Origin of the sequence: Microcoleus sp. AT8-B5, assembly GCF_036705565.1 — a bacterium.
GTDB lineage: Bacteria > Cyanobacteriota > Cyanobacteriia > Cyanobacteriales > Microcoleaceae > Microcoleus.
Map to the genome: position 1 here is coordinate 19904 of NZ_JAUBUY010000012.1, position 57671 is coordinate 77574.

General features: G+C 46.4%; 49 protein-coding genes, 1 other RNA gene and 2 pseudogenes. 29 read left to right on the forward strand and 23 right to left on the reverse strand.

The window, feature by feature from the left end:
- The first annotated feature begins 575 nt into the window (after positions 1–575).
- Positions 576–1139, forward strand: a complete 564-nt coding sequence (locus QUB39_RS10485) for a Uma2 family endonuclease (protein WP_333056191.1) — start codon at positions 576–578, stop codon at positions 1137–1139.
- Between the two features lie 266 nt (positions 1140–1405).
- On the forward strand, positions 1406–4996 hold the full coding sequence (gene ileS, locus QUB39_RS10490) for an isoleucine--tRNA ligase (RefSeq protein ID WP_333397705.1): 3591 nt from the start codon (positions 1406–1408) through the stop codon (positions 4994–4996).
- Between the two features lie 290 nt (positions 4997–5286).
- Here the strand turns inward: ileS and QUB39_RS10495 are convergent, their stop codons facing one another.
- The 4 genes from QUB39_RS10495 to QUB39_RS10510 form a co-directional block, all read right to left on the reverse strand.
- A complete protein-coding gene (locus QUB39_RS10495; RefSeq protein WP_333056189.1) occupies positions 5287–5601 on the reverse strand; it encodes a hypothetical protein in 315 nt (104 codons plus the stop codon).
- Positions 5588–5923 carry a XisI protein gene (locus tag QUB39_RS10500; protein ID WP_333056188.1) on the reverse strand — a complete coding sequence of 112 codons (336 nt, stop codon included), beginning with the start codon at positions 5921–5923 and terminating at the stop codon, positions 5588–5590. The genes QUB39_RS10495 and QUB39_RS10500 overlap by 14 nt, the downstream gene beginning before the upstream one ends.
- Positions 5911–6330: a XisH family protein gene (locus QUB39_RS10505; RefSeq protein ID WP_333056187.1), complete on the reverse strand. Its 420-nt coding sequence runs from the start codon at positions 6328–6330 to the stop codon at positions 5911–5913. Before QUB39_RS10505 ends, QUB39_RS10500 begins: the two co-directional genes overlap by 13 nt.
- A 95-nt stretch (positions 6331–6425) precedes the next feature.
- Positions 6426–6938 carry a dihydrofolate reductase family protein gene (locus tag QUB39_RS10510; RefSeq protein WP_333397709.1) on the reverse strand — a complete coding sequence of 171 codons (513 nt, stop codon included), beginning with the start codon at positions 6936–6938 and terminating at the stop codon, positions 6426–6428.
- Between the two features lie 697 nt (positions 6939–7635).
- On the opposite strand from QUB39_RS10510, the gene QUB39_RS10515 reads away from it, so the two are divergent.
- Together QUB39_RS10515 and QUB39_RS10520 are read left to right on the forward strand one after the other, a co-directional pair.
- Entirely contained in the window at positions 7636–7974 is a 339-nt protein-coding gene (locus QUB39_RS10515; protein WP_333056185.1) for an XDD3 family exosortase-dependent surface protein, read from the forward strand.
- Positions 7975–8263: 289 nt separating this feature from the next.
- Positions 8264–8386 carry a hypothetical protein gene (locus QUB39_RS10520; protein ID WP_333208478.1) on the forward strand — a complete coding sequence of 41 codons (123 nt, stop codon included), beginning with the start codon at positions 8264–8266 and terminating at the stop codon, positions 8384–8386.
- A gap of 205 nt (positions 8387–8591) precedes the next feature.
- Here QUB39_RS10520 and QUB39_RS10525 read toward each other — a convergent pair whose 3' ends face one another.
- On the reverse strand, positions 8592–8807 hold the full coding sequence (locus QUB39_RS10525; protein ID WP_333056184.1) for a hypothetical protein: 216 nt from the start codon (positions 8805–8807) through the stop codon (positions 8592–8594).
- 611 nt (positions 8808–9418) lie between these two features.
- Between QUB39_RS10525 and QUB39_RS10530 the strand changes: the two are divergent.
- The 9 genes and pseudogenes from QUB39_RS10530 to QUB39_RS10570 all read left to right on the forward strand — a co-directional run.
- Positions 9419–10957 (forward strand): annotated as a pseudogene (locus QUB39_RS10530) (ferredoxin--nitrite reductase); the annotation flags it as partial.
- A gap of 18 nt (positions 10958–10975) precedes the next feature.
- Positions 10976–11302, forward strand: coding sequence for a 2Fe-2S iron-sulfur cluster-binding protein (locus QUB39_RS10535; RefSeq protein ID WP_333056200.1), 327 nt, complete (start codon positions 10976–10978; stop codon positions 11300–11302).
- Between the two features lie 92 nt (positions 11303–11394).
- On the forward strand, positions 11395–12717 hold the full coding sequence (locus QUB39_RS10540; protein ID WP_333263444.1) for a CmpA/NrtA family ABC transporter substrate-binding protein: 1323 nt from the start codon (positions 11395–11397) through the stop codon (positions 12715–12717).
- 156 nt (positions 12718–12873) lie between these two features.
- The gene (ntrB, locus tag QUB39_RS10545; RefSeq protein WP_333056182.1) at positions 12874–13743 is read left to right on the forward strand and encodes a nitrate ABC transporter permease; all 870 of its coding nucleotides are present in this window, start codon (positions 12874–12876) and stop codon (positions 13741–13743) included.
- Positions 13744–13921: 178 nt separating this feature from the next.
- Positions 13922–15946 carry a nitrate ABC transporter ATP-binding protein gene (locus QUB39_RS10550; RefSeq protein WP_333056181.1) on the forward strand — a complete coding sequence of 675 codons (2025 nt, stop codon included), beginning with the start codon at positions 13922–13924 and terminating at the stop codon, positions 15944–15946.
- A 104-nt stretch (positions 15947–16050) separates the two neighbouring features.
- A complete protein-coding gene (locus tag QUB39_RS10555) occupies positions 16051–17622 on the forward strand; it encodes a nitrate ABC transporter ATP-binding protein (RefSeq protein WP_333263447.1) in 1572 nt (523 codons plus the stop codon).
- A gap of 372 nt (positions 17623–17994) precedes the next feature.
- On the forward strand, positions 17995–20166 hold the full coding sequence (locus tag QUB39_RS10560; protein ID WP_333056179.1) for a nitrate reductase: 2172 nt from the start codon (positions 17995–17997) through the stop codon (positions 20164–20166).
- 623 nt (positions 20167–20789) lie between these two features.
- On the forward strand, positions 20790–21098 hold the full coding sequence (locus QUB39_RS10565; RefSeq protein WP_015179102.1) for an RNA recognition motif domain-containing protein: 309 nt from the start codon (positions 20790–20792) through the stop codon (positions 21096–21098).
- 361 nt (positions 21099–21459) lie between these two features.
- Positions 21460–21918 carry a phosphate-starvation-inducible PsiE family protein gene (locus QUB39_RS10570; RefSeq protein WP_333056178.1) on the forward strand — a complete coding sequence of 153 codons (459 nt, stop codon included), beginning with the start codon at positions 21460–21462 and terminating at the stop codon, positions 21916–21918.
- Between the two features lie 76 nt (positions 21919–21994).
- On the opposite strand, the gene rimM is transcribed toward QUB39_RS10570, so the two are convergent.
- Positions 21995–22636, reverse strand: a complete 642-nt coding sequence (gene rimM / locus QUB39_RS10575) for a ribosome maturation factor RimM (RefSeq protein ID WP_333056199.1) — start codon at positions 22634–22636, stop codon at positions 21995–21997.
- A 141-nt stretch (positions 22637–22777) separates the two neighbouring features.
- Positions 22778–23410, reverse strand: a complete 633-nt coding sequence (locus tag QUB39_RS10580) for a response regulator transcription factor (protein WP_333056177.1) — start codon at positions 23408–23410, stop codon at positions 22778–22780.
- A gap of 25 nt (positions 23411–23435) precedes the next feature.
- Between QUB39_RS10580 and QUB39_RS10585 the strand changes: the two genes are divergently transcribed.
- Complete coding sequence (locus tag QUB39_RS10585; RefSeq protein ID WP_333232604.1) at positions 23436–23564, forward strand: hypothetical protein; 129 nt, start codon at positions 23436–23438, stop codon at positions 23562–23564.
- Between the two features lie 59 nt (positions 23565–23623).
- Here QUB39_RS10585 and QUB39_RS10590 read toward each other — a convergent pair whose 3' ends face one another.
- Positions 23624–24877 carry a molybdopterin-binding protein gene (locus QUB39_RS10590; RefSeq protein WP_333056175.1) on the reverse strand — a complete coding sequence of 418 codons (1254 nt, stop codon included), beginning with the start codon at positions 24875–24877 and terminating at the stop codon, positions 23624–23626.
- 117 nt (positions 24878–24994) lie between these two features.
- Between QUB39_RS10590 and QUB39_RS10595 the strand changes: the two genes are divergently transcribed.
- The 3 genes from QUB39_RS10595 to cobO all read left to right on the forward strand — a co-directional run bounded on the left by QUB39_RS10595 (position 24995) and on the right by cobO (position 27086).
- Positions 24995–25612 (forward strand): hypothetical protein, encoded by a 618-nt coding sequence (locus tag QUB39_RS10595; RefSeq protein ID WP_333341197.1) that lies wholly within the window; start codon positions 24995–24997, stop codon positions 25610–25612.
- Between the two features lie 159 nt (positions 25613–25771).
- A complete protein-coding gene (locus QUB39_RS10600; RefSeq protein ID WP_333056173.1) occupies positions 25772–26350 on the forward strand; it encodes a Uma2 family endonuclease in 579 nt (192 codons plus the stop codon).
- A 112-nt stretch (positions 26351–26462) separates the two neighbouring features.
- Positions 26463–27086: a cob(I)yrinic acid a,c-diamide adenosyltransferase gene (gene cobO, locus QUB39_RS10605; protein WP_333056172.1), complete on the forward strand. Its 624-nt coding sequence runs from the start codon at positions 26463–26465 to the stop codon at positions 27084–27086.
- 271 nt (positions 27087–27357) lie between these two features.
- On the opposite strand, the gene QUB39_RS10610 is transcribed toward cobO, so the two are convergent.
- The 7 genes from QUB39_RS10610 to ribBA form a co-directional block, all read right to left on the reverse strand.
- The gene (locus tag QUB39_RS10610) at positions 27358–29895 is read right to left on the reverse strand and encodes a CHASE4 domain-containing protein (RefSeq protein WP_333056171.1); all 2538 of its coding nucleotides are present in this window, start codon (positions 29893–29895) and stop codon (positions 27358–27360) included.
- Positions 29896–30228: 333 nt separating this feature from the next.
- Positions 30229–30726 (reverse strand): hypothetical protein, encoded by a 498-nt coding sequence (locus QUB39_RS10615; protein ID WP_333056170.1) that lies wholly within the window; start codon positions 30724–30726, stop codon positions 30229–30231.
- A 541-nt stretch (positions 30727–31267) separates the two neighbouring features.
- Positions 31268–32272, reverse strand: coding sequence for an RNA polymerase sigma factor, RpoD/SigA family (locus QUB39_RS10620; protein ID WP_333056169.1), 1005 nt, complete (start codon positions 32270–32272; stop codon positions 31268–31270).
- An 877-nt stretch (positions 32273–33149) separates the two neighbouring features.
- Complete coding sequence (locus QUB39_RS10625) at positions 33150–34883, reverse strand: ATP-binding protein (RefSeq protein WP_333056166.1); 1734 nt, start codon at positions 34881–34883, stop codon at positions 33150–33152.
- 98 nt (positions 34884–34981) lie between these two features.
- Positions 34982–36421: a pentapeptide repeat-containing protein gene (locus QUB39_RS10630; protein WP_333396222.1), complete on the reverse strand. Its 1440-nt coding sequence runs from the start codon at positions 36419–36421 to the stop codon at positions 34982–34984.
- A gap of 48 nt (positions 36422–36469) precedes the next feature.
- Positions 36470–36811 (reverse strand): HAD domain-containing protein, encoded by a 342-nt coding sequence (locus tag QUB39_RS10635; RefSeq protein WP_333056163.1) that lies wholly within the window; start codon positions 36809–36811, stop codon positions 36470–36472.
- An 819-nt stretch (positions 36812–37630) separates the two neighbouring features.
- Positions 37631–39322 (reverse strand): bifunctional 3,4-dihydroxy-2-butanone-4-phosphate synthase/GTP cyclohydrolase II, encoded by a 1692-nt coding sequence (ribBA, locus tag QUB39_RS10640; protein ID WP_333208471.1) that lies wholly within the window; start codon positions 39320–39322, stop codon positions 37631–37633.
- Between the two features lie 296 nt (positions 39323–39618).
- On the opposite strand from ribBA, the pseudogene QUB39_RS10645 reads away from it, so the two are divergent.
- Both QUB39_RS10645 and QUB39_RS10650 read left to right on the forward strand, forming a co-directional pair.
- Positions 39619–40071, forward strand: a pseudogene (locus QUB39_RS10645) (DNA-methyltransferase); the annotation flags it as partial.
- Between the two features lie 139 nt (positions 40072–40210).
- Complete coding sequence (locus QUB39_RS10650; RefSeq protein ID WP_333056161.1) at positions 40211–41563, forward strand: DUF4339 domain-containing protein; 1353 nt, start codon at positions 40211–40213, stop codon at positions 41561–41563.
- Between the two features lie 322 nt (positions 41564–41885).
- On the opposite strand, the gene QUB39_RS10655 is transcribed toward QUB39_RS10650, so the two are convergent.
- Complete coding sequence (locus tag QUB39_RS10655) at positions 41886–42038, reverse strand: hypothetical protein (protein ID WP_333056160.1); 153 nt, start codon at positions 42036–42038, stop codon at positions 41886–41888.
- Between the two features lie 109 nt (positions 42039–42147).
- On the opposite strand from QUB39_RS10655, the gene QUB39_RS10660 reads away from it, so the two are divergent.
- On the forward strand, positions 42148–42465 hold the full coding sequence (locus tag QUB39_RS10660) for an RNA-binding protein (RefSeq protein ID WP_333208470.1): 318 nt from the start codon (positions 42148–42150) through the stop codon (positions 42463–42465).
- Between the two features lie 410 nt (positions 42466–42875).
- Complete coding sequence (locus QUB39_RS10665; RefSeq protein WP_333208469.1) at positions 42876–43487, forward strand: hypothetical protein; 612 nt, start codon at positions 42876–42878, stop codon at positions 43485–43487.
- A 254-nt stretch (positions 43488–43741) separates the two neighbouring features.
- Here QUB39_RS10665 and egtD read toward each other — a convergent pair whose 3' ends face one another.
- The 3 genes from egtD to egtC all read right to left on the reverse strand — a co-directional run bounded on the left by egtD (position 43742) and on the right by egtC (position 47248).
- Positions 43742–44788, reverse strand: coding sequence for an L-histidine N(alpha)-methyltransferase (gene egtD / locus QUB39_RS10670; RefSeq protein ID WP_333208468.1), 1047 nt, complete (start codon positions 44786–44788; stop codon positions 43742–43744).
- Positions 44789–45168: 380 nt separating this feature from the next.
- Positions 45169–46488, reverse strand: a complete 1320-nt coding sequence (locus QUB39_RS10675) for an ergothioneine biosynthesis protein EgtB (protein ID WP_333056156.1) — start codon at positions 46486–46488, stop codon at positions 45169–45171.
- The gene (egtC, locus tag QUB39_RS10680) at positions 46460–47248 is read right to left on the reverse strand and encodes an ergothioneine biosynthesis protein EgtC (RefSeq protein WP_333208467.1); all 789 of its coding nucleotides are present in this window, start codon (positions 47246–47248) and stop codon (positions 46460–46462) included. The genes QUB39_RS10675 and egtC overlap by 29 nt, the downstream gene beginning before the upstream one ends.
- Before the next feature lie 207 nt (positions 47249–47455).
- Here egtC and QUB39_RS10685 point away from each other — a divergent pair, with 207 nt between their 5' ends.
- The 4 genes from QUB39_RS10685 to QUB39_RS10700 all read left to right on the forward strand — a co-directional run bounded on the left by QUB39_RS10685 (position 47456) and on the right by QUB39_RS10700 (position 51492).
- Positions 47456–47674 (forward strand): hypothetical protein, encoded by a 219-nt coding sequence (locus QUB39_RS10685; protein WP_333056154.1) that lies wholly within the window; start codon positions 47456–47458, stop codon positions 47672–47674.
- 1211 nt (positions 47675–48885) lie between these two features.
- Positions 48886–50451, forward strand: coding sequence for a methyl-accepting chemotaxis protein (locus QUB39_RS10690; protein WP_333208466.1), 1566 nt, complete (start codon positions 48886–48888; stop codon positions 50449–50451).
- A gap of 52 nt (positions 50452–50503) precedes the next feature.
- Positions 50504–50629, forward strand: a complete 126-nt coding sequence (locus QUB39_RS10695; protein WP_333208465.1) for a hypothetical protein — start codon at positions 50504–50506, stop codon at positions 50627–50629.
- 575 nt (positions 50630–51204) lie between these two features.
- Positions 51205–51492, forward strand: coding sequence for an RNA-binding protein (locus QUB39_RS10700; RefSeq protein ID WP_333056152.1), 288 nt, complete (start codon positions 51205–51207; stop codon positions 51490–51492).
- On the opposite strand, the gene QUB39_RS10705 is transcribed toward QUB39_RS10700, so the two are convergent.
- The 3 genes from QUB39_RS10705 to QUB39_RS10715 form a co-directional block, all read right to left on the reverse strand.
- Positions 51489–51644, reverse strand: a complete 156-nt coding sequence (locus tag QUB39_RS10705; RefSeq protein ID WP_333056151.1) for a hypothetical protein — start codon at positions 51642–51644, stop codon at positions 51489–51491. The genes QUB39_RS10700 and QUB39_RS10705 overlap by 4 nt on opposite strands.
- Before the next feature lie 117 nt (positions 51645–51761).
- Entirely contained in the window at positions 51762–52208 is a 447-nt protein-coding gene (locus QUB39_RS10710) for a hypothetical protein (protein WP_333056150.1), read from the reverse strand.
- Between the two features lie 470 nt (positions 52209–52678).
- Positions 52679–55165 (reverse strand): putative PEP-binding protein, encoded by a 2487-nt coding sequence (locus QUB39_RS10715; protein WP_333208464.1) that lies wholly within the window; start codon positions 55163–55165, stop codon positions 52679–52681.
- Between the two features lie 72 nt (positions 55166–55237).
- On the opposite strand from QUB39_RS10715, the gene QUB39_RS10720 reads away from it, so the two are divergent.
- Positions 55238–55924 (forward strand): ComF family protein, encoded by a 687-nt coding sequence (locus QUB39_RS10720; protein ID WP_333056147.1) that lies wholly within the window; start codon positions 55238–55240, stop codon positions 55922–55924.
- Positions 55925–56191: 267 nt separating this feature from the next.
- On the opposite strand, the gene QUB39_RS10725 is transcribed toward QUB39_RS10720, so the two are convergent.
- The gene (locus tag QUB39_RS10725) at positions 56192–56746 is read right to left on the reverse strand and encodes a 2'-5' RNA ligase family protein (RefSeq protein WP_333056146.1); all 555 of its coding nucleotides are present in this window, start codon (positions 56744–56746) and stop codon (positions 56192–56194) included.
- Between the two features lie 127 nt (positions 56747–56873).
- On the opposite strand from QUB39_RS10725, the gene QUB39_RS10730 reads away from it, so the two are divergent.
- From QUB39_RS10730 to QUB39_RS10740, 3 genes are all read left to right on the forward strand, one after another.
- Complete coding sequence (locus QUB39_RS10730) at positions 56874–57140, forward strand: YciI family protein (protein ID WP_333056144.1); 267 nt, start codon at positions 56874–56876, stop codon at positions 57138–57140.
- Positions 57141–57163: 23 nt separating this feature from the next.
- Positions 57164–57260, forward strand: an RNA gene (ffs, locus tag QUB39_RS10735) — signal recognition particle sRNA small type.
- Between the two features lie 23 nt (positions 57261–57283).
- On the forward strand, positions 57284–57664 hold the full coding sequence (locus QUB39_RS10740) for a phasin-related domain-containing protein (RefSeq protein ID WP_333056143.1): 381 nt from the start codon (positions 57284–57286) through the stop codon (positions 57662–57664).
- Positions 57665–57671 lie beyond the last annotated feature (7 nt).

A 57671-nucleotide genomic window follows, 5' to 3' on the forward strand; every position in this document is an offset into this window, starting at 1 on the left:
GACAGTCCGACAGTCCGACAGTCCGACAGTCCGACAGTCCGACAGTCCGACAGTCCGACAGTCCGACAGTCCGACAGTCCGACAGGGAATGAATTCCCTGTCTCATAGCGAAAGTCGGTTAAAACCGACTGCAAGTCTAAATTCAATTCGATGTTGAGTTTCGCATAAAAGCGACTGCAAGTCTCAATTTAACTTGATGTTGAGTTTCGCATTGCACGTTAATCAACCTCCTCAGTCCTCTTGCAGAGGACTTGCGCTATGAGACAGGGATTTCAATCCCTGTCGGACTGCAAGTGTCAATTCAATTTGATGTTGAGTTTCGCATAAAACCGACTGCAAGTCTCAATTTAACTCGATGTTGAGTTTCGCATTTCACGTTAATCAACCTCCTCAGTCCTCTTGCAGAGGACTTGCGCTATGAGACAGGGATTTCAATCCCTGTCGGACTCGCCGTCAAACGAGTTAGACCCCTTAAAGCCGTCAAGCGAAGGACAGGGTTTTAGACCCATTTTCTTGATAAATTAAATGCCCGATCGCTTAACTAATACAAATTAAACTTAAATCAACTTAAAATAATGGTTCAAACCGCTTCTAAACCTTTGAGTCTCGATGAATTTCTCCAACTGTCGGAAACCAAACCCGCCAGCGAATTCATCGATGGTCAGATTATCCAGAAACCTATGCCCCAAGGAAAACACAGCACAATTCAAAGCGATTTGGGTGCTGACATTAACCGGGTACTCAAACCCCAACGCATCGCCCGCGCCTATTCAGAATTGCGCTGTACCTTTGGTGGTCGATCGACAGTACCGAATCTTGCAGTCTTTACCTGGGAACGCATTCCCCGCGATGAAAACGGCGAAGTAGCCAACACTTTCGCCCTCGCCCCCGACTGGACAATCGAAATTCTTTCCCCCGACCAAAGTCAAACTAAAGTCGTCCGCAACATTCTCCACAGTCTCGGCCACGGAACCCAGATGGGCTGGTTGATTGACCCGGAAGAAGAACTGGTATTTGTCTATTTTGCCGATCGCACTTTAGCAGTTTTTGAAGAACGGGGCGATCGCATCCCCGTTCCAACCTTTGCCGAATCCTTCAATCTCACCGTCGGTGAAATGTTCAGTTGGCTGACTGAGTAGCGCAACCTTGATTTATGAAGGATTTTTTAACCGCAGAGGGCGCAGAGGGCGCAGAGGAGGAGAAGAGAGAGAGCTCTACGGATTTGGTTCGATCTAATGTGCGGTCGATCGCTTATACTAAAATATCTGGTTGTCAGCTCTTCAATGACGAGAGATGACTAAAGTTGTCACTACCAACTTAATTATGATTATTTAACCGGACTTGATATCATCTTTCAAATAACCGCTAACTACTAACAACTAACTACATAAAACGTTTCTCAAAAATGGAAGCTAAATCTTACAAAGACACGGTAAACCTGCCCAAAACCAAGTTTGATATGCGCGCCAACGCCGTCAAACGGGAACCAGAATTGCAACAATTTTGGGCCGATCAAGAAATCTACGATCGCCTTTCGGAAAATAACCCAGGCGATTTGTTCATCCTCCACGACGGGCCACCCTACGCCAACGGACAACTCCACATCGGCCACGCCCTCAACAAAATCCTCAAAGACTTTATCAACCGCTACCAAATGTTGCGCGGCAAAAAAGTCCGCTACGTGCCCGGTTGGGATTGTCATGGATTGCCGATCGAACTTAAAGTATTGCAAAACATGAAATCGGACGATCGGCTAAATCTTACGCCGATCGAACTCCGCCGCAAAGCCGCCACCTTCGCGCAGCAAACAATGGAACAGCAGCGCGAATCCTTCCAGCGCTACGGCGTTTGGGGCGACTGGGAACACCCGTATTTAACCCTAAAACCCGAATACGAAGCCGCTCAAATCGGCGTTTTCGGTCAAATGGTGCTCAAAGGCTACATCTACCGCGGCTTTAAACCGGTTCACTGGAGTCCGAGCTCGAAAACAGCCCTCGCCGAAGCGGAATTGGAATATCCAGAAGGTCACACGTCGCGCAGCATCTACGTCGGCTTCCATGTGAGAAAATTGTCAAAATCTTTGCAGTCGAAGCTCAAGCGCTATATGCCAAGCCTCTGGGCGGCGATTTGGACGACTACCCCCTGGACAATTCCGGCAAACTTGGCGATCGCAGTTAATCCAGAACTGACTTATGCGGTGGTGGAACCGCCGGCAAATTCCCACATCGCACAACAATTTATGTTAGTAGCTGTCGATGCGGTCGATCGGCTGTCGGCAACTTTTAACACTGAATTAAAAATACTTGCCACCTTCAAAGGCAAAGAATTAGAAGGTTGCATCTACAAACACCCGCTGTTCGATCGCGAAAGTCCGATTGTTGCCGGCGGTGACTACATTACCGCTGATTCTGGGACGGGATTAGTTCACACCGCACCGGGGCACGGACAAGAAGACTTTATCGTCGGAAAACGCTGCGGTTTACCAGTTTTAACGCCCGTAGATGAGAACGGAAATTTCACTGCCGAAGCCGGACAGTTTGCAGGTTTAAATGTCCTCGGAAATGGCAATGCCGCAGTGATTGATGCCCTTGCCGAAGCAAATTGTTTGATTAAAGAGGAAAGTTACGCTCACTCTTATCCTTACGATTGGCGCACGAAAAAGCCGACTATTTTTCGGGCGACGGAACAGTGGTTTGCCTCGGTTGAAGGGTTCCGAGATGAAGCCTTAAAAGCGATCGCCGGTGTGAATTGGATTCCCGCCCAAGGGGAAAATCGGATTACTGCAATGGTGGGCGATCGATCCGATTGGTGTATTTCTCGCCAGCGGACTTGGGGCGTTCCGATTCCCGTATTTTACGATGAAGAAACCAACGAACCGCTGTTAAATGAAGAAACGATCGCCCATGTGCAAGCCCTTTTTGCTGAGAAGGGTTCCGATGCTTGGTGGGAATTGTCGATCGATGAATTGCTGCCGGAATCTTACCGCAATAACGGCCGCACTTACCGCAAAGGTACAGACACGATGGATGTGTGGTTTGACTCGGGTTCTTCCTGGGCCGCAGTTGCCAAAGGTCGATCGGAATTAAACTATCCGGCTGATATCTATTTGGAAGGTTCAGACCAACACCGCGGCTGGTTTCAATCCAGCTTGCTTACCAGTGTAGCAACTAACGGCATTGCTCCTTACAAAACAGTTTTGACTCACGGTTTTGTGCTCGATGAAAAAGGCCGGAAAATGAGCAAATCCGAAGGCAATGTCGTCGATCCAGCGTCAGTAATTAAGGAATATGGAGCCGATGTTTTGCGGTTGTGGGTGTCTTCGGTAGACTACTCGGCAGATGTGCCTTTGGGCAAAAACATTCTCAAACAGCAATCGGATGTTTACCGCAAAATTCGCAATACAGCTAAGTTTTTGCTGGGCAATTTGCACGACTTCGATCCGGCAAAAGATGCCGTTGCTTACGAGGAATTGCCGGAACTAGACCGCTATATGCTGCACAGAATGGGCGAAGTTTTTGCGGAAGTCCAAGATGCTTTTGAAAGCTTCCAATTTTCGCGATTCTTCCAAACTGTGCAGAATTTCTGCACGGTAGATTTGTCGAATTTTTACTTGGATATTGCCAAAGACCGACTTTACATCAGCGCGACAGATACCCTTCGCCGCCGCAGTTGTCAGACGGTGATTGCGATCGCTGTGGAGAATTTGGCAAGGGCGATCGCACCTGTTTTGTGTCACATGGCTGAGGATATTTGGCAGTACCTTCCCTATCCGACTCCTTACAAGTCCGTGTTTGAAGCCGGCTGGGTGCAAATTGATGCTTCATGGCACAATCCAGAATTGGCTACTCGCTGGCAGTATTTGCGACAAGTGCGGGGCGAAGTTAACAAGGTTTTGGAAAAAGCGCGGATTGAAAAGGCGATCGGTTCTTCTTTGGAAGCTAAGGTTTTATTGTACGTTCCCGATGTTGAGAAAAGAGAGCAATTGCAAGCTTTGAATCCCAGCAGTGAAGAATTGGTGGATTATGTGCGATCGCAAAATTCAGTCATCGAGTTAGCGGCCCAGGAGAAAGCAAAAGCAGCACAAGATAAACAGGAAGAACAAGCGGCAAAAGTTGCTAAAGTCTTGACAGAAAACAAAATTTATGTTGAGCCGAAAACGATCGCACAAAAGAGCGATCGACCTTCTCAGATAGTAGAGTATTCTGTCCCTGAACTGTCGGCTTCAGATTCGCAGCCAATCTTAGATCAAGCCGCCGAGTTTGTGGCTAATTTGCCTGAATACGCAGGCAACTTTTTTACAGAATACCAACAAGCGCTGGTAACACTTGGACTCTTAGCTTCTGTGTTGATAACGGGCCGAGTAACGCTGGCGATTTTGGATACGATGAATCAGATACCGCTTTTGGGAGGCTTCTTTGAAGTCATCGGCATCTTATTTACAATCTGGTTTGCTTTCCGTCACTTGCTGTTTGCCGCCAACCGTCAAGAAATTGCACAACAAATTGATTTCCTGACAGCAGATGTGGTGGGCCGGAGTACGGCGCTTGTACTTGCAGAAACACAGGCGATCGTCCTCGCACCGGCATTAGATACAGCGCTTGTGCTTGTAGAAACAGGGGCGATCGCACAAACAGCCCCAGCCGAAAAAGTGTTTGTAGAAACAGCCCAAATCCCGCAACCAGAATTAGTTGCGATCGAACCCAAACCAGAAATTCCTGCTGACCTAGCTGCAGGGCACCATTCTACAATGACCGGCAAGGGTGTAGATGAATTGCGCTATTTGTTCATTACTTCGGAAGTGGAACTGGTAGAATCGAATGCCATCCTGCAGGAATTGCCGTACAGTTATCAGTCTCCAGAGTTGGCGATTGGTGTAGTCAAAGCAGACGGCCAAAAGTGCGATCGTTGCTGGAACTACTCTACTCACGTCGGAGAGTCGATCGAACATCCGCTAATTTGCGAACGTTGCGTTTCAGCAGTAGACGGCAAATTCTAACTAAAATGTGTACTGCGGAATGAGAATTAAATAATTTCCCTTTTTTCTTGTGGGAAGGGCGTCCTGCCCGCCCAGAAAGGACGGGCGGGACGCCCATCCCACAACAAACATGAAAAGTTGATTACTACTCGTTACCAGGCTCCTGCCTGGTAACGCAGATCCGGAGGCTCTGCCTCCATCTTCCCAGCCGAGGCAGAGCCTCGCTTATATGGGTTCCAAGGCAGAGCCTTGGAAGCAGTTAAATCAATCAAACAATGAGTGGGATGGGCTTCTAGCCCGTCACAAATATGCTATTTCTTAAAAAAACTGCAGACGATTTCACCAGGGTTGTTTTGTCCAAACGTCAAAACAGTTCCATCTTTCTTAACTGTAGTGCGATCGCGGCAATTGTAGACTTCCAGAGGCTGTTTCACTCCATCAACACTCAGAATTACCCTGTATTCCCAATAATTTTTTGCACTGCGTTTGATATCGACAATGCAAATCTCGCTTCCTTGATAATTGCGGCAAACAGAGGCGTCAGCAGGAAGGGCGGCCCCGAAAAAAGATATTAATAACAAAAAGTAGCAAACACATTTCATCATCTGCGATCTATTCCACTGCATAACCCGTATACTTCCGCATAAAGGGCGGCTGAAATCCCCAAACAATATCCTCTTTTGGAACTCCGGCTATTACTAAATTTTCAGCAATATCATCTTCAGTCGCATTCCATTGAAGCCAAATTTTTCCGCCCTTGATATCAATGTGAATGCTACAATGATGCACCCTAGTCTGCTTGTCCCAGCCCACATAAAAGATTTGGTAATGATCTCGTTCTGTATCAATAATTGTCTCGACTTCAATGTCTCCGTGAGCAGGTTTGTGCTGGCCGTACTCCAGTAACATTTGCTGCACAATTTGCCGATATTTGATTAATTTTTCCATTCTACAATAACCTCAACTGCTGTATCATAAACAATCATTTTTACCTGATTTTCCTCGATCCTTGCTTTCGGGAAATCTAGTTGAAAGAATTCTTCATAAGTTATTAACGGCACAGCCAAGTACAAAATGCGATCGGGTGCTTTTTCTTTGAGTGCTGCTCGGTAATTAATGAACTGCCCCAATGCTCTGTGAAATTCCGAGATTGCCGACGATTTTGCCAAAAAACTTTTGACCTCAACGGCAATTTTTTCGCCTTGCCTTTCTGCCGCAATCAGCCTTTCTGCTCCCAGATCGATCGACATATCTACACCGCCCACACTAATCGGAAACGGATCGTGGGTAATATGCCAGCCTTCTTTTTGCAAAGCTGTTTTGACAACTTCATGAAAAACATCTTTGGCAGACATAATATATCGATAACTAACTTACTTATTCCTATCTTACCTTTTTTGATAACCAACTGACAGTATTTTTGCAAGCGACTTAGCAATTGGGCGCGCCCTCAAGTCGCGACATCATAAGATAGCTGAACCATGCCAGAACTGTATGTCTGACATCCAGTTAACTGCAAAGATGTAGTGTTTATGGGATTAACAAATAAAGGGATTCCCTCGCCCAAAATAATCGGGTGCACCGACAGAATCACTTCGTCAACAAAATTTTGATTCAGGAAATCGCGAATCAGCAGAGAACCTCCCACCAACCAAATATTTTTGCCCTCCAGCAAGCGCAAGTCATTGACAAAACTCTCTAACTCTGTTACCACTTCCACATCCGAAGTAGCTTGAAAATCTAGATTTTTTGTAAAAACATAACTTTTTTTTTCCTGGTACGGATACTCGCCAAAAGTTAGAACTTGTTCGTAAGTTTTCCGACCCATGAGAACCGTATCGATGCTATCTAAGAATTTACTATAACCGTAATTTTGGTCTGTAAACAGCCAGTCAATATCGCCGTTCGATCGGGCGATATAACCGTCCAGACTAGATGCAATGAATAGTACAATTTTACGCATGGCAACACCTAGGTTTTGGGAATGATTGGGGTGATCGTCGCCCCAACTTGAATTTTAAATGATTCAGTGTCCTGACGGTAGCTTGAGTTCGATACCCACTTGGTCTCTCGGTAGTCTTGATTTTATTGTGACAGGATTTTTCACTGGGTGGGGATTAGCCCGCGCGTCACAATCAAAGAAACCGAGTTTTTTGGGGTTTCTACACTGTCATGCGTCTTCTCAACAAAAACCCGGTTTCTGGCCTACGCATCAGGGAGCATCTCAATGAAAGCAGCCACGCTAAAAATTGGAGTTTTGAGGCCCTCTTGCTGGGGAGCATCTCAATGAAAGCAGCCACGCTAAAAATTGGAGTTTTGAGGCAGGAGGGAAGAGGGAAGAGGAAGAAGGAAGGAGCCAGAAGAAGTGTTTTTACAAATATGAGATGCTCCCAGTACACACAATCCTGTAGTAAGCATCGGTGCGTCGCCACCCGTCAATCTGCAAGTTCTATTTAAAAGGTTGCAGATCCGCACCCTACATATTAAAATCACACAACATAAATATAGCGGCTACTGTACTTCATCAACCACCGAATCTGCTGTATGATTTACTAAAAATTAAAAACAGTCGAGCGAGCAGACTTGACAATTTAACAATGATTCCCAGGGAGGGTTTTATGAAATCCATTGCTAAAAACAGCCTCCACTAGACTTACTCAGTGGCTAGTTTCTGTCTCCTTTTCGCAATACAGCAACAAAAAGCTACAGCAGCAACGCTATCTAACGGCTGGAATTACGCGATCGATTCCTTGAACGACGGCGTGACAGGGGCTCAAATCGGCGGCGGGGAATTTGAATTTTACGGCATCGCCATCAAAGAAACATCAGATACAGCTTTCATCGCCATCAATTCTAATCTAAGTTTAGCCGGATATGCCGACTCACTAGCTCAAAGAGGCAACATCAACTACGGCGATTTATTCTTCAATTTTTCCGGTCAAATTTTCAATACAGCTAACGCAAACGGCAGCTTGTTTGGTAAGCTGTTGTGCATTTAAATTGTATGTTGAGGGCGGGCTATAGCCATCCTAAATCATTTGTGAATTTCTTACTCCCTCCCCTTGGGTTCGGGGAGGGCTGGGGTGGGGTAAAAAATTTATGACTCCTGCAAGGATTGCTATATGGGGCGTGATGTTGTAGATGCCGAGACCGGATTCTATTAATAATTCGATTGTTTGATTAATAATTTTCATAAATTGTCTTTCATCGCCAGCCCTGTTCAATATACCTCTCCAATAATTATTGTGGAACAGGCATCCTGCCTGTTCAAGACAGGCTTTGCTGGAGATGTCTAATAATTATAATTACCTTGGTTGGGATGACTTCATTCCTCAAACTCTTCAAATGCCGATCGCGCACAGCAATTTTACTAATTTTACCATCAGCGTTCAACCCAACAGGCTCTCATGAATCAGCACTTTTTCTGTAAGTGCCACCCAAAGCGAGAATTGGATAGTCAAAAAAAATCATACGGCAAGAACGATCACACGTTTTTAGAACACCCAATCAACTTCCGGCCCTACATCCGCTGCAGGCATCGTGGGTTCCTTCTAACTCCCTCGGTGGTTTCTGCACTCTTAGGCGCTGCATGAATCAATCAAATTTTTAAATCCTGTTAATATATCGCCGACAGTTCGTTGACTATCTTGACTCTTCCCTTGATCACAGAACGCAGCAGGCGGTTGATCGAATGTCTGTATTCATCGTCGAGAGAGTCGTCCAAAACAGCGGCCATCAAGCCGTAGCGATCGGCTAAAGTCAAACAACCCGTCTCCGTAACAGAGGCAAGCATTTCGGAAATAGCGCCGGGGATAAGTTGAACTAAAAGCATGAGACGTTCCTTAAATTCGATGCTTATATCATCTCTCGTTCTGGGAAAATTAATAGTGACGCTGGCATAGCACACAATGTGATGTTTTGAGGCAAACTGTGTGACAGCGACCGCTCTAATGTTGTGACGATCTCGTTTTAAGTCTGCGATCGCAATCACAAAATTAATTTTAGATATTCCAATTTCCCCCTTTCCCTCCTAAATCTAAAGATTTAGAGAGATTTTTCGGTTTTGGGGGTCTCTTTACCCATTTCCCATGTATAAAACGCATGGGCATTATGCGAAATATTCATAAAACTCAATATTTTGTAAAAATAGATACGAATATTTACAATCGTGGGCTTTACATTAGCTCATAACAAAGGTGCATCGAAACAGAGCGATCGACCGAATCATCGGTAGCAACTATAACCATAAATAGTTTGGCGACGTTCGAGCTAGCGCCCAGTCAAGCTCAAGTTTACAGAAGACCAACCATGCTTAAAAGAAATTCCATCTAGTAACTAAATATACAGTTTTAAATCCATACAGTCACTAAGGTTAGCAGGAAACACACACTTTATGCTCCAAGTCAATACCTCCCCACACAAGCCAGCAGCGAGGGTAAACCGATGACCCAAACAGTAGAACCCAAAGCCCAAGCGAGCCTGAACAAGTTTGAAAAACTCAAAGCCGAAAAAGATGGCTTAGCATTAAAAGGCGAACTCGACCACTTCGCCGCAATCGGCTGGGAAGCAATGGACGAAATCGATCGCGAGCACCGCCTCAAATGGCTCGGCATCTTCTTTCGGCCAGTAACTCCGGGCAAATTCATGATGCGGCTGCGCTTGCCCAACGGCATCATAACTAGCAATCAAACCAGAACCCTAGCAGAAATCGTCCAACGCTACGGCGACGACGGTAGCGCCGACATCACCACCAGACAAAACCTGCAATTGCGCGGAATTCGCATCGAAGACGTACCCGACATCTTCCGCCGCCTCAAAGAAGCGGGCATGACCAGCATCCAGTCTGGCATGGACAACGTGCGTAACATCACGGGTTCCCCAGTCGCGGGGCTGGACGCCGACGAACTGATAGATACGCGGGAACTGGCGAACCAAGTCCAAGACATGATTACGAACAACGGCGAAGGCAACCCCGCGTTTTCAAATTTGCCGAGAAAGTTTAATATTGCGATCGCAGGCTGCCGCGACAACTCAGTCCACGCAGAAATCAACGACATCGCCTTCGTACCCGCTTACAAAGACGGCAACATCGGCTTTAACGTATTAGTCGGCGGTTTCTTCTCCGCCAAACGCTGCGACGCTGCAATTCCTCTCAACGCATGGGCAAGTCCCAGCGACGTTGTAGATTTGTGCAAAGCAATTTTAACTGTGTTTCGCGATCGAGGCCCAAGAGCAAACCGCCAAAAATCGCGGCTGATGTGGCTGATTGACGAACTCGGAATCGAAAAATTCCGAGCCGAAGTCGAACAAGAATTAGGGCGCACTTTGCCCGCCGCCGCGCCCAAAGATGAAATCACCTGGGACAAACGCGACCACATCGGCATCTACGCCCAAAAACAATCAGGGCTCAACTATGTAGGGCTCCACGTTCCCGTCGGACGGCTGCAGGCATCGGATTTGTTCGATTTGGCCAGAATTGCCGAGGTTTACGGTAGCGGCGAACTCAGGCTCACTGTGGAAGAAAACGTGATTATTCCCAACGTTCCCGACTCGCGGATAGAATCGCTGGTCAAAGAACCCCTGTTGCAGCGTTTTTCCATCGAGCCCGCACCGCTGACACGAGCCTTGGTTTCCTGCACCGGCGCCAAGTTTTGCAACTTCGCCCTCATCGAAACCAAAAGCCGATCCGTGGCAATGATTGAGGAACTCGAAGCTGAACTGTCAGTACCCAAACCGGTCAGAATTCACTGGACGGGTTGCCCCAATTCCTGCGGTCAACCCCAGGTAGCAGACATTGGTTTGATGGGAACAAAAGTTCGCAAGAACGGCAAAACCCTCGAAGGTGTAGACATTTACATGGGAGGCACAGTTGGCAAAGACGCTCATTTGGGTGCTTGCGTCCAAAAAGGCATCCCTTGCGAAGACCTCAAACCGCTGCTGCATCAACTGTTAGTCGAGCAGTTTGGGGCAGTTCCTAAAGAGATTACAGGGGATGTAGCTGTGCTGAACCGGCAACTGCAATTGACGGTTGAGGAGGGCGAAACAGCAGTCTCGGCAGCCCAACCTCAGACATCTACTGTCATTTTCGCTCGATCGGGCAAAGAAGTTGCTTGCAGCGAAGATGAGTACATTCTCGATGTTGCCGAACGGGCCGGGGTCGAACTTGACAGCAATTGCCGGTCAGGAAGCTGTGGCACTTGCAAGCAAAAACTCCTAGAAGGCCAAACAGTCTACGACAGCAAACCAGACGCGGCTGCTGACTTAGAACCAGGGTTCATTTTAACTTGCAGCGCGCGGGCGATCGGCAAAGTGTCGATCGACGCCTAATCTAAATAATGTCAGATGCGATGCGAAGGTCGCGAATCAATCTCACATCTCACATTTCCACCATCTCCAAGTACAACAACAATTCAAGACAAATGAGCAACCTTTCTAGAAGAAAATTCATCATCACCGCTGGAGCAACAGCAGCCGGCACCCTCCTAGCCCACGGTTGCAGTTCCAGTCCCACCACATCTAACGCAACTCCCGGCGGCGCTTCGCCCACCGCCGCCCCAGCAGTCAACATCAATCCCGCCGACGCCCCAGAAGTTACCGCAGCCAAACTCGGATTCATCGCCCTCACCGACGCAGCACCCTTAATCATCGCCCAAGAAAAAGGGTTATTTGCCAAGTACGGCATGAAAGACGTACAAGTTACCAAACAAGCATCTTGGCCAGTTACTCGCGACAACTTAGAACTCGGTTCCGAAAAAGGCGGCATTGACGGGGCCCACATTTTATCCCCCATGCCTTACCAAATGTCATTAGGCACTATTACCAAAGGCAATCAGCCAGTGCCGATGTACATTCTCGCCCGGTTAAATACTAACGGTCAGGCAATTTCCTTGAGCAAAAAATACCTAGATTTAAAAGTAGGTACAGACAGCGCACCGCTGAAAGCAGCTTTTGGTAATCAAAACGTTCCTATTGCTATGACGTTTCCCGGCGGCACCCACGATTTGTGGATACGCTACTGGCTAGCAGCAGGCGGTATTAATCCAGATACAGATGTTTCCGTGATTCCCATACCGCCGCCCCAAATGGTAGCGAACATGAAATCTGGCAGCATGGAAGCCTTTTGCGTAGGCGAACCTTGGAATGCTCAGCTAGTTACTCAAAAGGTAGGATACACCGCCTTAATAACTGGAGAAATGTGGAAAGATCATCCTGAAAAAGCTTTAGGTTTAAGAGGAGATTGGGTTGACAAAAATCCCAAAGCTGCAAAAGCACTTACCATGGCCGTACTGGAAGCCCAGCAGTGGTGCGACAAGCCAGAAAATCACGATGAAATGTGCCAAATCATTTCTCAAGATAGGTGGTTAAAAGTTCCCTTCGCAGATATTATCAGTCGCTCTAAGGGTCAAATTGACTACGGTACCGGTCGCGTTGAAGCCGCCAGCCCTGTGGCAATGAAATTTTGGGCAGATAATGCTTCTTATCCCTACAAGAGTCACGATGCTTGGTTCTTAGCTGAAAATATTCGCTGGGGTTATATCCCGGCAACTACCGATATCAAAGCAACGGTTGATAAAGTTAACCGCGAAGATATTTGGAAAGCAGCAGCGACAACACTTGGCGTCCCCGCAGCCCAAATTCCTACTAGCAGTTCTCGCGGTGTAGAAACATTCTTTGACGGCGTGAAGTTTGACGCCGAAAAACCAGAAGAATATCTGAAGAGTTTGGCAATCAAAAAAGCATAATTAGTGCACAGTTGACAGTTGACTGTTCACTTTTGATAGTTGACCGATTTTTTAATTGAGTGGAGTTGGGTTTCCTAACTCAACCCACCCCAGACACGGTGAACACTTCAAAGTATCTACAAATAATCGATTATTCACAATCTTGGAAAAAGAAAAATGGCAACAAACCTCGCTGTTACTAAAAGCAAAAATCCAGTAAATTTCGTTCTGGATCAGGTTCAGAAAAACCGCCGGAAAATCATCCGCCCGCTGGTAGCAATTGCAGTTCTGCTCATAATCTGGCAAATCCTCTGCAACAGTCCAGAGTCCAGCTTGCCGGGACCCATCAAAACAGTCCAAGAAAGCTGGAATCTAATTATCAATCCTTTCTTCGACAACGGCGGTACAGACAAAGGCTTGTTCTGGCAAATTTTGGCTAGCTTGCAGCGGGTGGCGATCGGCTTTACTTTAGCAACAGTTCTCGGCATCAGTTTAGGAATCCTGATCGGGACAAACTCCCTAATGTTCGATGCTTTAGATCCGCTGTTTCAAGTATTTAGAACTATCCCGCCCCTGGCTTGGCTGCCGATCGCCCTGGCCGTATTTCAACAGTTCAATCCCTTTGAAGGCATGGGGGTGAAAGCTAACGAAGTTTCTGCACTTTTCGTAATCTTAATTACAGCAATTTGGCCGATTCTAATTAACACCACAGTAGGCGTTCAACAAATACCCCAAGACTACAGAAACGTCGCCCGCGTCTTGCGCCTCCCCAACCAAAAATACTTCTGGAAAATCCTGCTTCCCTCTTCTGTTCCTTACATCTTCACTGGCTTGAGAATTGGCATCGGTTTGTCTTGGCTGGCGATCGTAGCTGCGGAAATGTTAGTCGGCGGCGTCGGCATCGGCTTCTTCATCTGGGACGCTTACAACAGTTCTCGACTCAGCGCAGTGATTATAGCAGTGCTTTATGTAGGAATCGTCGGTTTGATTTTAGACAGAATCGTTGGTTTCATTGCTTCCAAAGTTGTTCCTGAAGAACAAAAATAGGATTTGGGCATCGGGCATCGGCCAAACAGGGCATCGGGCATGGCGAATGGGGAATGGGGAATGGTTGCCAACTACAAACTGGTAGAAATGAGTTGTAAATTAATGCCCAATGCCCTGTTTGGCCAATTCCCAATTAATAATCAGCATCATACAAATTACAAACTAACCTAAAATTGCCATGTCAGTATTTGTTGAAGTAGACCACGTTGACCGCGTATTTAACTTGCCCAACGGAGAGCAATACATCGCTCTTAAAAATATCGAACTGAAAATTAAAAAGGGAGAATTCATCACCTTAATTGGGCACTCTGGCTGCGGCAAATCTACGCTGCTAAATATCATCGCCGGCCTCGACAAAGCAAGTCAGGGCGGGATTACTTTAGAAGGGCGGGAAGTCCGCGATCCAGGCCCGGACAGAATGGTGGTGTTTCAAAATTACTCGCTACTACCTTGGCTGACGGTGCGCGAAAATATCGCCCTAGCAGTAAATGAAATTTACAGCGGTAACTCTCAAGAAGATCGGGAGTTGGTGATCGAACACCACATTAAATTGGTCGGACTCGGACACGCGGCCGACAAACGCCCAGGCGAAATTTCTGGGGGGATGAAACAAAGAGTTGCGATCGCCCGCGCCCTGGCGATTCGCCCGAAATTGCTGCTGCTAGACGAACCCTTCGGCGCCCTCGATGCCTTAACTCGCGGCGGTTTGCAAGACCAGTTGATGAAAATTTGCGAGGAAAGCAAAGTCACCAGCGTGATGGTAACTCACGATGTGGATGAGGCTTTATTACTGAGCGATCGCATTGTGATGCTCACCAACGGCCCGGAAGCCCAAATCGGGCAAATCCTCGAAGTGAACATTCCCCGCCCCCGCAAGCGCATGGAAGTTGTCAACCATCCGAGTTACTACGCGCTGCGTAACGAAATGGTTTACTTCCTCAACCAGCAAAAGCGGGTCAAACAGCGCCGGGCCAAACAACAACCCGCTGTCATCGCCCGCAACGGCCTGGAAAAAATCAACCTCGACATCGGCTTTATTCCCCTCACCGACTGCGCCCCCTTAGTAGTAGCTAAAGAAAAAGGATTTTTCAAAGCCCACGGGTTGGAAGAAGTTACTCTCAGCCGCGAACCGGGCTGGAAAGCGATCGCCAAAGGAGTTGCCGAAGGACGGCTGGACGCGGCGCAAATGGTCGCAGGAATGCCGATCGGGATGCTGTTGGGCCTCGACGGTGAAGCCCCTGTACCCGTCTGTAGCGCCATGACGCTCTCTCGCAACGGCAATTCGATTGTTTTCAACAAAGACCTTTACAGACAAGGCATTCGGACATTAGAGGATTTCAAAGCTGCGATCGCCAAGACTCCCGATAAAGTTCACACCTTGGGCATGGTACACTCGGCCTCCATGCACAATCTGCTGTTCCGTTACTGGCTGGCCGCCGGCGGCATCGACCCCGACCTCGACGTGGGCTTGACCGTGATTCCGCCCCCGCAGATGGTATCAAATTTAAAAGCAGGCAACATTGACGGCTACTGTTCAGGCGACCCCTGGAACTCGCACGCAGTCAACAGTGGTACGGGTTTTGTTATGGCCCGTTCCCTGGATATTCTGCCCGGACACATCGAAAAAGTTCTCGGTGTTAGCGAAGATTGGGCTCAGAAATATCCTCAAACCCACCTCGCCCTCGTCAAAGCGCTTTTGGAAGCCTGCGAATACTGCGACGATCGCCGCAACCGCGAAGAAGTCCTAGGATTGATTAGCCAAGAACAATACATCGGCGCCGATCCCAAAGACATCCGTCCAGGGTTCATCGATCCATACAACTCCGGTACGGAGGCAGAACCAGAAATGCTCTACAATTTCAACCAGTTCTCTGTTGACAAAACCAATTTTCCAGACCGCCTAGAAATGGTGTGGGTGATGGCGCAGATGGCTCGGTGGGGACTGATCCCGTTCCCGAAAAACTGGGTGGAAGTGGTCGATCGAGTTTTGCGGCCCGATGTTTTCGGTCAAGCAGTACGGGAATTGGGTTTGCCGGATATTGCCAGAGATCGCCGGACGATCGAGCTATTTGACGGCACTGTGTTTAATCTCGACGACCCGATCGACTATCTTCACAATGTCAAAATCAAACGCGCCGTCCGCATTGAAGAAATCTTAATTGAACAAATAGGCAGTCAGTGTTCCATCAAACTGCCAGCATAACTAGCAAATAGGAAGAGGGAATGAGGAGCCAGAAATCAGGAAACAAGACTCCACATTTTCCGCTTCCTAACTCCCTAATTTCAAATTCTCAATCGAAATTTGTCATGTCTAATTCATCAACCCAAAATCCAAATCCTGAAAATATGCAAACTCTCAAAACTCCCCAAACAACCAAAATTCAAACGCCAAAGCAAGACTTTCTTACTATTAAAGACGTATCGAAAGTCTACGAAACTCCTAAAGGCCCTTACGTCGTTCTCGACGGTGTAAACCTGACTATTAATGAAGGCGAATTTATTTGTTTGATAGGTCACTCTGGCTGTGGCAAATCAACTTTGCTGAATATGATCGCGGGATTCAACGGGCCGACAAACGGAGAAGTAGCCCTGGAAGGTTCGCAGATTACTGAACCAGGCCCCGATCGCATGGTCGTGTTTCAAAACTACTCGCTACTACCATGGCTGACTGCTACAGAAAATATTCACCTCGGCGTTGAAAATGTTTACCCGGAAAAGTCCGCAGACGAACACAATACGATCGTCAAGGAACACTTGGAATTAGTGGGGCTGACCGAAGCTTGTCACAAAAGACCGGGCCAATTGTCCGGGGGGATGAAACAGCGGGTGGCGATCGCCAGAGCCCTGGCAACTCGTCCCAAACTGTTGATTTTGGACGAACCTTTCGGAGCTCTGGACCCGATTACCAGGGAAGAGTTGCAGGAAGAATTGCTGAAAATTTGGCGGCAGGAAAAAATTACCGTCATTATGATTACTCACGATATTGATGAGGCTTTGTTTTTGGCCGATCGCATCGTGATGATGACCAACGGGCCAGCAGCTTCCATCGGCGAAGATATGCACATTCCGTTCAGCCGTCCCCGCAACCGGGCGCGGATTATGGAAGACCCGAAATACTACGAACTGCGTAACTTTGCTTTGGAGTTCCTGTTTTCTCGCTACGCCCACCACGAAGAAGGTGAAGAAACGGACTCGGAGACAGAAGCCGTCGCGCTACCGATGCCATTACCTGCTAGCAAAAAGCCTGCGGTTGCTGATAGGCCTCTTGCACCTGCACCTTTTGTGTCTCACGCTGCCGAACCCTCAGAAGCCTCGTCGATCAAACGTGGCATCCTGGCAGCCTCGTGGTTCGTCGCAATGTTTACTTTAGCTGCGGTCAATATGTCGGTTGTTTCCAGCCAGCTAAAGCAAGCGAAACTAGCAGAAACTGCACCTCCGGCGCCGACTGCCGGGGCGATTGTGAGTTCTCCCCCCAGCCCGCCAATCGCAGCAAGTTCGATCGCACCGAATCCTAGTCCTGCACCCATCGCTGCTGCAAGTCCTGCACCCATCGCTGCTGCTGCCACATCACAGATTTCTGACCAAGCCGAACTCGATGCGATCGGACAGAAGTTGTATGCACAAATCGACCAACAATGGAGAACAACTCCGACATTTACCGAAAGCTTGACTTATCGGGTCAAAGTAAAACAAAACGGCGATATCCTACAGTTCGATCCCACAAATAAAGCAGCTAAAGATTTCGTCAAAGAAACTCCTCTGCCGGTTTTGCAAACTCCTGCCGGTGCCACAGCAGGCGCTGCTGAAAAAACTGCTGAATTCCAAGTAACTTTTAGCCCCAGCAACGGAGGCGTATTAGAAGTTAAAACACAGAAATAGGCGACATAATACTCGCCCACTAAATCTCAGATTGCTATCAACAACAAGGTCAAAAGTAGTATCGGCGCGCTGTTTGAGTCCTGCAACAATTCTTCCTCGCTCCCCTAGGTGGGGTGACAAGATTTAGGGCAGGAGTACCTCTGTTAGAGAGGTATTTAGGAGCGAATATCCACTGACTACAAACCCGATGGCTCGCGAGTTTTAGAAGATAGCGGTTTATTTTAAGTCAGGGTATTGTCCGTTGCTGTGAAGCATTTTTGCGGTAAGTTAGTAATGATTAAAACATTATTTGCAGGAGCCCTCAGTTCCGACTATAATGACGAATTACCAATTACCCATTAGCTTTCAAAAATTAGCATCTAAAATCACCAGATGGAAACTATAAAAACTCTTTGCCCATACTGCGGTGTAGGTTGCGGTCTAGAAGTTGTTGCCGACAAAAAACAAAGTTGGAAAGTGCGGGGCGATCGCAATCACCCATCGAGTCAGGGCATGGTTTGTATTAAGGGAGCAACCGTAGCAGAGTCTATTCGGAGCGATCGGCTAATGTATCCGATGATGCGAGATACTCTCGACCAACCCTTCCGCCGCGCTAGCTGGGACGAAGCTCTCGATGCAATTGTTAACCGCATCCAAACAATTCGCAGCACCAGTGGCCCCGATGCTTTGTGTGTTTACGGTTCGGGTCAATTCGCAACAGAAGATTATTATATTGCCCAGAAACTACTGAAAGGTTGTCTGGGTACTAATAATTTTGATGCTAATTCTCGCTTGTGTATGTCTTCAGCAGTCTCTGGATACGTTCAAAGCTTTGGCTCGGATGGGCCGCCTTGCTGTTACGACGATTTAGAATTAACAGATTGCGCTTTTATTATTGGTAGCAATACAGCGGAATGCCATCCCATCGTATTCAATCGATTAGCAAAATACCACAAAAAGCATCCCCATGTCAAAATGATTGTGGTAGATCCAAGGCGGACTCCGACTGCGGAAGCGGCGGATTTGCACTTAGCAATTAAACCGGGTACCGATATAGATTTGCTTAATGGAATTGCATATTTGCTGTTACGCAGGCAAGCAATAGATTCTGAGTTTATTGAAGAATGCACGGCGAATTTTTCAGCTTTTGCTGAGGTTATTAGCAGCTACACGCCGGATTTTGTAGCCTCGCGCTGCGGCATTACTGTGGGCGAGTTAGAAACGGCGGCAAACTACTGGGAACAGTCGCAGCGCGTTTTGTCTCTGTGGTCGATGGGAATAAATCAGTCGTCGGAAGGCACGGCAAAGGTGCGATCGCTGATTAATTTGCACTTGATGACCGGTCAAATTGGCAAACCGGGATGCGGCCCGTTTTCCCTCACCGGCCAGCCAAACGCGATGGGAGGGCGGGAAGCGGGAGGACTGTCTCACTTGCTCCCAGGCTACCGATTTGTGAAAAATGCTGAACACAGAACCCAAGTCGAGGAATTTTGGGGAATCGCACCGGGAAGTATTTCCCCGAATCCAGGCCGCACAGCTTGGGATATGATCACCGGTTTGGAAACTGGCGAAGTTGAGTTGCTGTGGATTGCAGCTACTAATCCGGTGGTGAGTATGCCGGATTTGGAACGCACGAAAGCCGCTTTGCTGCGATCGCCCTTTACTATTTATCAAGAAGCTTACTATCCCACTGAAACCTCTGCCTACGCTCACATCCTGCTGCCGGCAACGCAGTGGAGCGAAAAAACCGGAGTAATGACCAATTCCGAACGCCGCGTTACCTTTTGTCCCGGTTTCGACACTCCCTCCGGGGAAGCCCGCGACGACTGGAGCATTTTCGCCGAGGTGGGACGGCGGTTGGGTTTTGCCCAACACTTTGCTTTCGAGAACAGTGCGGAGGTTTTTAATGAGTACGTGCAGTTGACGCGGGGCCAGCCTTGCGATATGACCGGCCTGAGCCACGAATACATCCGCCAAGAAGGGCCGCAGCAGTGGCCTTGCCGGGAAAACGAGCCTGTGCATCCAGCGAACGAAGCGAAACGGCTGTATACAGACAGGCGTTTTCACACTCCTGACGCGCGGGCAAGATTTTCGGCCTATCACTCGCGGGGACTGGCAGAACCTCCCGATCCGAATTATCCGTTTGTGTTGACGACAGGGAGACTTTACGGACACTGGCACACGATGACGCGGACGGGGAGAACAGAGAAAATTAATCAATTGCACCCCGATCCGTTTTTGGAAATTCACCCCCGTGATGCTGCCAAATTGCAGATTAAGGAGGGGGATTTGCTGGAAGTTCGATCGCGCCGCGGCAAGGCGCAGTTTCCGGCAAAAGTCACAAAGGCGATCGCCCCAGGTACGCTATTTGTACCGATGCACTGGGGTTCTCTGTGGGCCGAAGGCGCTGAAGCCAATGCCATGACTCATGCTGCAAGCTGTCCAGATTCCAAACAGCCTGAGTTAAAAGCTTGTGCGGTGCAGTTGGTGCTGGTTGGGGCAGAAACTGTCGCAGAAGTTGAGGAATTTAATTGGCAAAAATCCACCCTCGCCGTCACTTCTTGAGCTGCCATCGAACGACGGGATGCTACACATCACCGCCGAACGAGCGGGAACCAGCGGGCGATCGACATGGGGAAGAACGTGGTTGACGTTCGGGGATCTCTGAGTCAATCGCCCTCAGTTGAAAGATTGGAGATTTACTCCACAGATGAATCTGGGATCTTGAACAAGAGTCTAAAATTTTGCACTCTTGGCGACAGGAGTCCGGGGCTTGTATCCGTTTTTAGGATAACAACCTCTCTCGATCGAGCAATTTTGAACCCGGACATACCCTACACATAAATCTTAAATCCCAAATCCCATATCTAAAACCTAAAATCGTTATGCCATTACGCAGCCTAAAAACAGCGTTTCCCCGGCAGAGCCCGGAAACAAGGAAAATTAAATTTATATTAAATTTATTTATTCTGAGTTGTTCCTTCTTGATTGGGAGTTTTTCCTTCCGCAGAATGCCTTCTGGCGAAGGCCTTCTACCTTATTTTTAATTAATTGAGTCAGACAATTGCAGTTTGCACCTATAGGTGCTATGATTTTTTTACAAGGCTTTATTTTCGGCAGTACAGTTCGTTCGATCGGCGTTCCTCCGGATTTAAATCTCTACACCCTCTGATTCTGGAGAATGTTCAATGTCAATCTATGTCGGCAATTTATCCTACGAAGTAACGCAGGAGCACCTCAACCAAACTTTTGGAGAGTACGGTACAGTAAAGCGCGTTCAGTTGCCTGCTGACCGGGAAACAGGTCGGATGCGGGGCTTCGCTTTTGTAGAAATGTCTACTGAAGCCGAAGAAGCCGCAGCCATTGAGGCTCTTGACGGTGCTGAGTGGATGGGTCGCGACCTCAAAGTCAACAAAGCAAAACCCCGTGAAGAACGTCCTAGTGGCGGCGGTAACTGGGGTAACAACGATCGCGGTGGCAATTCTCGTCGCTACTAAACCACCCGAGCTAAATTTTTAGCTATCTTCTATATTGCGTCGGAGCAAGCTGGGAGTCAACCATCATTCTCTGTTGAGAATAGATAGTTAGTTCAGTATTAGCACCGCGCCTTAAAAGCCTCAAAATATTGCTAGACAATAGTTTGAGGCTTTTTTATGGCAAAAATTTATTAAGCAGGAGTTCATCGCGTGCGATCGATTCCTAGCTGACACGAAAAACTATAAAATATAACAGGCAGAGAGAGTCGCCTTCCCCAGTGCCCGGGTTGCCACCGTGAAACCAGGCAATCAGAGAGTTTTGCGCTTGCAAAGCGTACCGAAAAATGACAAAATCATCAAAAATGATGACTAAATCACTGGTATGCTGAAAAAAATATTTAGGCAAATTGCGAAGTTAAGCAATGATGAAAATTTTCTGCATTTTACAGAAAGTGTAGAAGTAATAATATCGAAAGTTTTATCACTGGCGATGATTTTGGTAATTATCGTCAGCGTTGCCGATTTGGTGATTTTTTTAGCACAAGAATTGGCAAACCACACTGATAATTTTTTAAAAGACACGTTGTTTGTGATATTTGGGTTATTTTTAAATGTTTTAATTGCATTGGAAATATTGGAAAATATTACAGCTTATCTGAAAAAGCACGTAATTCAAGTTGAGCTGGTTATTGTAACTTCTTTGATAGCAGTATCTAGAAAAATCATTATTCTTGACTTGGAAAAAAAAACCGCAGCCGACTTGATTGGTTTGGCGACTGCAATTTTCGCGCTTTCCATCAGCTACTTGATAGTGCGGTATACAAATAAAGGAAATGATTAATATTGGAAATTGGGAATTGGGGATTGGGCATTGTTAATAACTAATATCATATCCGGTCGAGCGACCGGACATGATATTATTCCAACAAACCAGGAGGAGGCACAATTTCAATTCTGCCTTGTTCTAAGTCAACCACTGGCACAATCTCTTCCACAAAAGGAATCAATATTTTTGTGGATTTAGGCTCTTTAACACGAATTTTCCGTGGTTTGCGGGTATTTCTGGGGTCAGCGTTTGCTTGGGGAGTTTCAGGCTGTTTTGGCTTTTCTAATTCTGCGGCGACAGTTTCCGGCGCAGTTAGATTCGTTTCTACTTCTAAAAGGTCGTTACCTGCGGGAATAATATCACTTACCTTGCCTAGGATTTCCCCGGTTAACTGGTTAAAAACTTCCATACCGATCAAATCTTGGACGTAAAACTCATCAGATTCGAGGTAAGGTCGATCGGTCTTTTCAACAAACAACTTACAGCCCCGCAGCGCCTCAGCACTATCGCGGTCTTCCACACCCTCTACCTCTACAGCATACAGCCCTTTGCCCGGAATATAGCGACCGCCCAAAAACTCGATCGGTTCCGGTTCACTTTTGTTAGGGCGCAAAATCCACCGCTTCCCCGGTTCGATAAACCTTTCCGGGAAATCAGAATCGGGATAGACTCGCACTTCCCCGTCCAAACCTTGAGCTGCTACAATTTTACCGATTTCTATCCATTCAGACATAAACTTTTTGGGAATTGGGAATTGGGAATTGGCAATTGGGAATTGGGAATTGGGCATGGGGCATTGGTAGCAGAAAAGCCTTGGTAGCAAACAACAAATAACTAATGACTACTGACTAATGACTAATGACTACTTACTTCTTTACACCAATCCAGTTCTCAGCGCTACAACTGCGGCTTGCACGCGGTCATCCACTGCCAACTTATTCATAATACCGCGAACGTGAGTTTTAATAGTATTTGGACTCAAGTAAAGCGCCGCTGCTATCTCAGGATTGCTGTTACCTTCCACCATTAATTTTAACACCTCCAATTCCCGCTGCGACAACTGACCAAAAGTAGTTGTAGAGGCAGGTATGGGGGGTTTGAGGTGTTCGATGACAGTCCGGGCAATTTGAGGGTCAAGATATGTAGCCCCCTCTGCGGCGGCTGCAATCGCTGCTAACAGCCTGTCTACAGAAGCACCTTTAATGCAATAAGCATCAGCCCCGCTAGAAAGGGCAGCAATAATTTCAGTTTCTGCCGTGTGAGAAGTTAACATTACTACTCTAACTTCTGGCAATTGTGCTTTAATTTGCTGCGTCGCTGCTATGCCGTCGAGCCGTGGCAAACCTATATCCATCACAATGATATCAGGTTTGAGTTTCAGTGCTGCTGCTACGCCTAAATAGCCGTCTTCTGCTTGTCCTACTATTTCTATGTCTGGGGAATCGGCTAAAACTTGCTCTAATCCCAGTTGCATCATCGGGTCATCTTCAACAATTAAAATTTTCATAATACGAAGAAAGTTCGGCAACGGATTGTGTAACGGATGTAACGGATGTCAGGAAGAAGGAAGTTCGGCAACGGATTGTGTAACGGATGTAACGGATGTAACGGATGTAACGGATGTCAGTCCGATGGAAGTCGGAAGAAGGAAGATTACTTAGTTGTTAATATTTTACATGAACTTATACCGAACCAATAACCAATAACCAATAACCACTAACTACTGACTAACTTTTAAAACCTCCACGAATTCGCCCGGTACAATCCAGGTGTCCCCTGGTGGCAAAACTGCTAAACCACTCGTATTTGCGAGATTAATTAAATTAGCTGAATTTTGGGTGCCGCTAGCAGGTTCAAATTCCCAGACTCCGGCAACTAAATGTAGTTTACCCCAAACATAAGTTTCGCGTCTGCCGTGCGATCGCAATTCAGCATTACACCTAGCTTTGACAAACTCCGGCCCCCAAGCATCCGGGCCAAGCCCAGACATCTTTCTCAAAGCAGGCACAACAAACCGCCAACAGCAGACTAAAGCCGAAACCGGATTTCCCGGCAAACCAAAATAGAGACTATCCGAATTTTTTTCACCTCGTTTAAACTCAGCAACCGTTAAAGGTTTCCCCGGCTTAATAGCCACAGAACTAATGTGAACTTTTCCTCCCAAATCTGCCAAAATTTTCTCGACATAATCGTAGTCTCCTACCGAGACGCCGCCCGTAGAAAGCACCACATCCGCCGTCGCAACAGCCCCGGATATCGCCTTGTTTAATGCATCTTCATTATCAGGAACAATGCCCAATCGAATCGGTTCAAATCCCATTTGTGCCAACAAAACTGTCAAAGCATACTGATTCGAGTCTACCAGTTTCCCCGGTGCCAAAGGTTCGTCAGGCGATACCAATTCGTCACCAGTAGAAAAAATTGCCACCCGCAGCCGCCGATAAACTGGAACTTGAATGCACTGGGCAGTTGCTAACACTGCCATTTCTGGGGCATTGATAACTGTACCGGGAGTTAGCAAAGTTGTTCCTGCTTGATAAAAAGCGCCTTTGTGCCTAACAAATGCTTGCGGTTTTTCAGGAGAAACTAAGATAAAAATACGATCGCCCTCACGCCTTGTTTCTTCCTGCATTACCACCGTATCAGCACCCGCAGGCATCACCCCCCCCGTAAAAATTCGCGCCGCTTGCCCCGATTTTACGGTATTTTGAGGCTGATATCCGGCTGGAATCTCTTCAACTACTTCGAGTACCACTGGTTTTTCGGCGCTACAGTTTTCCACATCCGCAAACCGCACCGCGTACCCATCCATTGCTGAATTATCCCAATAAGGAAAATCAAGGGAACCAGTGACTGCCGCAGCCAAAATGCGCCCCGATGCTGCCAGCAAGTCTACAGTTTCTACATCCCGCTGACTGTCGAGGGGTTGCGCCAAATTTAGAACGATCGATTCTGCTTCTTTCACTGACAGCATGACTGTCTCCTTGTTTTGATAACACTCATGATTAAGTTTAGCAAAATATCCAGAGATATTGGTGATATAATTTTTTTTGATTTGGGCAGTAAACCTAATTTTGGGGATTAATTGCTTATGACTATTTCTCGTTTGGTTGTTAGACTCAATTGTTTATCCTTATTTGTGGTGGCGATACTGATATTTTTCACTCAACTTTCCGGGTTAAAAGTCAGCGATTTATTCTTGCCGCCTTATGCTTATCCCCATCCCAATGTCGCTTTGTTAACTCGGACTTTTCAAGTTTTATGTTCTGTACCCGTCATTATTTGTACTTTCACCTATAAATTAGCTCAAAGTATTCAACCGCGCACTTCAGAAAATCGATTTATTCTATTTTCGGCTTTGTTAACAGGTGGATTTTTACTAAATGAAATTTACAGAATTCATATATATATGGTAGCAGGGGGAATTCCTAAGCTCGGAGTAAGTCTTTTATACGCCGTGGTTTTGTCCTCCTACGGATGGTTTTTTCGGCGAGAACTACAGTTAACTCCCTACCAAATATTGTTAGCGGGTGTAGGCTTGTTGTTTTTTGCGATCGGCGTCGATGCCCTGCATATAAAAAACAAAATATTCTCCAGTTTACTAGAGGGACTACCTAAACTGTTTAGCGAAATCAACATTGCATTTTATTATTGGTATGTCTGTAAGTGTTTCCTCCAAAAAGCGTTTGATAAAACTATTAATAGCTAGTTATAAGGATGTGATATAATGAGCAAAAGTGCATAAAAAGATATCCATTAAATCCTCTTAACCCTTAATAATATTTACAGCATCTGCATCGCTCGGCATTGAGCCGCATTCATATACATAATCTGGCTTAAAAGTCCCAACGCATCCTGATAAAATACCATGATAGCAGTTACCATTAACTTCAACTCGATCGCCAAAATAACCGACGACCAATTTTATCAACTGTGTCGCGAAAACCCCGATGTCAAATTTGAACGCAACGCCGAAGGAGAAATAATCGTTATGCCACCCACAGGAGGAGAAACCGGAAATTACAATTCAGAAATTAATGCGGATTTTGTGATTTGGAACCGACAAACTAAACTGGGAATTTGTTTCGATTCTTCAACTTGCTTCAAACTGCCAAGCGGTGCCAACCGTTCTCCCGATGTCTCTTGGATTGAAAAATCAAGATGGGATGCACTCACTCCCGAACAAAAACAAAAATTCCCTCCCATTGCCCCGGATTTTGTCTTAGAGTTAATGTCGCCGACAGACAGCCTCAAAGATACTCAAGACAAAATGCAAGAATACATGAATAACCAAGTCAAATTAGGCTGGTTAATCAACCGCAAAACCCGGAGAGTCGAAATCTATCGCCAAGGACAAGAAATAGAAGTTTTGGAATGTCCAACAGAACTTTCAGGAGAAGATGTTTTGCCCGGTTTCGTGCTAAACTTGCGATCGCTGTGGACATAATAGCTAAATCCGAAGCCGAGAAACCGGGTTTTTTCCCGAATCTGCGGGTGGCATCGAAGTATGTATTAAAAAACCCGGTTTCTGAGTCCCTAATCTGCGTTAAAAAAATCTAATGGAAACTAAAGAAACAACTTCCCTAACAGCCGAACAGCACAAACAAAAAATGCAGCGCCGACAAGAAGTACAGGCGCAGCGAATTGCCGGGGCTTCCAAAGACAAAGGTTTAATAATTGTCAATACGGGTAACGGGAAAGGCAAAACCACGGCAGCTTTGGGAATGGTTGTGCGATCGCTCGGTCACGGATACCGCGTCGCCATAGTACAATTTATCAAAGGAGCTTGGGAACCCGCAGAAAAAGCGGTTTTTCAACTCTGGGAAAAACAGCTAGAATTCCACGCAATGGGAGAAGGCTTTACTTGGGACACGCAAGACCGCGATCGAGATATCGAAACAGCTCAAAAAGCCTGGGAAAAATCCCTAACTTTTATCTGCAATCCCGAATTTAAATTAGTTCTTCTAGATGAAGTTAATATAGCATTAAAACTAGGTTATTTGCAAGTAGAGCAAGTGCTTTCTGGGTTAGACCAAAAACCCGAAGAAACCCACATTATTTTAACAGGCAGAGGCGCCCCGCCCGCGCTAATCGAACGGGCCGACTTGGTGACAGAAATGACTTTAGTTAAGCATCCATTCCGAGAACAAGGGATTAAAGCTCAAGCAGGTATTGAGTATTAATGTTGTTGGTCTTCAAAAGTTTAGTCCTAATTAGCTAAAAGCTGATTGGGAGTGGACTGATATTATGTCCGGTCGATTACCCCCAATACGGTAGGGGATCCCCTCACGAAAAATATCTGCCAATAATTGACAATCTCAAAAACCCGCCCTTTTAATCGCGGTAACTCGATCGGACATGATATGAAGCCCTGACTACAAACCGTATTTATGTTGTTTCTAGTCAGGACTTTTTACCAAATCTAAAATCTAAAATCTAAAATCTAAAATCGAGCTATGCTGGCAACATCAGAGTAAAAGTTGACCCCTTGCCAAACTCGCTAGTCACAGTAATTTCTCCCCCCAGCATCTGAGAGTATTTCTGCGCTATTGCCAAACCCAAACCCGTTCCTCCGTACTTGCGGGTAGTCGAAGCATCCGCTTGCGTAAAAGGTTGAAATAACTTTTGTAGCTGTTCAGGAGTAATCCCAATCCCCGTATCAGTACAGTTAAAAATCAACTGTTCCGAATCCCAACTATTCTCGTCATTTTTAATTCTTTCAACGCTGAGTGTAACTGTTCCTTTATGAGTAAACTTAGCTGCATTACTGAGCAAATTAAACAAAATTTGAGTAAACTTAATTTGATCGGAATACAATTTGCCAATATTATTAGGACACTCCACATTCAGGCGATTAGTGTTTCGCAAAAATAGCGGTGCAACAGTTTTGGCTACATCTTGAACTGCCTCCGACACGTCAAAAGTTTCTAATTCAATTTCGGCGTGACCAGCTTCAATCTTCGACAAGTCCAGAATATCATTAATTAAGGAAAGTAAAAGCTGGCCTGAATTGTGAATTCTCTCCAAATCCGACACAAAATTTTCTTCGCCTAAATCAACAGCCTCTTCTTGCAGGATCTCGCTGTAACCGATAATCGCATTCAGAGGAGTTCGCAGTTCGTGGCTCATGTTAGCCAAAAACTGACTTTTAGCCAAATTAGCTGCTTCTGCTGCTTCCTTTGCCTTGTAGAGTTCTGCCTCGGCTTGCAAGCGGTCGGTCACATCGTGAGCCAGCACTAATTCAGCATTTCTGCTATCAAATACCAGAGCATAAGAAGTAATTTCTACATCAATAATTGTTCCGTCTTTTTTCTGGTGCTGCCACACACCTGCAAACTCAATACCGGCATCTACTTGGGATATATTTTCTAGCAATTTCGGCAGATATTGGGGGGGACGAATGTCCGCAACGGTCATGTTGAGAAATTCGTCGCGAGTGTAGCCGTAGTGTTGGATAGCAGCCTGATTGACGGCTATAAATTCCTGAGTTTCTAAATCGTAAACCCACATCGGATGGGGGTTATTTTTAAACAAAAGTCTGTAGCGTTCTTCCGAGGCTCGTAGTTCGGCTTCGGCTTGCTTACGCTCGGTAATGTCACGGACAACCGTGCAAATAATCTCGCGGCCACCGTAGGAAATCACGCTCCCGCTCACTTCTACATCCACGCAGGAACCGTCTCGGCGGCGGTAGAGAACTTCGCCAATTCTGAATTGTTTGTCCGTCAGCAGTAACTCGATATTGTTGTCAATTAGGTCTTTAGAGTAAGCGATGATATCGTAAATAGTTAGTTGCGAAATCGCATCAAGATTGTAATCTAGCAGGTCTCTAAACGCTGTATTGGCTTCCAAAAGGCGTTTGGTTTGAGCGTCCCACAGGAATATACAATCTGTAGCTTGCTCGACTACGGCTCGGTAGCGGGCTTTTTCCTCAAGTTGTTCGCTGTCGGCGATCGCGATCGCACTCAACATTCCGTTGATAGTATGGGCAAGGTCGGACAACTCGTCTTCCCCCGTCACCGGTAGTCGCACCGAGAGGTCTTGACTGCTGCTGACGCGGTTGACTGCTTTCGCTAAACCGCTCAACCGAGACAGCACCAGACGCTCTAGCAGTAGCAGAGTGCAGCCGATCAACCCAATTCCCACTAACGCTACAGACACCAGCAGGTACAGCAAACTAATTTGACCTTGCCGATATATTTCTCTGGGAATATCCACCCGCAATAGCAGCGCAGGTTGGTTGTAAATATCGCGGATCAGGGCGTAACCTGCGATCGAATCTTCGCTTAAAGGACGCACCAAAATCGGTTTTTTTTCCGACAGTTTCTCCCGCACTTGCTCAAAGTCTGCAGGCAACCTAGCCTCATTCACGCTGTGTACGATTAGCGGCAAGCGAGTAATTTTAGAAACCTTCGCAATGCCTGCAGCATCCAAATTGCGCCCGAAGATCAGCGTACCTCGGATCGGGCCGGTGCTTTTAGTCGTGAGAATAGGCCGAGAAGTAATCAGTATTGGCCCTGACGGTAGCAGCATGATACCAGCGAGGCTGCTTTTGGCGTTGGGGTGCTGCAACAGCGGGTCGCTTAGAGAAATACGCTGTTTTAATGCTTCTGGAACAGGAGTTAATTTCAGCTTTTCGCTGTCTAAACCTGTACCGTAAACTATTTTGCCAGAAGTATTGACAAATACGGCTATATTAACTCTTATATTAGCCAGCCCTTCTGGAATTAAATTGGAGTCAATGAATTCTGAGTTGCGGTTTTGGATAAAATCGTAGGTGTCGTCCCACGCAGACCAGTCGGCAAAGCGCGAGTTGAAGTCGTCGGCAGTTTGCCCGAACACGCTGAGCACTCCCTTGACAACCTGTGTGGCTTCTTGTTCCTCTGCTTTGATCAGGCTGCCCAAGAGGATACTTGAGGAGGCGACATACAGAATCCCAGTCAATCCAGCGATGGTAATGCCAATTATCGATAGTGTTTTCCGACGCAGTTTCATTTTGCCATGTGTGTGGTGTCCGTCCGAAGAAATTCTCAACTCAGGAGCAATTTTACTACTGTTTCCTGAAGCCTGACCGAAAGCAATTTGGTCCGGGCGCCCCCGATGTATCAGTGGGGTTGCTTTCTTCAAATCTCAAATCTCAAATCTCAAATCTCAAATCAAGAGCAATTTTACTACTGTTTCCTGAACCCTGACCGAAAGCAACTTGGTTCGGGGGCGCCCGATTTATCAGTGAGGTTGCTTTCTTCAATTCTAAAATCTCAAATCTCAAATCTAAAATCTAAAATCTAAAATCTAAAATCGATTGACTGGTGGCGCAGCGCGTGTTTCCTACTTTTCCCACACCTGCTCTTTGTGAGCTTCCGTGCAAAGACCCAAGATGCGATGATCGTTCTCGCTGATGGTAGAAATTGGGTAATACTGTTCCAGATTTACCGAGTAGGGAGAGCGACTGCCGTCGTAAGTGTCCACTACTGTTAAATTTAACTGAGTTCGATCGCCCGTGCCGTAAAAACAGTAAAAAGCAGACCGAGGTAGGTAAAAAGCGCCGACCACCTTACTCTGTCGCATTTCAAATACAAAATATTCTTGTTTAAGTTCCTCTGGCTTGCTCGACTGACCGTAGAGGTAAATGCCATCTGCTAAACCTGTGCTAGCTGTATCTGGGGGAGGGTTTGGGGGAGATTGCGAGCTTAAAACGCCGGATTTGATCTCCGAGTTGTGCGATCGGCCTGCGGGTAATGCGATGCTCAAGTTACCGGGCAACAGAGCAAGCACGATCGCGATCGCTTCTAAACTTCCTGTCAATATCAAATAAGTCAAAACCACTCCAGACCCCAAAATTTAAAATAACTGGTTCCAAGCGCCTCTTGTACCAGTTTCACCAAGATTGTAGAGAAACCGGGTACTTGGCTTAATGTTGGCTATTAACTTGAATGAACGATCGCCCGCCCGGTTCCTGAACTTAAATCTAAGATTAGTTTGGACAAATTTTGCCTCCGCCCCGATCGGGCGATCGACCCGTCAATCGATTGCGCGATTTTAGATTTTAGATTTTAGATTTTAGAATTGAACCATTGACTTGCGCGAGATAAATACGTTCGGCAAGTTTCTCGGATACAGGTTTTTTATTTCTGGACGGATGAATCACGTGGCGGGTATCCTGGATGCGGGAATTGTCAAATGATACCATTTTAGATTTGAGATTTTATATTAAAGAATTGAATAATTTGGCGTGACCTATTCCATAAGGGTTTGGAGCACCGGCCTACAGTCCATTCTTTTTTAACTGGTATAAAATTATCCTTCCCAGCAGGGCCAACACGAAAAAAAAAGTTGAGATTTTGAGAAATCTCAACTTTTTTAGTGACTAACTAGCCAAGTATTCTCGGACTTGAGATTGGCGGCGGCGCAGGTGGGCAAGGGCTTGATGTTCTAGCTGCCTCACCCGTTCCCGGCTGAGATTTAACCGTTCTCCGACTTTCGCCAGTGACATTTCAGTGCCGTCTTCCAAACCGAAGCGCAGAATTATTACATCTCGCTGCTGGGGGGTAAGTTCTGATATCAAAGTATCGAGGTCTTGCCGCAGCAATTCCGAGGTAATGTAGTTGTCTGGAGATGCAGTTTCGTCTTCTAAGAGTTCTTGCAGTTCGGTATCTTGGTTGTCTCCTACCCGCAAGTCCAAAGAAACTGGATGTCTTGCCATCAGCAGATATTCCCGAATTTGGGAAGGGTGCAGTTCCAAGGCCGCGGCAATTTCCCCAGGGGAGGGAGACCGGCCCAACTGCTGGGTGAGTTCCCGCTGCACTTTTTTGATTTTGTTGAGTTTTTCGGTGATGTGAATTGGCAATCGAATTGTGCGGGCGTGTTGGGCGATCGCGCGAGTAATTGCTTGCCGAATCCACCAGTAGGCGTATGTGGAAAATTTGTATCCCCGCATCGGGTCAAATTTTTCGACTCCTCGTTCTAAACCAAGGGTGCCTTCTTGAATTAAATCCAAGAATTCCATATTGCGTTTCTGGTATTTTTTGGCGATCGCCACTACTAGCCGCAAATTCGCTTCAATCATCTTTTGCTTGGCCCGCCGCCCTATGTGTAAGATGCGGCTAAGTTCAGGTTCGGTCAACTCCATTTCGGCGGCCCACTCTTGATCTGTCAGATCCCGCTGCCATTCTTTAGCAAGTGCTTGTTTTGCTTCGATTAATTTCATCATTTGCTGCACCTGCTTCCCGAAAACAATTTCTTCTTCTCGGGTTAGCAGGGGTACGCGACCGATCTCGTGCAGATAGGTACGAACCGTATCCGTTGAGGAGTATGGCCGGCTGCCCATGCGATCGGCTTTCACTGTTTTGTTTTTGGGGGTTGTGGTGGACATGGGTGAGTATTGCACTCCTTGTAACAACAGATAAAAAGTTGGTGATACCCTGTCCCACTTTTGCAAGTGGGATAAAGACTGCGACAAAGGGGATGTTTCCCCTCTTGTTTATCGGTGACGATCGGTAGAAGCTTTTTGTTTGGGATTGCTTTTGTGCTTGATTTCCAGTAATCGCCGTCGATTTTCGGTAGTTCGCTAGCTTTAACGGCTAGTTCAAGGCGAAGTGGAGCAAGAGTTTAGTTTTCTCAATATTATTCCCAATTTTGAGGATCGTAAAGAGTAAAAACCTCTGTCTTAAGGTCAAGATTCTACATTTTTCCTTAAGGTTTTGAATTCCCTGTTAGTTTTAACTGCAACTCAACTTAACAATACTCATGCAAACAGACTCATGCTATTCGAGGGCTTTGTTTTGCTCTCTGTTCCATCATCGCTTGAAATTTTCTCGCTGCCTAGATGGTGGGATGCGAGATAACCGAACTCGATCGCCGTATTAGATGCCAGTAACTGTTTAAAATATTTATTGACATTTTGATTTAAATATGCTAAGCAAATTCTGCTACGAGTAACGACAAGGTGTATAAAGGCTGGCTGTTGCCCTGTTTGACTTTCATTGTGCCCCTAGGCTCCATCATCTCCATCATGTTTAAGCTTAAGCAAATTTTGGGCCGTTAGGGATGAGGGGTAAGGGGGTGAAAGGGGAAAAGCTTCTGACTCAAAGCTGGGGCCTAATTTTTTGGACGTTCGATCGCAATTTCTAGTTTATAACTGAGGCAAAAATCAGATATTTCTGTCATTGCCAGCGATCGCCAATTGTTCGCAAAGACTAATTTACAGTAACATTTGCCTAAGTTCTGTAAGGAATCTAGCAGTTGTCAATCTAAAATCCTAAATCCATTTTAGCAGATTCTGCCTCGGCAAATACTTGTTCATCGGGCATTTCTTGCCAGTCAATATCCCCAATTTCTCTGTAGAATTGCTCGTCGTAAGGACGAGTTTGCACGACTACGGGCATCGGTACGGCGTGGCCCAAAACTAATGCTTGCTGTTTGGAGTCGAGTTTTGCCAAAACCGATCGCAAACTCTGCCCTCCCGAAACGCCGGTAAAAATAGCATCGATGTCTTTATCATCGTTTAGCAAGGCTGTGATGCGTGTTCCGACTTGCGACATGACTTCCGCGTCGATTCCTGACGGGCGCTGGTCTACAATCAGCAGGGTGACGAAGTATTTTCGCATTTCTCTGGCAATTGTACCGAAAATAGTCGATCGCACGATCGCCGGATCGAGAAAGCGGTGAGCTTCCTCAATGGTAATCACCAAGGGCTGCGGGCGATCGCACGGATTTTTACTCTGCAAAAACTTCTCAGCTTTGCGTACATAAGCTTCGTGAATGCGGCGAGTAATCACATTTGCCGCTAACATATAGGACAGCAAATCCGAGTGCGAACCGAACTCAATTACTACATTCTTCCCACCATCTAAACACTGCAAAACTTCAGTTACATAATTTTTGGGACAGCGTTTCCGAATGTATTTCAAATCGTTTAAACGCTCTAATTTCCGCTGCAAAGCCATAATCGAAGACTTATTTCCCCGCTTTTCTTCGCAAAACCTTGAAATATCTTCATTGCTCATTTCCAGCAACTTGTTGATCCAACCGCTACCCAACTCGTTTCGCAAAATGATCGCATTTTCGATACTAGCTTCCGACAAATTCAACTCTCTCTGTACGAGGGAGATATCTTCCACTTCAATTTGATCGAAACTCAAAAACAACTCTTGAGCGTCGCGGACTCCCCGGCGTTTTGTCGATTCTGGATCGAGGGTATAAATCTGCATTTTATCGGGAAATAACTGCCGCAAACCTTTAACAGTGCTGAACTGTTTCCCTTCCGAAACAGCTTCCCACCCGTACTCCGAGTGCATATCAAAAATTAAATTAACAGCAGCTTGCTTGCGAATAATTCCCGACAATAGCAAGCGCGTCAGAAAAGATTTTCCCGTTCCCGACTTCCCAAAAACGCCGTTGCTGCGTTCCACAAATCGATCTAAATCCAAGCACACAGCAACGTCCATGTCAATCGGTTTGCCGATCGCAAAATTGCGGCGATACGGGTCATCTTCCCAGCCAAAAACTGCCCGAAAATCACTTTCTTTGGCATCAAACACCTGCGAAAAGTGGCTGGGAATAGTTTTGACCGGCAGCAACTCAATATCCGCGCCCGTTTGTGACTCAAAAGAAGCCAAATTTCCTAACGCCAGCTTATTCTCGCGAACTGGGCCGTTTTTCGTCGGGTCGAAAATTGCCTGCTGTTTTTCTCTCTCAGCAGTCAACATCAACATCGGCGACAGTTCGATCGTACCGTAGGTGCTGCTACCTGCTAGCACTGCGAGCAGAAAATCGTCGTCGGGATTGGGAGGATTCGATAAAATGCGGGCGCTAGAAGTTCCCAGAGATACGTCGGTGAGCATACAGAAAAAGTGCGATCGCACCCCCCGCACAACTAGAAATTTCCCCACCCTCATATCTTCCACCGAAACATCGGCGTGCAGTCGCACTTCTAATCCCTTGCTCAGGGAACCTTGAATAACAGAGCCTAACGGTCGATCCATTTTAGATTTTAGATTTTAGATTTTCGATTGTTAATAATCGAGCAATTTTCGCGGGGCGAGTTTTGATTGTAGATTTTTGATTGTTAACAGTCAACTAATTACCATTCCGATTCTAGTGGCAATTCAAAAAAACTCGGACTCAGATCTATATCTGTCAAATCCGTTTCGCTCAAATAAGCGTCGGTCAAAAATACCCCTTTTAAACTTGCGCCTTTGAGGTTAGTACCTTTCAGGTTAGCACCTCTGAGATTAACTCGGAATAAATGAGCATCGCTCAAGTCGGCCTCAGTTAAATCTGCTCCCTCCAAATTTACTCTCATCAAATCTGCTTTTCGGAGATCGGCTTCGTTTAACTTAGCGCCACTGAGGTCAGCTTTTGTCAAATCTACACCTCTTAAGTCTGCCCCGCTCAAGTTCGCGAACAGCAAAGTAGCTCCGGTGAAATCTGTCTCCCTCAAATCGGCATCCCTTAAATTAGCGCCACTGAGGTCAGCCCTTGTTAAGTCTACACCCCGGAGGTCAGCAGAACTCAAGTTTACTTGGTGTAAAATTGCGCCGCTTAAATCGGCTCCTCTTAAATCAGTTCCCTCCAAGTTTGCACCTTTGAGGTAAGCTTTTTTTAAGCTAGCTCTGCTGAGGTCTACATTTTTGAGATTGACCGAAGTTAAGTTAGAAGCGCTCAAATTAGCTCCGCTTAAATCTGACCCGTTTAAGTCGGCTCCGGTTAAATTTACCCCTTGCAGCGATACATTGGGAGCAATTAAATAAGCTCCGCCCAGACTGGGGTCGATACCTTCTGAAAACAAAGTCTGGTTGCTGTAAACAGCTTTCTCCAAAATCGTGCCGCTCAAACTAGCTTCCCTCAAGTCCGCTCCGCTGAGGTTGGCTCCTGCTAAGTTTGCCCGATCGAGTTTTGCACCAAATAAAATAGCTTTGTATAAGTTTGTCCGCCGCAAATCGGCTCCTTTTAAATCCGCTTCGGTCAAATCTACCATAGCCAGATTTAAGCCAGGGAGCGAAGCATTGGGAGCTAGCAAAAATGCTCCCATTGCACCCGGATCAATATCATCGGGAAAGATAGTCCGGTTGTTGTATACGGCCTTGTCTAAAATGGCGCCGCTCAACTGAGAACCGCGTAAATCCGCCCCACTGAGGTTGGCTCTGGTTAAGTTGGCTTCGTGGAGATTTGCTCCTACTAAATTAGCCTTGATCAAACTTGCTTGTTTGAGGTTGGCGCCCGTGAATTCGGCTCCTACGAGATTAGCTTCTCGGAGGACAGCACCAGTCAAATCAGCTCTAGTGAGGTTAGCTAAATTAAGAAATGATTCAGATAAATCCGCCCCGCTGAGATTAGCGCCTGTGAGATCGGCTTCAATCAGGTCTGCATACCTGAGCATAGCGCCGCTGAGGTTAGTTTCTCGGAGATCCGTGCCTCGGAGGTTGGCTCCCCGGAGTTCCGCACCGCCAAGGTTGGTGCCTTTAAGTGCTTGTCCCCTGAGATCGAGTCGGTGCAAAAAGTCACCAACGTTCATTTCCATGTCAAATTCACCCTCTCTATTCCGATACTTTTTTCCTAACCTTTGAAATTAAGTTAGATATTCTGAAAGTACCTTTGCTGAGTTCTGGTCAAAACCATTGTAATCATCAATAGCCACAACTGGTGCATCTGGCGGATAGTGTTCTGGAATATTGTCAATGGCTACCCAAGGTGAGTTTTGTGCTTGGTTTTCTCGAAGATACTCAAGAACTTCCTGGTGTCGTAAATATTTGTGTTGGTGAATATTTTTGGGGTTGAGAAAAGGGGTGAATCCGATAATACGGATAGCGATATCTGGTGAAAATAATGGAGGTATTACCTCGAAGGGGAATATTTCACGCCCGGATGATGAAATTACTACTCGCGCATGATAGATAGGAACGAAGGACATTCTCAAAGTGATTAAGGCAATCTGAATTGAATTTCATTCTGTCTGTTGGCAAGCTCGATGTTTCATGTCTTCTGTCAGGAATAAGTACACCATTAATGTCTAAAAAATGTAACATTAACTAAAAGTTAAGTTGAATAATTTATTAATTATTAATACTGCTTAATAATATAAATTTCCATCGACGATGCTCTCTCAAGTGCTCGCTGCATCGACTTGTTATATCATGTCCGATCGCTTGACCATAATATCTCGGTCGGGCGGGTTTTTGAGATGGTCAATTATGGGCCGATATTGGCAGGTTTACCCGCCCCTACCTGATTTCTGGTAATCGACCGGACATAATATTAGACGGCAATCAACATTGACCATAATATCTCGGCCGGGCGGGTTTTTGAGATGGTCAATTATGGGCCGATATTGGCAGGTTTACCCGCCCCTACCTGATTTCTGGTAATCGACCGGACATAATATTAGACGGCAATCAACATTGTTATTCACTGTTTTTATTGGTGGCTGCTTTCTGACGAAAGGAAGATGCTGATATCAACAAGTATTGTTCTGAAATTGACAGTTTTTCTTGGCTTCAGCCTTCCCCCCTGCTGGGGTAGGGGCAAGGCTGTTTCGGGGCAACCACGGGGAGTAGGGGTCGGATTGCCCCTACGGAAAATCAGGCTTTTGTAGGGGCGGTGCCAAGAGTGCCCGCCCCACCATAGACGAGCGGGTCGGGGTTTCAGATATCGGGGCAACCACAGGGGGATTGCCCCTACAAGAGAATGAAACTGCCCTGGGTAGGGGGGGGTTGGCTTCTACCTTCTGCCTTCAGGGAAGAGGAGCAAAACTGTAGATTTTTTGAGGTTCGAGCCGATCGCAAATTCCGGTTAATTCCGGCAAAACGAATGTCTCGCGATCGAGCTGGACTTGCAGGGTTTTGAGCGGATCTGCACCGGAGGAAACCATGAATTCTAATGTTTGCAAATTCGGCTCATTGCTGATTTCACCCAGAATTTGGCCGATCGCCTTGACGTAAGGATGGTTTACCTCCGAGTACCAGTCGGGGGCTGCGAGTCCGGCTTGATCGAAGCCCAGGTGAACGATGAGAGAGCCTTCTCCGAACAGGGCTATGCCCACCGGCCGCGCTTCTTCTTGCAGCAGCAAGTGCTGGTTAGCCGCCAAATGCCGCAGTTTTTCGAGGTGTTCGTACCGATTTTGAATGGCAGAATCTTCCTCTTTTCCTTCTGCTTTTTCGTTCCACTGAATCGCCACTGTTACTAAATAAGTTTGCAGTAGCATATGACCGAGTTTTTCGGCTTTTGTTGCCAGATAGATCGAGTTGTAATCTGTGGCTTCAATTAGTAAGGGGACGCGATCGGCTACTTCAATCCCGTAACCTTTCAACCCTGCAATTTTGCGCGGGTTGTTGGTAATCAAGCGAATTTTTTGAACTCCCAAATCGTTGAGCATTTGTGCTCCGACGCCGTAGTTCCGCAAGTCGGCGGGAAATCCTAACCGTTCGTTGGCTTCGACTGTATCGAATCCCAAATCTTGCAGCGAGTAAGCTTTTAGTTTATTTACCAATCCAATGCCCCTACCTTCTTGGCGCAAGTAAACTATGACGCCAGAACCGACATTTTCGATCATTTTCAGTGCCGCTTGCAGTTGCATCCGGCAGTCGCAGCGCAGGGAACCCAAAGCATCGCCGGTCAGGCATTCGGAATGCACCCGCACCATCACGGGTTTGTCTTTAAATTCTGCCGGGTCGCCCTTGACAATAGCAACGTGTTCTGAGTTGTCTTGGGTGTCGCGGTAGGCGTAAATCATAAACTCGCCGAATTGAGTGGGCAATTTGGCGACGGTTTCGCGGCGGACGAATCGATCGTGCTTGAGTCGGTAGCTAATTAAGTCAGCAATACTGATTATTTTAAGGTTGTGGGTTTTGGCGTACTCGATTAATTCGGGCAATCTCGCCATCGAACCGTCGGGGTTTTGAATTTCGCAGATGACGCCGCTGGGATACAAGCCAGCGAGTCTGGCGAGGTCAACCGAGGCCTCGGTGTGACCGGCGCGTTTGAGGACGCCACCGTCGATCGCCCGCAGGGGGAAAATGTGACCGGGACGGCGCAAGTCTTGAGGTTTGGTGTCCGGGTGGATGGCGACTTGGATGGTGCGTGCCCGGTCTTCGGCGGAGATACCGGTACTGACGCCGTTGACTGCATCGATGCTGACGGTGAAGGCAGTTTGGTTGTTGTCAGTGTTTTTGCTGACCATGAGGGGCAGTTCCAGGCGATCGAGCCTTTCGCCGCTCAATGCCAGACAAATCAAACCCCGCGCGTTCACGGCCATAAAATTGATGTTGTCGGGGGTGGCGAATTGGGCGGCACATATCACATCGCCTTCGTTTTCGCGATTTTCGTCATCGACTACTACCAGGGGGCGACCTGCTTTGAGGTCTACGAGGGCGCTGTCAATTGAGTCAAATTGAAAGGATTGAGTTGAGGTGTTGTTATTTGTCACTGAGCAGTTCAATCTATAAACAGTAATGTTATGGAAATAGAATCTATTTGTGATTGTAACCTTTTGTATCCGGCAGGGCGATCGGCCAATCCAGATGAGTTTGACAATATTTCTCAAGTCACTTACTATAATTATTGCATCTTGTCAACAAAATCTCTCCCCAATATTTCATGAGCTTGACTGAGATCGCGAATATTTTAGGTAAACCGTACTTCCAAGCTCCTAATTGCCTAATTTATCTGATTCAAAAAGTTGTCTGGAACTAAGGCGCGGGAGTTGCGGGCTGCAAGTTCTTTTCACCCCGCAATGAAAAGTTTCTCTGGTATGTGAAAAATCAAGACAAGTATACATTTAATTTGGATGAAGTGCGCGACCCAAATGTGAAATATCCGAATCAGAAAAAGAACGGCAAGATTAAAGTAAACTTAAAAGGCAAAAATCCGACGGATGTTTGGCAGTTCCCAAAAGTTACGTCGGGGAAAAACTGAGCTTCAAAAGAACGCACGCCTCACCCCGCTCAATTTCCTGTTGCTGTTGTCGATCGCATCATCAAGTCGGCCTCGAATTTAAACGAAATTGTTTTAGATCCGTTTATGGGTTCCGAGACTACAGCAATTGTGGCTCTGGGTTGGCAGCGACAAGTTATTGGATTTGAAATTAGGGCTGATTACTGTCAGATTGTCGCTAGTAGAATAGATGATTTTTTGATGGACAAGGAACTGGCAGAAGCAAAGTTATCTTTATTCTAAAGTTGGTAAATTTCAGCAACTTAATTTAAATAGTCCCAGATCGGGCGATCGGTCTCAAGCGATCGGCGCTTAAGATCGCACAGCCCAGAACGATCGGCGCAATGGGACAATATTGATATCCCGTCAAATTATCCCAACCATGAATAATTGGCCGAAATTCCTCCCCGATCCTAGATCGTGCGCCAGAGGGTTTGCCTTAAGCATTAGCTTTTGGCTGATTGTTTCTTTACTGTGGCCCAATGCTTACTACTATTCCTACGGATTTAGCAGGACGTACTGGTACACCATCAGGAACTCTGACTGGGAATTCCCGATCGTACTTGCTTGGTTTTGCCAAATCTGGTTATTTGCTTTCTATCACTGGGGGTTAACCAAGCTTGCAGAGTGGGTGGAAATTCGCCGACACAATCAGCAACCGCCGACTGTATCAGCTTGGCACCACTGGAGGGAAGGTATTATCGCATTTCTGACGCTACCTGCTGCGATTTTGATGGGAATTCCGCCGACTGCCTTTTTTATGCTGCCGATCAGAAGCTTTTCGGGCGCCCTCGTTGCTGTAATTCTAGGAAGTGCGATCGCCTCTGCTTACCTGTATCACTTCCGCTTTGCAAAACTGCTTAAAATTATTCTTAAATTCTTAGGGATTTTCTATGCATACCTTCTAAAGATACTTGAACTTTTTTTAGTTCCAGTATTAACTGGTACTCCGTTTTTTCTGCTAACTGTTGCGACGGCAGAAATCGTGCCAATACAGCTACTGCCGCTGACAACCTTTCTGTTAGTTATTTGCGTACTGCTAAGCGGGATAGTGGGATATGCAGCTTTGCAGTATTGGTCAGCGCATCTAGTTAATTGGGCCGCGACTTGGTGGCCCGCTGACTCTCCTGGTTACAGTCGCCTTCAATCCCGAAAAGCCTGGAAACACAACAAAACAGCAACCAGCCAATCTTTTGTTCGGCACACAACCAGTTGGCACTTAGCAGCTAACGACACTACCAACCTAATTTACCTAAACCTCATAGCGATCGTACTCGGTGCGATCGGTTTTCTGCTGTTTGGAGAGTCGAAAGAATGGTCAGAAACACAAGAAGATATTTTAGGATCTGCCGTGGCGCTAGTGTGGGTGGCGGTGTGGCATTTCTGGGGGTGGCCGCGCGAAGTAGAAATTGCTAGAGGTAAGCCGGAAGCTAAGAAAAAGCGATCGCCCAATTCTAACTCAGCGCCTCCCAATCCGGTAGAACAAGAGCTAAATCAGCTCAAAACCACAACTGGAATGAATCGGATGAAGTCAGTAAGACGATCGACCCAGCCAACTCCTGAAGTTGCTCAATGGTACGTCTTTCGCAGCGGTGAAGCCAAAGGGCCCTATACCAAATTGCAATTATGGGAAGTTCAGGAAATCACAGCCCGAACCAAAGTGCGGCGCGGGGAAGCCGAGTGGCAGCGCGCCGGTGAAATTCCAGAATTAGCGTCGTACCTCACTCAAAAATAAGACAGTACAAGTCACCGCACGTCGATCGGCGCTTAAGACGATCGCACTGCCCAGAAAGTAGCGCTATATCCCTTGATAATCTGGAAATAATCTGATAGTATATTAGCAAGTGGGGGTGGAACTACCTCACTATAAAAAGCCTTTGAAACAAAGGAAAAAGAAGCCTGCGGTCTAAATGTACTCAATTGACCGTCAGGTTTTTTCACTAACCGAATATTCAAGTCAATGTCTAAAGTAGTCGATGAACTTTGTCAGTTATAACTGAATCTCAGGCGCTGTTCTCAATCAGACCCAATCAACCTGGTAACAGGGACTAAAAATCTCAGATATCAGGTCGATCGCGCAGCAAGAAACCAAGTGGATGAGGCCAAGAGTGTAAGATGTCAGTTATCACGAATACTTTCTGTTGGCGATTGCCCGACGGCACCCAAAATTGAAAATTATGCCAGCCAATTGCTGATTCTGCTGGCTTCATGTTATAGTGGTTTTCCAAGAATTAAATTCGGTTGCGTAGTTTGTTGGTGTTTATTTACAAGCGTCTCTCCGAATCTAAGTCTCTGCACCCTAATGATTCTGGAGATTTTATGTCGATTTACGTGGGTAATCTTTCATATGAGGTAACATCAGACGACCTCAACGAAGTATTTGCCGAGTACGGTACTGTAAGCCGCGTCCAAGTGCCAGTGGACCGGGAAACAGGCAGGATGCGGGGTTTTGCTTTTGTGGAAATGGCAAGCGAGGCAGAAGAAGCAGCAGCCATCGCAGCTTTAGACGGTGCTGAGTGGATGGGCCGCGACTTGAAAGTCAACAAAGCCAAACCTCGCGAGAACAACAACAACAGACGCCCTTCGGGCGGCGGCGGCTGGGGCGACAACGATCGCCCTGCACGCGGACGCTACTAAACTTTGACAAGGAAAATTTGAGTTTTGGTAGTTGACGGCAGGTGCGAATGCTGCTTTTTTTTCGGGTTGTTCGATCGACCCATCGAATAAAACTCCCAAACCTCTGGCATCAGTTTTGCCCCCTCCTTGGAGGGGGCTTTGTTTTTGGCGAAAAATCCCGCGAGGTACGTCGGCGGTGCAGTTCCCAGTCTAGTTCGTGATTCAGTACCCTCTTAACTGCTTTTTTTAAGAGGCTGTCGGGATTTCGCCGATCGACTCCTGTAAACTCTCACACTAGAATTAAGCAGCAAGAAAAGTTAGAATAACGGCAAAACTGAATATTGCCCAGAACAGCCAAACTATCTTTACCGAAGATTAGTCGAGAAAACCAGCCGAATATCAGCCAATATCTTGATTTTGCCTCAATAAAGATGTCCAAGGTCTACAGCACGGCGGAACTCATTAAAATCCTCGAAGAAGAGCGCCAAGCCTGCTTGCATGGGCGGCGTCTCAACTTGACTCAAACTCCTGCTACAGGCAACCCCGTGATTGACCGCTTTCTCAAGTCTGAGGGTGTTCAGAAGTTCACTGCTTATCAAAATTTTAAGGCGGCTGTGCACGAATACCAGCGGGAACATCAAGTTTCTGGGATTGTCTGGCGGGAAATGGCGGTTAAAGGCAATACTCTACGCTATCCGGCAGTGGATGACGAATTAATAGCTCTACCGGTTGATTTGATTACGTTGAAGGCAGCTAAGATTGCTATGTTGGAATTCTGGCAGCAGGTAACTGCGGGGATGGATTTGTATTTAAGCATTAACAGCGGGAAGGATTTTCGATCGATCGAGCCGGTTGATGTAGAAGCTATAGCCCAGCGCACAGAATGGGCCAATCTCTCCAAGTGGGAAAAGTTGGATTTTCTAGAAATTTTGTTGCAGTTGGGCTGGGGGAAGCCGGAGGAAGCTTATTATAAGCGGGGATGGCCAACCTCGGGCAGTGAGTACATTCACGCCGTCAAACCCGGACAGCGGCCGATTTGTTAATTGGTAATTAGTAATTGCTAAGGATCGCGAATTAAATAACTTACAATTTTAATTGTTATTGTGGAAGTTATTTAATTCTCATTCCTAACAGGATATCCTGAATTCAGAACCATCGACAACACAGAAATTGAGGAGACGGCAGTGCCGTGTCCCTACCCCAAAACGTCGTAGCACGGGCGAGAACCCGACGCCATCGCCCGATTTGCAGGGACAGGGCAGTGCCGTGTCCTGACTGTGCGTAATATCTGAAGAACTCATTTATTAACATCAGAAATTTGACAAAGCATCAAGCCAAACCACTGATTTGGATCTGTCCAAACTTGCACCGGCATTAAACCACGCTGCGACAGTTCTTTTTTTACAGTAGTGAGATTGAACTTGCGCGATATTTCGCTGCGGATAGTTTCTCCCGCTGCAAATTCAACCGTTAAATTGAGAGAACGCAAGTGCACTGTTTGCGCTTTTTTACTTTTCAAGTGCATTTCAATTTGACATTCCTCTTGATTGTAAAAAGCCCAATGCTCGAACTGTGCTAAATCAAAATTTCCCTGATATTTTCGATTTAAATGTCGCAGCATATTCAAGTTAAATGCTGCCGTTACTCCTTGACTGTCATCGTAGGCAGGCTCTAAAATATCCTTAGATTTGTCCAAGTCAATTCCCAGCAAAAAATACTCTCCCGGCTGCAATGCACCGACAATTTGCGAGAAGAACAAATCGCATTCTTGAGCGTTGAGATTGCCGAGGGTACTGCCGAGAAAGCAAATCATTCGGGTTGGCAACGGCGACGGTGCAATTTTAGCTAAGGCTAATTCGTAAGTGCTGACAAGTCCGTGAATCTGGAGCGACGGATAATCTGCCAACAGTTGACAAGCGCTGCTTTCTAGGATAGTAGGACTGATGTCGATCGGCAAATAGTGCAGGGGATATTCCAGTTGACTGTAAGCATCAAGGAGAATCCGAGTTTTGGTGGAACTGCCACTGCCGAGTTCGACGATTTCGCAGGGGCCCGTTAAATTGGCGATCGCCCCCGCGCACCCCTGCAAAATAGCCGTCTCAGTGCGTGTCAAGTAGTATTCCGGCAACTGGCAAATCAACTCAAACAGGTTCGAGCCGCGATCGTCGTAGAAATACTTTGGAGGCAGGGATTTGGGGGTTTGAGTCAACCCGCTAACTGCATCGCTGCCAGCATTGATTTCTGCGGGTGTCAGTGCCGCAGCGCTCACCAGTCGCTCTAAGTGCAGCCGGTTTTCTTTTGTTGAGGCTGAGTTGGTTGTGTCGGACAGTCTTGGGGATTTCATAAAGTAATTTTTAGATGCACACATGGGTATAGCACGCAGTCGCGTTGCCAAATATCGCGATCAAGTCAGATTTTTCAGGTGACTCTCCGTTCTGTATTGTCTCACCCGATGGATCTCGCATCCACAATTAAAACTTAAAATTTATCCACAAAAATTATTGAATACTTAACCAAACTTGTTTTATTTGAGCTTGTCACATGGAAAAATGTTGGGAATTTTGCAAACAAATTTTGTCCCCAATTCCCTCTCCAGCCCTTTATCTGATGTTCGTCAAATAAGCTTTCTAAGGCAAGTATTAAGGAATTTGTTAATTTGAAAAATCCGCTGACTAAATTCCTTAATATGAACAAACTTGATGGTAATTATAATTACCTAGCAAACTACTTAGCGCAGCGAAAACCAGCAATAATTTGCCGCACGCCCGGATAATACCAATTCCGAAAGGTCGATCGCAGAGCCTGCGGAAAAGTCGCCCAACTCCCCCCTTTCAAAACCCGGTGTTCTCCATCAAAATAAACTTGAGAATATCCCCTATAAGGATAACTTTCAAATCCCGGATAGGCGTCAAAGGTTGAAGCAGTCCACTCCCAAACATTGCCCAACATATCATAGCAGCCTGCCGCACTTGCTCCTTTGGGAAAGGCATCAACTGGCGAAGTATTGGCAATATTATTGCCGTGATTGCACAGGCTGCCGTTTGGCGGTTCTTCTCCCCAAGGATAGATGCGATATGTTTGATTTGTGGCGTCCCAACTCGCAGCTTTTTCCCATTCGGCTTCCGATGGTAAACGCTTGCCGATAAAGTTGCAGTAAGCTTCGGCTTCGTACCAACTCACGCCGCAGACTGGATGGTTGTTGAAAGCTGGATTTTCTGACCAGTAAAGCGGTTGAGAGACGGCTTCGACTTGCAGCCATTTCCAGCCGTCCGCTGACCACCAATCAGGGTTTTGATAGCCGCCGGATTCCATGAAATCTCGGTATTCACGGCAAGTGACGGGATAGCGATCGATCGAGTATGCTTCTAAATAACATAGGTGGCGCGATCGCTCATTATCCAAAGCCTCAGCAGCATCGCTTCCCATGTAAAATTCCCCGCCCGGAATTTCAATCGCCAAATCGGTAATTGGGCATCGGGAATTGGGAATTGGGAATTGGGAATTGGGAATTGGGAATTTCTGCTGCTTTATTCCTCTGTCTTGTAGAGAATTAATCCGTGTATCCGTGTCCAAATCCGTGTCGTGCCTTCCTTCCTTCTTCCTGTGCATTTGCAACACGAAAGCAACAGTTTCGCAGTGCTGGCTTTCGTGCTGAATAATAAACCGCCACAGACGTTCTTGCTCGTCGATCGGCGCGACTTCCAAATAATCTAACACCTTTTTTCTCACCGCGTCCAGATATAATTCAACTTCAGGTAACGCGGGCAGAAAAACCCGTTGTTTTTTCGGCAAAATATCAGCAGCAAACAGTTGGTGATACTGAGGAAAGACCGGTTCCAAGCCAGCACACCGCTGCAACAGCCACAAATCCTCAGTATAAGCAATGTGACCTAAGTGCCAGCCAACTGGACTGAAATCAGGATGAGCTTGACGACAAAAAGTATCGTAGTCGATGTCGGCAAATAGCTTGAAAGTGCCGCGGCGACACTGCTGCAAATCGCGATAAATTGCCTCTCTACAAGATTGGATAGATTTCGAGATCACGCTCTACTCCGGCACTGATAATGCTCTGGACTGGGCACGAGTGCCAATTGCCAGCAAATAAAGGTTCAGAAGCAATGATGACAGAATTCGGGAAATTTAAATCGTCCCGCAGCCAATAGAGGGAAGGAGGGGTTTTTTGGGAAGCAAAGCGAGAGGCAACGAGCTGGTGTCCGTCGCTGATAATTATATTAGCTGAAAATTCTACTTGGTGAAAGTTTGCTAGCTCTGCCAAAGTTTTCAGCGACTTTTGCAAAGCTGCTTGTACGGTCAGATTTCCGGCTGTCAATTCATTGACAAACAAGCCGAAGATATGCTCAGAATCTGTAGTACCGTTAATTGATTGATACAGCGTATCGCTGAGCCGATCGCGAATTGGTCTGTAAAGAGTTTGCCGAAAATTCTTCACGAAGCCGTTGTGTACGAACAGCAGGCGATCGTTCTGAAACGGCTGACAGTTGCTCAAATCTACAGCTTGTCCTGAAGTTGCACTGCGAACATATCCGATCGCGCATCCAGATTCAACGAATCGACTGATACTCGGAAGGTTAATGTCGCTCCAAATTGGCTGTACATTTTTATAAGTAAACGGGTCAGTATCTAGGTGCGGGTGATACCAACCAATACCAAAACCGTCAGCATTGAGTAGGCCAGAAGTCATTTCGCGGGGATCGTAACTCTGCACAATTAGGGAATGTTCCGGCTTGTACAGAATAGCATCGAGTAAAATCGGCTCCCCGAGGTAGCCAAGCAAACGGCACATAAAATTTTTGCAGCAATTTGATTAGCATTGTAAGTCATTAGCCGAAAAATTGCCCGTTAGCGAAGCCCGCCCCTACGGGGGCTACGCCAACGAAGAGGATCGCCCATCTTCAGCGCTGACAACAAGGTTTTTGGTAGCCTGCTGCCAGCATCGCAGTACAAACGATACAGTTAAGGTAGAACCCCTGCAACACAAGGAGACTCTTGAATGTTCATCGACGAACTCATCCCAATGGCGAAAGAATTGATCGAACAGCCGATCGCCTTCGCGGGCGGATTTTTATCTGGCCTGCTTCGACTCAACCTTCACGAAGATCCCGTTAAAAGCTGGATCGACGAGCAAGCTGGTTCAACTTCCTACACTACTCCCCCAGCCGAACCCACCAACGGTAAAAGCAGCGGGCCTCAGTCAATCTCGATCGACTAAGGAAAAGCAGTAACATCCTCCCAACGCCAAACTGATTACAGTTATGGCGTGGGCTTCCAAACTTCACACTTTGGCTTTTCGCGTTTTTCCCTGACGGGATTTCCACACTTGGCTAGATTGAATTGCTCACTTCCCGCTAGTAAGTCTGCACAGACACAAGCGATTCCCGTATAACCTTTTTCAGATAGATGAAGTACAATAACACCAGTGTGTAAACCAGTTCCAAATATCTTGCTGAGAAAGTTGACGAAATGCAAACTCGATCGCATTTCCTAATTATTGATATTTTTTTTGTTAATCAAACTGAAAATATTTTTAAATTTTGATCCTAATTTTTCAGGTTTATGATAAATCAGGCGAAGGGGGCGACAAGTATATTACTTTCGCCCTTTTTATTGATTACTTTATTTAATTATTTTGTGTGTTTCTATGATTATTCTCCATCACTCCCAAAGCATTTTTCCATAATCTCGGTAAGTTACCTGAGCATAAAATCCTCAAATATAATTGTATCATTTTCCTTATTAAATTAACTTATAAGCTGTCGCGCATTTAAATTCTATATTAGGGGCGGGCTAGAAGCCCAACCCTAATCCCCACAAAAGTTTGATTGTTTTTTGACATATAATTTAAAGGCCGCAACAGCTTATAGCGATTCTAAGTGAATTGTGTAATTGTTGTAGGGGCAAAACTCACGCCCGGTTGCCCCAATCCGTGGGGGGTAGGCACAGGGCACTAGCCCTACATATTTGTACAACTGATGCGAGGATTGCTATAAGCTGTGGAGCATTTAAAGCAGTAACGAGGCTTGTATGGTGCGTCAATCGATTTGAGATTTGAGATTTTAGATTAAAGAATTGACTCCCCGGATAAATGCTCTTTCTTGAGGATTTTCGATTTGAGATGCTTTCAATTGATTCCACAGATAAATCACGTGGCGGGTACCACCTTTGAAATTCGTGGTCAGGAGTTAACACTTACGCGCTTATGCGGGAAACATTTCTGTAATGACGCACCCTACTATCGTCTTTTAAATGCCGAACAGCTTACTCATCAATTCATTACTACTTTTTTTAACAGGTAAAACCTCAAATGTAAACTTTTAATAGGTAATTCATCTACCTGATAGAAGCTATAATATACAAGATATGTCCATAATTGCAGCGAGGATAACTGTAGTAGAAGTAAGCAGAAATAGTATGTTGAGAAAAATGAATTTACAAACCAGACTAATCAGTGCCTTTCTGACGATGGGACTTTTAGTATTTTTAGTAGCCTGGGTAGGATGGAGTTCAACATCCAATCTCAGTCAACACATAGAGACTCTCGGTAAAAATAAATTACCGAGTATTGAAGCATTATTGAAAATTAACGAGGGACAAACCCAAATTGAGTCATCCGAAAGAGCGCTAATTCATCCCGCACTCAGTCAAGCAGAAAGGCAAGATGCTTTAAACAGAATGGACAAGGCTTGGCAGCAGATTCAAAATGGCTTTAAAGCATACGAAGTGCTTCCTCGTACCTCAGATGAAGACGCACTATATCAACAAATGCTTAAGTATTGGGAGGAGTGGCAGCAGGAAGCTCAAGAACTCCTGCTAATTAATAAAGAATTTGAAACACTGGGAATTTTCAATCCTTTGGCTTTGCAGATTGAACTACTTAAGCAGGGTAAAAGTAATTCGCCGGAAATGGCAAGAGCAAACACAGCTACTAACCTTTTGAATAAACTTAGTCAGCAAGCTAAGGTGATTCGTGTTAGATTTATCAAATCTGAACAAGCCACTTTAGCAGTAGCTGAATCCAACCGAAAGGAAGCAGACGAAGCTTATAAAAGCGCAGAAAACGATCGTAAAAAAACTCAAATAGCTGTAGTATTGGGCATGACATTGGGGCCGCTAATAGCGATTATTTTAGGCATATCTTTAAGCATAGCGATCGCCAAACCTTTAGATCGAGCGCTCAAAGGTATTATTAATATGATTGTCAGTTCTTCTACCGAGATAGCGGCTACAATTGAGCAACAGGAACGTATTGCTGTACAACAAGCTGCTTCTGTTAATCAAACAACCACCACAATGGATGAATTGGGCGCATCATCGAGGCAATCAGCTATGCAAGCCCAATCAGCCCTTGAAAATGCCAGTAATGTCTTAAATATGGCCGCAGAAGGCAGTAAAGTGGTGCATAAAACCCAGCAGGGAATGTTAAGTTTGACGGAAAAAGTTGGAGCAATTGCCGCTCAAGTTTTAAATTTGAGCCAGCAAACCACTCAGATTGCTAATATTACCAATTTAGTCAGCGATTTGGCTAGTCAAACTAATATGCTGGCGATTAACGCTACAGTGGAAGCAGTACGCACGGGAGAACAAGGAAAGGGGTTTGGGGTGGTGGCGACGGAAATTCGCAGACTGGCAGATCAAAGCAAAAAATCGTCGGATCAGATTAGTGATTTGATAAACGGTATTAAGAATTCCATTAATAAAACAGTGATGGTAACAGATGAGGGCAAGAAAACTTTAGATAATAGCCTGAAATTGACTGAAGGTGCGGCGGATAATTTTAACAATGTTGCTAATGCTATTAACAGTGTTGTTGTCAGCAGTCAGCAAATTTATCTTAATACCAAACAGCAGGCGATCGCTATTGAGCAAGTGGTAGATGCGATGAATGTTCTGAATAAAGGAGCAGCGGAAACAGCCAGCGGTATTACCCAAAGTCGAATTGGCACTCAAACACTTAACAAAGCGGCTTTAAATCTCAAATCCTTAGTTTAATTGAGAAAAGAAAGTAATATCCTAAACTGGGGATGAAGGAGATGGAGAGAAAATGTTCCCAATTCCTCATTTCCACTTGGCAATTCCAAATTTTGCCCAAGGATTGAAGGTGACATCTCCCCGTTTAGGAAAGGGTTGGGGAGATGTGTATAGTAATTCTCAAGTGAATGAGGTATAGATTTGAATTTTAGATTAAAGAATGGCAGAAGTGGGGAATTGGTAATTAATTGGCAAGTACCTCACGAAAGTTGACAACCGCTATATCAACGCTCGTGGCCCAGAGCAACCTAATATATTATACCTTGTTAGTCGCTATGTTTCCGAAGATGCTTGGTGATTCGTCGCCCACCAATCAGCGATTAGATTAAAATCAAGTATTGTTCAGGGGTGGGATTCCTCGTCGCCCCAAAACTCATATCCTCACTCATTCGCAGGGCGAGTGAGGATATGAGTTTTGATTAAGCTAACTATTGCAGCCAGTACCAAGGGTTGGTCAATCGATTTTAGATTTTAGATTTTAGATTTTAGAATTGAAGCATTGACTTGCGCGAGATAAATACGTTCGGCAAGTTTCTCGGATACAGGTTTTTTATTTATCCACGCATAAATCAGGGGGCTTGTATCCTGGATGCTTTCGGTGAGTGCGGCAAACCCTTTTAGTTAGAGTCGATCGCCCAGTTGTATGCTAGATAGCACTTGACAGTTAAATTAACAGGTTATTATGTATAGCACAACAAGTTCAGTTCGATCGACATGACTATCTACATTGGAAATCTGTCTTACCGCGCCACCGAAGAAGACCTGAAAGCAGTATTTGCAGAATACGGCACAGTCAAGCGAGTTGTCTTGCCTACCGACAGGGAAACCGGTCGGATGCGCGGTTTTGCATTTGTTGAGATGATGGAGGATGCCCAAGAAGACGCTGCAATTGCCGAATTAGACGGTGCAGAGTGGATGGGCCGCCCCTTGCGAGTGAACAAAGCTAAACCGAAAGAAGAGGGAAATCGAGGCGCAGGTATCAATAGAAACGACGGATATTAGTCGGCGGTGCGGCGGTTGACATCCTCTCGGAACCCACCTGATGCACCAGTGCGCCAGTAGGGCGGAATTGCAAGCAGCAGTTGATTTTGGGGATGAAATGTCAAATCCGCTGCACAAAAATATCGATTCTTTGTGGGCTGCACTTGATTCATAACTTTTTGAGCAAGACAGAATTTAGGCACGCTAGTCTAGAAACCCGATTTCTTGGGCGATACCGGGCTGCTAAAAGCAAAATTTGTCAGGAGAAACCGGGTTGATGAGCGTTAATCTTAAAAAGAGTAAACTCGCCCTTTTTCATCAATATAAACTGACCGGTCTTGCCTAGTGCGGCCGTCTGCTCTGGTGATGCGAATCGTCAAAATGTTTGTCTGCGAGTCAACGTTATAGTCGTATTTCAAAGTTGTGGTTGCTGTTGTGGCATTAATCGGAATATTGGCAATGTCGCCGGTACGATTGCTGATGCGAACACTGATGTTTCTGCTGGCTCCGACGGGCAAGGATGACAAGCGGCCACCTGATTCACCGTATTCTAGGTTCAATCCCGTTTCATTTAACAGTCTGAGGGTAATGTTGCGAGTATTGTCAACCTGCGCTTGAGGTTGCCAGAATCCGGGTTTTGTCCCGCCGTCAGTTGCAGGTTGAGATAATGCTGGATGGGGATGCAGAAAGCCGAGAGCGGCAAGTATTGCTGCGGTTGCAATAATTTTTGATTTCACTGTTTGTACCTCCGGGTCATTCGATTTTAGATTTTAGATTTTAGATTTTGGATTGACTTGCGCGAGATAAATGCGGGGGCTTGAGGATTTTCGATTTTCGATTTGGGATTGATTCCACGGATAAATCACGTGGCGGGTACCACCTTTGAAATTCGTGGTCAAGAATTGGTTATATTTCTATCCTAGCTTTAAAATCCGATGTTAGTGGAAGGAAGAGGGAATAAGGAAGAGGGAAGAGGGAAGAGGGAAGAAGCAATAAAAGGAATAAAAGCCAGGGTTTGAGAAATTAAGAATTTCCTAACCGTCGGGCGCGGTTGCTATATCTACTCAGAAACCGGGCTTCTGTAGTTGTTAATAGTCCTGGACGCACGGGTTGTCTAGAAAGCCGATGGCTGAGCGGGTGGCTGCTTGCCAAAGCTATGATTTAGAGTAGAAACCGGATTTCTGAGGTAAAGTGGGTGCGGGAGTGGTTAATTGTTAATTATCGATCGAGCGGCTTCTAGCAGCAGGCGCTGTTCGGCGCGGACGATCGCCCTGCTAGTTTGTTCTGCTGCATCGACATTGACCGAAATAGACGAAATTCCCCACCGCACGAAGGATTCAACTGTATCGGGATACAATGCGGGAGCGTCGCCACAGATCGAGCAAGGAATGCCGGCGGCCCTGGCTTGTTTGATTAATTGTTCGATCGCCCTCATCACTGCTCGCTCGCGCCCGTTAAATGCACCTGCTACCTGGTCGGAGTTGCGGTGAATGCCTAACAGAAATTGGGTTAAATCGTTGGTGCCGATGGAAATTCCTTGAACCCCGGCTTTTACGTAATCTGGTAATAAAAATAACACCGAAGGAACTTCCGCCATAATCCACAGTTGAAATTCGGGCGAGCGGTTTTTCCAAACAGTTTCTAAGCGCTGGCGGCAGTAGATAAACTCCTCAACCGATCGCACGAAAGGCAAAATTAAATTAACATTTGTATGACCTGACTCGCAGACTTTTTGAAGTACGCAGAGTTCCCAATCAAATAATTCCGGTTCAAAGGTATAACTGAAACTGCCGTGGTCGCCTGACTCGCGTAAATCGAGAGATCGATAAAATATTGGCTGCGGGGAAACGGCAGCAGCAAATAAGCTGAGGCAATCCGCCATGCGATCGACAAATTCCGATTGGCGGCCGTCTTGTAGCCAAACTTTGGGGTTTTGACAGTCCAAAGCTTCTAATGCCATTAATTCCGATCGCAGCAATCCGATGCCGTCTATTGGCAGATTTTTGAGGCGGTCAATCGAACTTGTTTGGCTGACATTAACTAGCAGTTGAGTTGCCGTTGGTGGGCCCCAAACATATTGAGTAGACTCAGATTGTCGAGATTTAGGATCGGAATTGGACGATCGATCGGAGGTAGAAGATTGGTGCTTGGCTATTGACATTTTGGCTGCTGTACTGTATATATCTGCCTTTTTTGCTGTGTCCAGAAGTCGGCGGCTGTCTGCTATCTCGATGGCATCGGGTTGGGCGAGGGCAAAAACTTCTCCGGTATCGCCGTCTACCAAAACCGAATCGCCCGAGGCGATCGCCCGCGTGGCCCCGGTCACTCCCACAACGGCGGGAATCCCCAATTCTCTTGCTAAAATGGCGCCGTGGCCTGTCATACCTCCTTGTTCGGCAACCACCCCAGCAGCAACCTTCAGCCAAGGTAGCCAATTCGGCTCGATTGTCCGGGCTACTAAAATGCCTCCGGCTAGGAATTCCGCGTTTTCTGGGTGGGAATTAGTCATAACTTGGGCAATTGCTTCGGCTTTTCCTGATGCTGCTGCCACACCTCTGAGTATGGCAGGAGTTCGGGCTCTTGCGATCGAGTTTGGCTGCCGGAGGTATCTCGGATTTTCCTCTACCGGCGCGACTTTTTCCGCTTTGACAAGACGAACTTGAGTGAAATAAAACTGCAGTTCGCCGCTGTTTTCTGTCTGGTTTAGCGTCCACTCCAAAATTAAATCTGAGTCAAATTCGGCGATCGCTTTTTTACTCAATTCAATGATTTCTTGCAGTTGCGATTCCTCTAAAACGTATTGTGTTTGTGCTTCTTCTCCCAGCGCTAAAACTTGCACGCAACAGTCAGCAAAATCAGAAAGTATAAAGGGAGAATCGGGAATTGGGAAAGCAGCAAACTTGCCCAGTAGCAGTTTTTTTTTCGGTTCACTATCGCCGACTTTGAGATTGTAGGCTAATGTTTTGTAACCGATCCGCTGGAATTTAACCGCGCTTGTTTCCGGCTGCACTTGATAGTAATCGGGGATGGTTTCTCCCCTAGCCAGGGACAATCCCAAACCGCTGGTGGCTTGGATTTCCCACTGTGCGCCCGCCTTTGTTTTCACCTCGCCCGCGGCGATGGCTTCTTGAAGTGGCTGCACCAAAACTGCGGGATTGATTTGCTGTACCCGCAGCCCGCACCGCTGCCAGTAAAATAGACTTCGGGCTCTGAACATTTCTGCCCAAGCTCGTTTGAGTCCGGCCCCAATGGCTTCGGGTTCTGCCCGTACTGCCTGAGATTCCAAAATGCCTACTGTTTTCGGGTTCCAGGAAGTCAGGGAAGGGCGAAAAATTAAGGCTGTGGAGTTTAAGTTTGACTGTGAGTTGAGTTGAGAAACAGCAGACTCTAGGGTGGAGAGCAGTGAATCGGGCAGTTTGCCGGTGAGGATTTGGTGGCGGATGCTGCGGGCGATCGATTGCAGTTGTCTGGGTTCATCGACATTCAAGTGCAGGGAAGAGTGTGGCCAGTCAGCAAACAGCGGTTCTAGGCAGTCGATCGACTCTAAAAACTGCCAGAATGTAGTAGCCGGCACGACAAAACCCGGTACAACGGGATGATTTTTCTGGAGCAAACAGCTCAAGTAAAATGCTTTTTCTCCCACTGCATCTCTGTCTGAAGGTTGAATTTTGTCTAACCAGTAGAGGTTTTTCACGCTGCGAGCCTGTCCGTGGAAACAGATTGAATTTGATAGTTTTTCCCATTAATCACTTACGACAATTTTAGGATGAACAAGCGACAATGGACGGGATTAGTCAAATCTTTTCTCAATCTATTTCTTAAGTCTAACTGTCCTCTTTGTCAGCGACCGGCCGCCGGAGAGTTTTGTCCCTACTGTGACAAGCAGCTTCAGCAATGTCAATTAAGCGATCCGGGTCGATTTTGGCATTCACAGCAGCGTGTTTTTGTGTGGGGTGAGTATGGCGGGGCTCTCAAACGGGCGATCGCAGCTTTGAAATATGACGGCAATCCGCAATTAGCCAAACCTCTCGGCGGCTGGCTGGCGGAAGCTTGGCTGAGTTTTCCCGAATTAGCTATAGACAATTTAACTGTTGTACCGATTCCCCTGCACAAAGAAAAGCTCAAGCAGCGCGGTTTTAACCAGGCGGAACTTTTGGCTGAAAGTTTTTGCGATCTGACTGGTTTGCCTTTGCAGCGGCACGGTTTGGAACGGGTGAAAAATACTCAGGCTTTATTCGCTCTGACGCCGCAGCAGCGCCAAGCGGAAATGAAAAATGCTTTAGGTTTGGGGAAAGATTTCCGTCGTCGCCTCCCGCGCGATCGAGTGCTGTTAGTTGATGATATTTACACTAGCGGTACTACGGTTAAGTCGGCAATTAAAATTTTGGAACAATCGGGAATTTCGGTTTATGGAACTGTGGCACTTGCAACTCCGAATAAGATTAATAGGTAAGCTGTGACGGCATTTAAATTTCAACAGATTTGTAGTGAGGACTAAAGTCATCAAATTTGTTGACTCACTTGTGACCTCAGAAACCCGATTTCTACGAATAGTTCTCGTTCATCGAGGTAAAAGTCGTATAAACCGGGTTTCTCGCCCCTCGCGAGTCAGCCATGAAACTGTCCGAAGTGTTGATTAATGATGATTTACTAACAAGATTTTTTGGGAAAAAGGAACCGCGAAGACGCTATTGACGCAAAGAAAGAGAAGGGAGAGAGTTTAGGCGGAAAGCGGGAATTGATTGCTGATGTTCCACCGGCTGCCGTCGTGAAGCAGTAAAGTTAACGCCGAAGCGGTAAACTCAAAGTGGAGCGATCGCCCTGCAAATTCCAACCAAGCTGTTTGAAAATTCTCCTTAGTTAAATCGCGAAATGCTACTGTCATGTGCGGTACAAATGGGCGACTTTGAGAAACTCGATCGACAATTCCCAAATTTGCCTCCAAATAACTCATCAAAGATGAGTGAATCTCCAGCAATTCGGGCGATTTGAAAACATCAGCGTAAATGACGCGGGGCGTGAAAGCAGCAAAACCGGATAGAGTAACGGGAATGGGCCGCCGATTTGCAGAAAACTGGTTCAAACTTTCCTCTAATTTGGCAACATCCTCCGCTAACGAGTGAAAAGGAGGTTGCAGCGTGATGTGCGGCGGGGAATTCAAAGCACCGCGGCTGTTGTAATGTTCCGCAAAATATAGTTTAATCTCAGTAATGTGTTGTTCAATATCGGGAGGCGGCACTAGGGCAATAAAAAATCGCTGTTTTGACGGGTTCATGGGATAACATCGCAGTGAGGAAGAAATGGCGGAGTATGGAAAATCGAGTATTTACTCAAGGCTTGTACCAAAAACTCCATTCCCAATCTACAATCCAAAATCCAAAATCTAAAATCTAAAATTTAAAATGCCTTGGTTTGTCAAAATTGAGCAAGGAATTGTCGAAAAGCCTGTCTTTGACCAATACGTGCCAGCTCACAGAGCTTATGTCCGAGAGTTGATTTCTAAAGGACACCGAGCGAAAACTGGCTACTGGGGGCGGCGGGGCGGCGGTATGTTGCTGTTTGAGGCGGGTTCGATGGATGAGGCGAGGGCGATCGTCGCTGAAGACCCGCTGGTGAAGAACGGTTGCGTTATTTATGAAATTTATCACTGGTGTGTGGTTGAAGAATAAATAACTGTGTTATACTCATAAATGAACTGGACCCACGCGATTCCAACGCCCAAATCTTGTCAGGACCGGAAGGTAGCAGCAACACGGGATGCTTGTAATAGGCGTGGTCTCCGGTTCACCCAGTTTTTTGAGGTGTAGCTCCTATGCCTGGTTTCGGAGATATTTTACAGAAAGCAGTTTACCTTGGTGTCGGGCTAGCTTCCTACGCTGGTGAAAAAGCTGGCAGCAAGTTAACTGAATTACGCACTGAAGCCCAAAAGCTGGCAGACGAATTGGTGAAGCGGGGCGAGATGTCCACGGAAGAAGCTCGCCGCTTTGTTGACGATATGGTACAACAGGCTCAGCAGCAGCCTCCCGTAGCCTCGGCTGGGAACGAAAAACCCGCTGAACCTCGGCGGATTGAAATTGTTTCTGAGGAAGAAGATGTCTCGGCAAAAGATGCTAAAGAGACAGGCGGCGTAGACAAGCTCCGCGAACAAGTGCAGAATTTACAAGAGGAATTGCGGCGGCTGAAGCGGGATTAAGCAGGAA

Excerpts from the sequence above, each read along its gene's own strand:
- QUB39_RS10485 (WP_333056191.1), top strand. The coding sequence starts at position 576 with ATGGTTCAAACCGCTTCTAAACCTTTGAGTCTCGATGAATTTCTCCAA.
- ileS (WP_333397705.1), top strand. The coding sequence starts at position 1,406 with ATGGAAGCTAAATCTTACAAAGACACGGTAAACCTGCCCAAAACCAAG.
- QUB39_RS10495 (WP_333056189.1), bottom strand. The coding sequence starts at position 5,601 with ATGCAGTGGAATAGATCGCAGATGATGAAATGTGTTTGCTACTTTTTG.
- QUB39_RS10500 (WP_333056188.1), bottom strand. The coding sequence starts at position 5,923 with ATGGAAAAATTAATCAAATATCGGCAAATTGTGCAGCAAATGTTACTG.
- QUB39_RS10505 (WP_333056187.1), bottom strand. The coding sequence starts at position 6,330 with ATGTCTGCCAAAGATGTTTTTCATGAAGTTGTCAAAACAGCTTTGCAA.
- QUB39_RS10510 (WP_333397709.1), bottom strand. The coding sequence starts at position 6,938 with ATGCGTAAAATTGTACTATTCATTGCATCTAGTCTGGACGGTTATATC.
- QUB39_RS10520 (WP_333208478.1), top strand. The coding sequence starts at position 8,264 with ATGTCTAATAATTATAATTACCTTGGTTGGGATGACTTCATTCCTCAA.
- QUB39_RS10525 (WP_333056184.1), bottom strand. The coding sequence starts at position 8,807 with ATGCTTTTAGTTCAACTTATCCCCGGCGCTATTTCCGAAATGCTTGCC.
- QUB39_RS10540 (WP_333263444.1), top strand. The coding sequence starts at position 11,395 with ATGAGCAACCTTTCTAGAAGAAAATTCATCATCACCGCTGGAGCAACA.
- ntrB (WP_333056182.1), top strand. The coding sequence starts at position 12,874 with ATGGCAACAAACCTCGCTGTTACTAAAAGCAAAAATCCAGTAAATTTC.
- QUB39_RS10550 (WP_333056181.1), top strand. The coding sequence starts at position 13,922 with ATGTCAGTATTTGTTGAAGTAGACCACGTTGACCGCGTATTTAACTTG.
- QUB39_RS10555 (WP_333263447.1), top strand. The coding sequence starts at position 16,051 with ATGTCTAATTCATCAACCCAAAATCCAAATCCTGAAAATATGCAAACT.
- QUB39_RS10560 (WP_333056179.1), top strand. The coding sequence starts at position 17,995 with ATGGAAACTATAAAAACTCTTTGCCCATACTGCGGTGTAGGTTGCGGT.
- QUB39_RS10565 (WP_015179102.1), top strand. The coding sequence starts at position 20,790 with ATGTCAATCTATGTCGGCAATTTATCCTACGAAGTAACGCAGGAGCAC.
- QUB39_RS10570 (WP_333056178.1), top strand. The coding sequence starts at position 21,460 with ATGCTGAAAAAAATATTTAGGCAAATTGCGAAGTTAAGCAATGATGAA.
- rimM (WP_333056199.1), bottom strand. The coding sequence starts at position 22,636 with ATGTCTGAATGGATAGAAATCGGTAAAATTGTAGCAGCTCAAGGTTTG.
- QUB39_RS10580 (WP_333056177.1), bottom strand. The coding sequence starts at position 23,410 with ATGAAAATTTTAATTGTTGAAGATGACCCGATGATGCAACTGGGATTA.
- QUB39_RS10590 (WP_333056175.1), bottom strand. The coding sequence starts at position 24,877 with ATGCTGTCAGTGAAAGAAGCAGAATCGATCGTTCTAAATTTGGCGCAA.
- QUB39_RS10595 (WP_333341197.1), top strand. The coding sequence starts at position 24,995 with ATGACTATTTCTCGTTTGGTTGTTAGACTCAATTGTTTATCCTTATTT.
- QUB39_RS10600 (WP_333056173.1), top strand. The coding sequence starts at position 25,772 with ATGATAGCAGTTACCATTAACTTCAACTCGATCGCCAAAATAACCGAC.
- cobO (WP_333056172.1), top strand. The coding sequence starts at position 26,463 with ATGGAAACTAAAGAAACAACTTCCCTAACAGCCGAACAGCACAAACAA.
- QUB39_RS10610 (WP_333056171.1), bottom strand. The coding sequence starts at position 29,895 with ATGAAACTGCGTCGGAAAACACTATCGATAATTGGCATTACCATCGCT.
- QUB39_RS10620 (WP_333056169.1), bottom strand. The coding sequence starts at position 32,272 with ATGTCCACCACAACCCCCAAAAACAAAACAGTGAAAGCCGATCGCATG.
- QUB39_RS10625 (WP_333056166.1), bottom strand. The coding sequence starts at position 34,883 with ATGGATCGACCGTTAGGCTCTGTTATTCAAGGTTCCCTGAGCAAGGGA.
- QUB39_RS10630 (WP_333396222.1), bottom strand. The coding sequence starts at position 36,421 with ATGGAAATGAACGTTGGTGACTTTTTGCACCGACTCGATCTCAGGGGA.
- QUB39_RS10635 (WP_333056163.1), bottom strand. The coding sequence starts at position 36,811 with ATGTCCTTCGTTCCTATCTATCATGCGCGAGTAGTAATTTCATCATCC.
- QUB39_RS10650 (WP_333056161.1), top strand. The coding sequence starts at position 40,211 with ATGAATAATTGGCCGAAATTCCTCCCCGATCCTAGATCGTGCGCCAGA.
- QUB39_RS10655 (WP_333056160.1), bottom strand. The coding sequence starts at position 42,038 with ATGAAGCCAGCAGAATCAGCAATTGGCTGGCATAATTTTCAATTTTGG.
- QUB39_RS10660 (WP_333208470.1), top strand. The coding sequence starts at position 42,148 with ATGTCGATTTACGTGGGTAATCTTTCATATGAGGTAACATCAGACGAC.
- QUB39_RS10665 (WP_333208469.1), top strand. The coding sequence starts at position 42,876 with ATGTCCAAGGTCTACAGCACGGCGGAACTCATTAAAATCCTCGAAGAA.
- egtD (WP_333208468.1), bottom strand. The coding sequence starts at position 44,788 with ATGAAATCCCCAAGACTGTCCGACACAACCAACTCAGCCTCAACAAAA.
- egtC (WP_333208467.1), bottom strand. The coding sequence starts at position 47,248 with ATGTGCCGTTTGCTTGGCTACCTCGGGGAGCCGATTTTACTCGATGCT.
- QUB39_RS10685 (WP_333056154.1), top strand. The coding sequence starts at position 47,456 with ATGTTCATCGACGAACTCATCCCAATGGCGAAAGAATTGATCGAACAG.
- QUB39_RS10690 (WP_333208466.1), top strand. The coding sequence starts at position 48,886 with ATGAATTTACAAACCAGACTAATCAGTGCCTTTCTGACGATGGGACTT.
- QUB39_RS10695 (WP_333208465.1), top strand. The coding sequence starts at position 50,504 with ATGTTCCCAATTCCTCATTTCCACTTGGCAATTCCAAATTTTGCCCAA.
- QUB39_RS10700 (WP_333056152.1), top strand. The coding sequence starts at position 51,205 with ATGACTATCTACATTGGAAATCTGTCTTACCGCGCCACCGAAGAAGAC.
- QUB39_RS10705 (WP_333056151.1), bottom strand. The coding sequence starts at position 51,644 with ATGAATCAAGTGCAGCCCACAAAGAATCGATATTTTTGTGCAGCGGAT.
- QUB39_RS10720 (WP_333056147.1), top strand. The coding sequence starts at position 55,238 with ATGAACAAGCGACAATGGACGGGATTAGTCAAATCTTTTCTCAATCTA.
- QUB39_RS10725 (WP_333056146.1), bottom strand. The coding sequence starts at position 56,746 with ATGAACCCGTCAAAACAGCGATTTTTTATTGCCCTAGTGCCGCCTCCC.
- QUB39_RS10730 (WP_333056144.1), top strand. The coding sequence starts at position 56,874 with ATGCCTTGGTTTGTCAAAATTGAGCAAGGAATTGTCGAAAAGCCTGTC.
- QUB39_RS10740 (WP_333056143.1), top strand. The coding sequence starts at position 57,284 with ATGCCTGGTTTCGGAGATATTTTACAGAAAGCAGTTTACCTTGGTGTC.